Annotated in this window: 47 protein-coding genes and 1 tRNA gene; 32 read left to right on the top strand and 16 right to left on the bottom strand. The window is 65.3% G+C overall.

Annotated elements, in window-relative coordinates; genetic code table 11:
- Positions 1-220 precede the first annotated feature (220 nt).
- Positions 221-901, bottom strand: coding sequence for a hypothetical protein (locus B2V17_RS15030; RefSeq protein WP_292999062.1), 681 nt, complete (start codon positions 899-901; stop codon positions 221-223).
- A gap of 116 nt (positions 902-1017) precedes the next feature.
- The gene (locus B2V17_RS15025; RefSeq protein ID WP_292999061.1) at positions 1018-2670 is read right to left on the bottom strand and encodes a M28 family metallopeptidase; all 1653 of its coding nucleotides are present in this window, start codon (positions 2668-2670) and stop codon (positions 1018-1020) included.
- Between the two features lie 102 nt (positions 2671-2772).
- On the opposite strand from B2V17_RS15025, the gene yghU reads away from it, so the two are divergent.
- Positions 2773-3624 (top strand): glutathione-dependent disulfide-bond oxidoreductase, encoded by an 852-nt coding sequence (gene yghU / locus B2V17_RS15020; protein WP_292999060.1) that lies wholly within the window; start codon positions 2773-2775, stop codon positions 3622-3624.
- A gap of 50 nt (positions 3625-3674) precedes the next feature.
- Positions 3675-3749, top strand: a tRNA-Gln gene (locus B2V17_RS15015).
- 10 nt (positions 3750-3759) lie between these two features.
- Here B2V17_RS15015 and B2V17_RS15010 read toward each other — a convergent pair.
- Complete coding sequence (locus B2V17_RS15010; RefSeq protein WP_292999059.1) at positions 3760-5256, bottom strand: carotenoid oxygenase family protein; 1497 nt, start codon at positions 5254-5256, stop codon at positions 3760-3762.
- A 163-nt stretch (positions 5257-5419) separates the two neighbouring features.
- On the opposite strand from B2V17_RS15010, the gene B2V17_RS15005 reads away from it, so the two are divergent.
- The 4 genes from B2V17_RS15005 to B2V17_RS14990 are packed head-to-tail and all read left to right on the top strand — an operon-like array spanning position 5420 to position 7735.
- Complete coding sequence (locus tag B2V17_RS15005) at positions 5420-6394, top strand: quinone oxidoreductase family protein (protein ID WP_292999058.1); 975 nt, start codon at positions 5420-5422, stop codon at positions 6392-6394.
- A 27-nt stretch (positions 6395-6421) separates the two neighbouring features.
- Positions 6422-6646 carry a hypothetical protein gene (locus B2V17_RS15000; RefSeq protein WP_292999056.1) on the top strand — a complete coding sequence of 75 codons (225 nt, stop codon included), beginning with the start codon at positions 6422-6424 and terminating at the stop codon, positions 6644-6646.
- Complete coding sequence (locus B2V17_RS14995; protein ID WP_292999054.1) at positions 6643-6921, top strand: type II toxin-antitoxin system RelE/ParE family toxin; 279 nt, start codon at positions 6643-6645, stop codon at positions 6919-6921. The genes B2V17_RS15000 and B2V17_RS14995 overlap by 4 nt, the downstream gene beginning before the upstream one ends.
- A 4-nt stretch (positions 6922-6925) precedes the next feature.
- Entirely contained in the window at positions 6926-7735 is an 810-nt protein-coding gene (locus B2V17_RS14990) for an agmatinase family protein (RefSeq protein ID WP_292999052.1), read from the top strand.
- On the opposite strand, the gene B2V17_RS14985 is transcribed toward B2V17_RS14990, so the two are convergent.
- The 3 genes from B2V17_RS14985 to B2V17_RS14975 form a co-directional block, all read right to left on the bottom strand.
- A complete protein-coding gene (locus tag B2V17_RS14985) occupies positions 7732-8412 on the bottom strand; it encodes a spermidine synthase (RefSeq protein ID WP_292999050.1) in 681 nt (226 codons plus the stop codon). The two genes, B2V17_RS14990 and B2V17_RS14985, sit on opposite strands and share 4 nt — an antisense overlap.
- Positions 8409-9782 carry a class II 3-deoxy-7-phosphoheptulonate synthase gene (locus tag B2V17_RS14980; protein WP_292999048.1) on the bottom strand — a complete coding sequence of 458 codons (1374 nt, stop codon included), beginning with the start codon at positions 9780-9782 and terminating at the stop codon, positions 8409-8411. Before B2V17_RS14980 ends, B2V17_RS14985 begins: the two co-directional genes overlap by 4 nt.
- 124 nt (positions 9783-9906) lie before the next feature.
- Positions 9907-12903 carry a M16 family metallopeptidase gene (locus tag B2V17_RS14975; protein WP_292999046.1) on the bottom strand — a complete coding sequence of 999 codons (2997 nt, stop codon included), beginning with the start codon at positions 12901-12903 and terminating at the stop codon, positions 9907-9909.
- A gap of 123 nt (positions 12904-13026) precedes the next feature.
- Between B2V17_RS14975 and B2V17_RS14970 the strand changes: the two genes are divergently transcribed.
- The 16 genes from B2V17_RS14970 to B2V17_RS14895 all read left to right on the top strand — a co-directional run bounded on the left by B2V17_RS14970 (position 13027) and on the right by B2V17_RS14895 (position 25314).
- Entirely contained in the window at positions 13027-13602 is a 576-nt protein-coding gene (locus B2V17_RS14970; protein WP_292999044.1) for a NifU family protein, read from the top strand.
- A gap of 27 nt (positions 13603-13629) precedes the next feature.
- Complete coding sequence (locus tag B2V17_RS14965; RefSeq protein WP_292999042.1) at positions 13630-14223, top strand: malonic semialdehyde reductase; 594 nt, start codon at positions 13630-13632, stop codon at positions 14221-14223.
- Positions 14224-14288: 65 nt separating this feature from the next.
- Positions 14289-14906, top strand: coding sequence for a tRNA (adenosine(37)-N6)-threonylcarbamoyltransferase complex dimerization subunit type 1 TsaB (gene tsaB / locus B2V17_RS14960; protein WP_292999040.1), 618 nt, complete (start codon positions 14289-14291; stop codon positions 14904-14906).
- The gene (locus tag B2V17_RS14955) at positions 14903-15370 is read left to right on the top strand and encodes a GNAT family N-acetyltransferase (protein WP_292999038.1); all 468 of its coding nucleotides are present in this window, start codon (positions 14903-14905) and stop codon (positions 15368-15370) included. Before tsaB ends, B2V17_RS14955 begins: the two co-directional genes overlap by 4 nt.
- A gap of 172 nt (positions 15371-15542) precedes the next feature.
- Complete coding sequence (locus B2V17_RS14950; RefSeq protein WP_292999036.1) at positions 15543-15980, top strand: MucR family transcriptional regulator; 438 nt, start codon at positions 15543-15545, stop codon at positions 15978-15980.
- A 76-nt stretch (positions 15981-16056) separates the two neighbouring features.
- Positions 16057-16479 (top strand): Fur family transcriptional regulator, encoded by a 423-nt coding sequence (locus B2V17_RS14945; RefSeq protein ID WP_292999034.1) that lies wholly within the window; start codon positions 16057-16059, stop codon positions 16477-16479.
- A complete protein-coding gene (locus B2V17_RS14940) occupies positions 16479-17246 on the top strand; it encodes a lysophospholipid acyltransferase family protein (protein WP_292999032.1) in 768 nt (255 codons plus the stop codon). Before B2V17_RS14945 ends, B2V17_RS14940 begins: the two co-directional genes overlap by 1 nt.
- Positions 17243-18139 carry a lysophospholipid acyltransferase family protein gene (locus B2V17_RS14935; protein ID WP_292999030.1) on the top strand — a complete coding sequence of 299 codons (897 nt, stop codon included), beginning with the start codon at positions 17243-17245 and terminating at the stop codon, positions 18137-18139. The genes B2V17_RS14940 and B2V17_RS14935 overlap by 4 nt, the downstream gene beginning before the upstream one ends.
- A gap of 23 nt (positions 18140-18162) precedes the next feature.
- Positions 18163-19485, top strand: coding sequence for a tRNA (N6-isopentenyl adenosine(37)-C2)-methylthiotransferase MiaB (miaB, locus tag B2V17_RS14930; protein ID WP_292999028.1), 1323 nt, complete (start codon positions 18163-18165; stop codon positions 19483-19485).
- 100 nt (positions 19486-19585) lie between these two features.
- Positions 19586-20602, top strand: coding sequence for a PhoH family protein (locus B2V17_RS14925; protein WP_292999026.1), 1017 nt, complete (start codon positions 19586-19588; stop codon positions 20600-20602).
- The gene (locus tag B2V17_RS14920; RefSeq protein ID WP_292999024.1) at positions 20599-21111 is read left to right on the top strand and encodes a hypothetical protein; all 513 of its coding nucleotides are present in this window, start codon (positions 20599-20601) and stop codon (positions 21109-21111) included. Before B2V17_RS14925 ends, B2V17_RS14920 begins: the two co-directional genes overlap by 4 nt.
- A gap of 124 nt (positions 21112-21235) precedes the next feature.
- A complete protein-coding gene (ybeY, locus tag B2V17_RS14915; RefSeq protein ID WP_292999022.1) occupies positions 21236-21733 on the top strand; it encodes an rRNA maturation RNase YbeY in 498 nt (165 codons plus the stop codon).
- Positions 21734-21751: 18 nt separating this feature from the next.
- Positions 21752-22651 carry a hemolysin family protein gene (locus B2V17_RS14910; protein ID WP_292999020.1) on the top strand — a complete coding sequence of 300 codons (900 nt, stop codon included), beginning with the start codon at positions 21752-21754 and terminating at the stop codon, positions 22649-22651.
- Positions 22652-22655: 4 nt separating this feature from the next.
- Positions 22656-23540, top strand: coding sequence for a LysR substrate-binding domain-containing protein (locus tag B2V17_RS14905; RefSeq protein WP_292999018.1), 885 nt, complete (start codon positions 22656-22658; stop codon positions 23538-23540).
- A gap of 14 nt (positions 23541-23554) precedes the next feature.
- Positions 23555-24223, top strand: a complete 669-nt coding sequence (locus B2V17_RS14900; protein ID WP_292999016.1) for a peptidylprolyl isomerase — start codon at positions 23555-23557, stop codon at positions 24221-24223.
- 62 nt (positions 24224-24285) lie between these two features.
- Positions 24286-25314 carry an AIM24 family protein gene (locus B2V17_RS14895; protein WP_292999014.1) on the top strand — a complete coding sequence of 343 codons (1029 nt, stop codon included), beginning with the start codon at positions 24286-24288 and terminating at the stop codon, positions 25312-25314.
- A 275-nt stretch (positions 25315-25589) separates the two neighbouring features.
- Here the strand turns inward: B2V17_RS14895 and B2V17_RS14890 are convergent, their stop codons facing one another.
- Positions 25590-26039, bottom strand: a complete 450-nt coding sequence (locus B2V17_RS14890; RefSeq protein WP_292999012.1) for a peptidylprolyl isomerase — start codon at positions 26037-26039, stop codon at positions 25590-25592.
- Between the two features lie 108 nt (positions 26040-26147).
- Between B2V17_RS14890 and mgtE the strand changes: the two genes are divergently transcribed.
- Positions 26148-27575 (top strand): magnesium transporter, encoded by a 1428-nt coding sequence (mgtE, locus tag B2V17_RS14885; protein WP_292999010.1) that lies wholly within the window; start codon positions 26148-26150, stop codon positions 27573-27575.
- A 4-nt stretch (positions 27576-27579) separates the two neighbouring features.
- Entirely contained in the window at positions 27580-27993 is a 414-nt protein-coding gene (locus tag B2V17_RS14880) for a DUF1489 family protein (RefSeq protein WP_292999008.1), read from the top strand.
- A 3-nt stretch (positions 27994-27996) separates the two neighbouring features.
- On the opposite strand, the gene B2V17_RS14875 is transcribed toward B2V17_RS14880, so the two are convergent.
- Genes B2V17_RS14875 through B2V17_RS14860 form a run of 4 tightly spaced genes read right to left on the bottom strand, consistent with a single transcriptional unit; the run spans position 27997 to position 29910 of the window.
- The gene (locus B2V17_RS14875) at positions 27997-28641 is read right to left on the bottom strand and encodes a DUF1109 domain-containing protein (RefSeq protein WP_292999006.1); all 645 of its coding nucleotides are present in this window, start codon (positions 28639-28641) and stop codon (positions 27997-27999) included.
- A gap of 5 nt (positions 28642-28646) precedes the next feature.
- Positions 28647-29174 (bottom strand): sigma-70 family RNA polymerase sigma factor, encoded by a 528-nt coding sequence (locus tag B2V17_RS14870; protein ID WP_292999004.1) that lies wholly within the window; start codon positions 29172-29174, stop codon positions 28647-28649.
- Complete coding sequence (locus B2V17_RS14865; protein WP_324475981.1) at positions 29171-29635, bottom strand: DoxX family protein; 465 nt, start codon at positions 29633-29635, stop codon at positions 29171-29173. The genes B2V17_RS14870 and B2V17_RS14865 overlap by 4 nt, the downstream gene beginning before the upstream one ends.
- Positions 29632-29910: a DUF2282 domain-containing protein gene (locus B2V17_RS14860; protein WP_292999002.1), complete on the bottom strand. Its 279-nt coding sequence runs from the start codon at positions 29908-29910 to the stop codon at positions 29632-29634. Before B2V17_RS14860 ends, B2V17_RS14865 begins: the two co-directional genes overlap by 4 nt.
- A 186-nt stretch (positions 29911-30096) precedes the next feature.
- Here B2V17_RS14860 and B2V17_RS14855 point away from each other — a divergent pair, with 186 nt between their 5' ends.
- The 3 genes from B2V17_RS14855 (at position 30097) to B2V17_RS14845 (ending at position 32055) form a co-directional block, all read left to right on the top strand.
- Entirely contained in the window at positions 30097-30384 is a 288-nt protein-coding gene (locus B2V17_RS14855; protein WP_292999000.1) for a hypothetical protein, read from the top strand.
- Positions 30385-30454: 70 nt separating this feature from the next.
- Positions 30455-31285 (top strand): DUF692 domain-containing protein, encoded by an 831-nt coding sequence (locus B2V17_RS14850; RefSeq protein ID WP_414690822.1) that lies wholly within the window; start codon positions 30455-30457, stop codon positions 31283-31285.
- A complete protein-coding gene (locus tag B2V17_RS14845) occupies positions 31282-32055 on the top strand; it encodes a DNA-binding domain-containing protein (protein WP_292998996.1) in 774 nt (257 codons plus the stop codon). The genes B2V17_RS14850 and B2V17_RS14845 overlap by 4 nt, the downstream gene beginning before the upstream one ends.
- Here the strand turns inward: B2V17_RS14845 and B2V17_RS14840 are convergent.
- The 5 genes from B2V17_RS14840 to B2V17_RS14820 are packed head-to-tail and all read right to left on the bottom strand — an operon-like array spanning position 32009 to position 36774.
- Entirely contained in the window at positions 32009-32836 is an 828-nt protein-coding gene (locus B2V17_RS14840) for an SDR family NAD(P)-dependent oxidoreductase (protein WP_292998994.1), read from the bottom strand. The genes B2V17_RS14845 and B2V17_RS14840 overlap by 47 nt on opposite strands.
- Positions 32833-33522: a DsbA family oxidoreductase gene (locus B2V17_RS14835; protein ID WP_292998992.1), complete on the bottom strand. Its 690-nt coding sequence runs from the start codon at positions 33520-33522 to the stop codon at positions 32833-32835. Before B2V17_RS14835 ends, B2V17_RS14840 begins: the two co-directional genes overlap by 4 nt.
- The gene (gene nudC / locus B2V17_RS14830) at positions 33519-34400 is read right to left on the bottom strand and encodes an NAD(+) diphosphatase (RefSeq protein WP_292998990.1); all 882 of its coding nucleotides are present in this window, start codon (positions 34398-34400) and stop codon (positions 33519-33521) included. The genes B2V17_RS14835 and nudC overlap by 4 nt, the downstream gene beginning before the upstream one ends.
- The gene (locus tag B2V17_RS14825; RefSeq protein ID WP_292998988.1) at positions 34397-35731 is read right to left on the bottom strand and encodes a serine hydrolase domain-containing protein; all 1335 of its coding nucleotides are present in this window, start codon (positions 35729-35731) and stop codon (positions 34397-34399) included. The genes nudC and B2V17_RS14825 overlap by 4 nt, the downstream gene beginning before the upstream one ends.
- A 2-nt stretch (positions 35732-35733) precedes the next feature.
- Positions 35734-36774, bottom strand: a complete 1041-nt coding sequence (locus B2V17_RS14820; RefSeq protein ID WP_292998986.1) for an A/G-specific adenine glycosylase — start codon at positions 36772-36774, stop codon at positions 35734-35736.
- Positions 36775-36803: 29 nt separating this feature from the next.
- On the opposite strand from B2V17_RS14820, the gene B2V17_RS14815 reads away from it, so the two are divergent.
- The 5 genes from B2V17_RS14815 to B2V17_RS14795 form a co-directional block, all read left to right on the top strand.
- A complete protein-coding gene (locus tag B2V17_RS14815; protein ID WP_292998984.1) occupies positions 36804-37340 on the top strand; it encodes a DUF721 domain-containing protein in 537 nt (178 codons plus the stop codon).
- A 15-nt stretch (positions 37341-37355) separates the two neighbouring features.
- The gene (locus B2V17_RS14810; protein ID WP_292998982.1) at positions 37356-38024 is read left to right on the top strand and encodes a thioredoxin domain-containing protein; all 669 of its coding nucleotides are present in this window, start codon (positions 37356-37358) and stop codon (positions 38022-38024) included.
- Complete coding sequence (locus B2V17_RS14805; protein WP_292998980.1) at positions 38024-38734, top strand: DsbA family protein; 711 nt, start codon at positions 38024-38026, stop codon at positions 38732-38734. Before B2V17_RS14810 ends, B2V17_RS14805 begins: the two co-directional genes overlap by 1 nt.
- A 100-nt stretch (positions 38735-38834) precedes the next feature.
- On the top strand, positions 38835-39587 hold the full coding sequence (locus B2V17_RS14800) for a thioredoxin domain-containing protein (protein WP_292998978.1): 753 nt from the start codon (positions 38835-38837) through the stop codon (positions 39585-39587).
- A gap of 30 nt (positions 39588-39617) precedes the next feature.
- A partial coding sequence (locus B2V17_RS14795; protein WP_292998976.1) for a chromosome segregation SMC family protein occupies positions 39618-41916 on the top strand: 2299 nt, incomplete at its 3' end.

Raw genomic sequence — 41916 nt, 5'->3', positions numbered from 1 at the left:
CAATGAGTCCTGAGCCTAGATCTTACCCGTTTGGGATTGAACCAAAAAAGGCCCTTCCCCGAGGGGGAAGGGTTGGGATGGGGGGTCCACCCTGTCGAGGCGCTGAGCCCCCACCCCCAACCCCGCCCCGCCGGGGAGGGGAGATTCTCTCCCGATAGTTCAGACTTCAACGCCCCACGCTCCCCCGCACTGCCGCAATTTCCGCCGGTAATCACCAGGCTCAACAATCGTCCAGATCTTGAACCGTTTCCCCGCAATAGCGGCGAATATCTTCCTGAATCGGCTTCAATTCGCTGCAAATCCTGCCCATTTCATAATACCAGTCGGCGTTGTCCCGAACCATGTTGCACATTGGTCCCGGCCGGTCACAGGACTTGTACTTGCGCGGACCTTTTGCCTCCAGCCTGCCGGGCATGGATCTGAGCGTCGATCGATAACGCTCGCTTGCGCTCTCGCAGGCCGCTGCCTGATTTGAGCCGGTTGCCGCAGGGATCGGACGGCTGACAGGCGGCGATGCGTATTGAGGCCATAGGCTGTAACTTATCTCCGGTTCCGGAAGTTTCTGCACCCGGGCGCAATTCTTGAGTATGTAGAACACGGTGGCCGGTTCTATCCGCCCGTCATCGACTGCTTTGCGCAACGCCAGCGCAGCGCGAGCGATTTCCTTTTCCGCTGCCTCTTGTGACGAAAACTCTGAAAAGGCGTAGTAGCGAAACTGCATGGCTCTGTAATTCTGGTCATTCGGATTTCCGGCAACTGCGTAATAGATCGTCGCGCACATATGCGCATCGAACTGTTCGTCCCCGGCCTTCGCCTTCGTTGCGCTGACGGCCAATGTCAGCGTCGCCAGCAGTCCGATGACGAAAGTCATCAGTCCGACGATGCGCAGGTTTGAATTCATGTGCTTGCCCCCAAGTCCCATTCAGCCCCGCCCTAGCGAACTTGGGCACATCGGGATAGCATTGTCGCGGTGAAGCCGCACCGCCGCGCGGAGACACGCGGCAGCATGTCCCACGCCTAGCGCCCCACACTCCCCCGCGCCGCCGCAAACTCGCTGCCCGGCTTCCACACCGGCCAGCGGTTCGAATTGGCGAGGTCCCAGCCAAGCGCGCGGACCAGTTCGATGTCCAGCATCGCGCCGGCCATGTTCCAGCTAGCGTCCCAGGCATCGCAGGCCTGATGATAGCAGCGCCCGGTATAGTCATCGATCCAGGCCTGTCCGCCAGCGCGGCCGCCCTCGACCAGGTCCGATGCCCCGGCCAGGCTCATCATCAGCAACACCGGCACCCCGCGCTTGGCGAAGGGGAAATGGTCGGCGCGGTAGAACAGGCCGCGTTCGGGCAGGTTCTCGACCGTGACCGTGCGGCCCTGCTTGGCGGCAAAGGCGGCCAGTTCGTCTTCCATGGTCGACTGGCCCTTGCCGATCAGCACCACATCGCGCGCCGGGCCGGCGGTCTGCAACACGTCGATGGTCAGATTGGCGACGGTCTTGTCCATCGGATAGACCGGATCCTGGGCATAGGCCTCTGAGCCGAGCAGGCCGCGTTCCTCGGCGGTCCAGGCGGCGAAGACCATCGAGCGCTGCGGCGCGGGGCCGGCCTTGATGTCGCGCGCGATTTCGAGCAGCGCGGCCACGCCCAAGGCATCGTCGTTGGCCCCGGCGCGGTAGATCCGGCCCTGGGCGTCGGGCTTGCCCACGCCATAGGCATCCCAGTGCGCCCCGAACATCACCACTTCGTCGGGCCGTTGACTGCCCGGAATCCGGGCGATTACGTTGTGGCTGGTGATGACCTCGTGCTGGCTGGGAATTGCGGCGTTCAGCGTCAGGCCCTTGAGTTCAACCGGGCGGAACTTCGCGCTGCGTGCCGCCAGCCGCAGCTTGCCCAGGTTCTGTCCGGCCAGCGCAAACAGCCGGTCGCCCATTTCGTGGCTGAGCCAGCCCTGCAGCGCCAGGCTGGTCTGGCTGCCATCCTTGCGGACCAGCCCGTAATTCTCGCCGCCCGGGCTGACCACCACGTTCCAGCCATAGCCCACCCCGGCAGCATCATGGACGATCAGTGCGGCCACGGCCCCGCGCCGCGCCGCTTCCTCGAACTTGTAGGTCCAGCGGCCGTAATAGGTCATCGCCTTGCCGCCGAACTTGCCCGCCACCGCTTCCTTGGGTCCGGCTTCGAAATCGGGATCGTTGATCAGGAACACCGCGACCTTGCCCGCCAGGTCCACGCCCTTGAAATCGTCCCATCTGCGCTCGGCCGCATTGACCCCATAGCCGACGAAAACCAGCGGCGCGCCGGCCACTCTGGCGACATCGTCGCTGCGCAGGGTCGAGAGGTATACATCACTGCCCAGCGTCAGGGCCAACGGCCCCGTGGGTGTCGTGAGTTCCAGCTGCTGCGGCGTGCCCAGCCGGGTGTGGAGCAAGGGCACCGGTTGCACCCATTTGCCGTCCGGCCCGCCCGGCTCCAGCCCCAGCGCCTGGAAGCGGCCGATCAAGTAGGCCACGGTCCGCTCTTCCCCCAGCGTGCCGGGGGCGCGGCCCTGGAACCAGTCGTCGGTCATGGTCCGAACGGTCGCCACGACCCGTTCCGCGCTGAGCGGTTCGCGGGTGGCAGCGGGGCTGGCGAAGGACAGCGCGGCGAGCGCGGCGATGAACAGTTTGCGGATCGGCATGGCCCAACCCTAGCTTGCTCCGCGCCATCCGCAACTTCCTTGCAAAGCCGCCCCGCCTGCCTAAGTTGCCATCAGCAATGCAATAAGCCGCAGGAGAAGTCGATGTCCGATGCCGAATATGTCCCGCCCAAGGTCTGGACCTGGAACAAGGAGAACGGCGGCCAGTTCGCGGCGATCAACCGGCCGACTGCCGGCGCGCAGAGCGAGAAGGAGCTGCCGGTGGGCGAGCATCCGTTCCAGCTCTATTCGCTGGGCACGCCCAATGGGCAGAAGGTGACGATCCTGTTCGAAGAGCTGCTCGAAGCTGGCCATTCGGGCGCCGAATACGATGCCTGGCTGATCAACATCCGCGAAGGCGATCAGTTTGGATCAGGCTTTGTCGCGCTCAATCCCAATTCGAAGATCCCGGCCCTGCTCGATCGTTCCGGCCCGGAACCGATCCGGCTGTTCGAAAGCGGCGCGATGCTGCTGCACCTGGCCGAAAAGTTCGGCGCCTTCATTCCGACTGATGCCAAGGGCCGCGCCGAGTGCCTCAGCTGGCTGATGTGGCAGATGGGCAGCGCGCCGTTCATCGGCGGCGGGTTCGGACACTTCTATGCCTATGCGCCGATCAAGATCGAATATGCGATTGATCGCTATTCGATGGAGACCAAGCGCCTGTTCGATGTCGCCAACAACCGCCTGGGCGAAGCGCGGTTCCTGGCCGGCGATGACTACACCATCGCCGATATGGCGACCTATGCCTGGTTCGGGCTGCTCTATCGCGGCCTCGCCTACAACGACGCGGCAAACTTCCTCCAGCTTCACGAATACACAAATGTCGGCCGCTGGGTCGAAGACATCGGCGCGCGCCCGGCGGTCAAGCGCGGGCAGAAGGTCAACACCGTATCCGGCCTGCTCGAACGCCATTCGGCCGCCGATTTCGACAAGCTGGAGCAAGCAGCAGAGGGCTGAATATCCCCCTTCCCTTGGCGGCGCGGCCTGATTATAGGCCGCGCTCCTGCTGGGGCGTAGCCAAGCGGTAAGGCACCGGTTTTTGGTACCGGCATGCGAAGGTTCGAATCCTTCCGCCCCAGCCAGGATCTTCCCTTATCCGCCCAGCACCGGATTCGGGCCCATACCGATACCGTCGCCATTGGCCCAGACCGAGTGGGTACCCGAGCAGAACCGTTCGGGCAGCACGATCCGGCAGACCGGGCCCGCGCTGACGTTTTTGGCATCGATCAGCACACATTCGGACGTGTCGGTGTTGAGGTCGGCGATGAACGAGACGAGATAGCCGTCATCCTCGTCGGTGGCGCCGATCCGGGGGGCGAAAGGCGCTTCGCTGCCATAACGCCCCGGGCCAAAGCTCAGTTCTTCGCTGCTCCCTGTTTCCAGGTCGTGCTTCACCAGCGCGGTGAACAGGAACCAGTAGGGCTCGGGCACCGCCGAATAGGCATAGCGGTTCTTGCGTCCGGCATATTTCTGGTTGATCATCCCGAATTCCAGGATCCGGTCATCCAGCCGCTCCTCGCTGGTCTGGCCGGTCTTCAGATTGAAGCGCCAGCGGTGCAGCTTGGGCTTCATCAGGCCCTGGCTGAGGTAGGCCATCATCCGTTCCAGCCCCTCGGGCGCGTCGGGGTGCGACTTGGGCTGGGGTTCCTCCTGGAAATAGCCGTCGAGCACCACCTCGTCGCCTTCCTCCCAGGCATTGAGCCAGTGCAGCACATAGGTCGGCTCGGCCTCGAACCAGCGGATCTCCTCAGGCTGGCCCATCCGCGGGATCAGGCCGAAACGGGTCTTCTCGTCAGGATGGAACTGGACCACGTGGAGGTTACGCTCCAACAGCTCGGGCATCCAGTAAAGCGGCATGTCGTTGACGATCGCATAGTTGCGGGTGAAGGCCATGTCGTGCGGCAGGCGCGGCCCGGGCAGCGGGACCGGGATGTAGTGCTTGAGCCGGTTGTCCGCCCCGACCACGCCGTAATGCATGTAGGGCGCATGCTTCGAATAGTTGAAGAACAGCAGCTCGCCAGTCGCCTCATCGACCTTGGTGTGGGCCGAGATGCCATCGAGCGGAACCCAGCCTTCGGTCCCGAACTGTTCGAGCGTGAAAGGATCGAGCCGGTACCCCTCGCCGCACTGGTAGAACGAGGAGAGGATCTTGCCGGCGTGGACCACCACGTCGGTCGAGGACGAATCCTTGAGCCATTCCTGCGCGCCCCAGCCCGGCCGGGTCGATTTGTGCGGCGGCTCCATCAATCCCGCCCACAGCGCCTTGCCGGCTTCCTGCTCGGCCTGAAAGCCCTTGGTCCGCACAAACCGGCTGCGATAGCTGGCGCGCCCGCCCTTGAAGCTGATCGCGTGGATGAAGCCGTCACCGTCAAAGGGGTGATAGCGCCCGATCGGCTCATGCACGGGAACTTCGCCGGTGCGGACATAGACACCGTCGATATCGTCCGGGATCGTGCCGATCACCTCGGCATCGCCGTTGGCGAAAATCGCGTTCCATTCGTTGAAGGTCGGCCGCCAGGCACCTTGCATATAGGGATGGTCGGTCGACTTCAGGGTCGAGCGGACCGTTTCGACGAGCTGGGCAGTCATGGCGTTGCTCCTGAAAGGCAGAATCGCGGGCGATCTACCGCAGCATCGTATGCCTGGCTTGGCGGCCCGGCAACCACGACCGGACAGCAAATCCCCGCACTGCGGCAGATCGGCAATTGCTTGTCGGGCGGCGACCGCTAGGCTGGATGCAAAGGAGATTCCCATGCGCGCAACCCAGGCCTTCATCGAAGCGACCGGCGGCCCCGAAGTGATCCAGTGGCGCGAGGTCGATCTGCCCGCTCCCGGACCCGGAGAAGTGCTGATCCGGCATGAGGCGGTCGGACTGAATTATATCGACACCTACTTCCGCACCGGCCTCTATCCGGCGGCTATGCCAAGCGGCTTGGGCATGGAGGCCGCCGGAGTGGTCGAAGCGGTCGGCGAAGGGGTGCAGCACCTCAAGCCCGGCCAGCGGGCGGTGACCTTTGGCGCGATCGGGGCCTACGCAACCGCGCGAATCGCGCCGGCACTGCAGTACTTGCCCTTTCCGGACAGCGTCGACAGCCAGACCGCCGCCGCCGTGTTCCTGAAGGGCGCGACGGTAGAGGCGCTGGCCGAGCGCTGCGCTCCGCTTGCGGCGGGCGAATGGGCGCTGGTCCCGGCCGCGGCGGGCGGAGTCGGTCAGCTGCTCGTCCAATGGCTGAAAGCGCGCGGCGTGCGGGTGATCGGCACCGTTGGCAGCGAGGAAAAGATGGCCCTCGCCACGGCTGCCGGGGCCGAGACGGTGTTCCTTTCCAATGACCCCGAACTCACCGCCAAGGTTCGTGCGGCGACCGGCGGTAGCGGCGTGGCGGTCAGCTATGACGGGGTCGGCGCGGCGACCTGGGAGGCTTCGCTGGGGTCGGTCAGGCGGCGCGGCACGATCGTCAGCTTCGGCAATGCCAGCGGGCCGGTGACCGGCGTCAACCTGGGCGTACTCGCTGCGCATGGCTCGCTGTTTGTCACCCGCATGACCCTGTTCGACTATTACCGCGAACCCGTCGAGGCGATGGCCGGCGCAGCCAAGCTGTGGGATATGATCGTCAGCGGCAAACTGTCGGTCCAGATCGGCCAGACCTACCCTCTTACCGAAGCCGCCCAGGCGCACCGCGATCTTGAGGCGCGCAAGACCACCGGCTCGACCCTGCTTTTGCCGTGAAGACTGGACTATGGTAATTCGTCGGCCATGACGGTGCTCGATTCCTTCGTAGCCTTTGCCAAGGCCTTGCCGGCAGATCGGCTCCAATCAGTCGAAGATGCCTTGGGCTTGCTCATGCAAACCCATCTCGCTGGCCGGGATTTCAACGCGGGCGAACTGGCCGAACTTGATCGCCGACTGGCTGAACCGAAGGCGGAGTATGCCAACCCCGCAGACATTTCCGGGCTTTTCGGCAAACCGTTCCCTGGATGATCGCCCTCCGTTTTCGCAAGGAAGCTGAAGCCGATCTGCGCGATGTCGTTTCCTACTATCGGGACGTCGCGCCAGAAGTTCTGCCGCGCATTCTCGACGATATTCATCACGCGCTGCGACGCTTGCAGGATTATCCGCAGCTAGGAGCCGCTGTCGAGGGGCGCAGTTTCAGAAGGATCGTGACACTGCGATACCACTTCAAAATCGCTTATTTGATTGAGGAACCGTTTCTGACCGTACTTGGTATCTTTCGCTATCAGGACCGGGAGTCCTGAGCCGATGACGCTACCCGTCATCGACCTGATCGGCCTGCCGAGCGACGTGAACTCCTCGTTCGAGCGCGGCCCGGCGCTGGCCCCTGCGGCGATCCGCAAGGCGCTGTGGTCCGATCGCGGCAATCTGGCCTGCGAGGACGGGCAGGAGATCGGGATCGACTTTGCACTGCACGATCGCGGCGATTTGCCGCTGGCCGAAACCGCGGCGGACGATGCGGCGATCGCAGCCGCAGTCGAAGCCTCGATCCGCTCGGGCGCGACGCCGCTGCTGCTCGGCGGCGATCACGCGATGAGCCATCCGGCGGTGCGCGGGGTCCACGCGGTCCATGGCCCGCTCACCATCCTGCATTTCGACGCCCATCCCGATCTTTACGCCGATTTCGCAGGCAATCCGCGCAGTCACGCCTCGCCTTTTGCCCGGATCATGGAAGCTGGGCTGGCGCGGCGGCTGGTCCAGGTCGGGATCCGCACACTCAACCGCCATTGCCGCGAACAGGCCGAGCGCTTCGGCGTGGAGATCGTGCCGATGGCCGATTTCGCGCCCGGCAAGGTGCCGGTGCTCGAAGGTCCGCTGTATGTCAGCATCGACCTAGACGGAATCGACCCCGCCGAAGCCCCAGGCGTATCCCATCCCGAACCGGGCGGACTGACGGTTCGTGAAGTGCTGGCCATTCTGCGCCGCCAGACCGCGCCAGTCGTCGGCGCCGACATTGTCGAACTCAACCCCCGTTTCGACCAGAATGAACGGACAGCGATCCTCGCCGCCAAGCTGGTGCGCGAACTGTCGGCGCTGATCGTCCGCAACCGCGCCTAGGTGCGCGCGAACCAGATCACGTGGCGCGGGCCCTTGCCCTTGCCGCTCGCATCATAGCGCGCGCGGACTTCGACTTCCTCTACCGCGAAGCCGACATCCTGCATTCGCCGCGTGAACCGGGGATCGGGGAAAGCGGACCAAACTGCCAGTATCCCGCCCGGCACCAGCGCCTTGCGGGCGTTGTGGAGGCCGCTCTTGGAATAGAGCCGGTTGTTTTCGGCGCGAACCACGCCGTCCGGCCCATTGTCGACATCGAGCAGGATTGCGTCGAACGGATCGGGGGCCAGCAGCATGGCATCGCCGACATCGTCCATCCGCAAGGTCACCCGCGGATCGTCGAGACAGCCCGCCGCCACTTCAGCCATCGGCCCGCGCGCCCAGGCGATGATTTCGGGCATCAGCTCGGCAACCGTGCAACGCCCCTTCGGCCCGAGCTTTGCGAGCGCCGCGCGCAGGGTGAAGCCCATGCCGTATCCGCCGATCAGCAGGTTGGCATCGCTCTTTCCGCCCAGCCGCTCGAGCGTCATCGTCGCGAGCGCTTCTTCAGAGCCGCGCATCCGCGTGCTCATCAGTTCATTGTGGCCCATCACGATCATGAAATCGCGGCCGTGGGCAAACAGCTTGAGCTCCTCGCCGCCGGGGACCTGCGCAGTACCGAGCAGTTCGCGGGTGATCACGCCGCGCGCTGGGCCCGGTCGACGGCTTCCTGGTTGAGCATGTCGGCCAGCAGGAACGCCAGTTCGATCGACTGCGCGGCGTTGAGCCGCGGGTCGCAGTGGGTGTGATAGCGATCGGCCAGCGCCGCATCGCTGATCGCGATCGCCCCGCCGACGCACTCGGTCACGTCCTGGCCGGTCATCTCGATATGGATCCCGCCGGCATGAGTTCCTTCGGCGCGGTGGACCGCGAAGAAGCCGCGCACCTCGTTCAGGATCCGGTCGAACGGCCGGGTCTTGTAGCCGCTTTCGGCCTTGATCACGTTGCCGTGCATCGGATCGCATGACCAGACCACCGGGTGCCCTTCACGCTTGACCGCGCGGACCAGCGGCGCAAGCCCGACCTCGACCTTGTCATCGCCGAACCGGCTGATCAGGGTGATCCGTCCGGCTTCGCGGCCCGGGTTGAGCAGGTCGAGCTGGCGCAGCAGTTCGTCGGGTGCGAGGCTGGGCCCGCACTTGAAACCGATCGGATTGCCGACCCCGCGGAGGTATTCGACATGGGCCGAACCTTCGAACCGGGTCCGGTCGCCGATCCACAGCATGTGGGCGGAAGTATCGTACCACTGCCCGGTCAGCGAATCCTGACGGGTCATCGCCTGTTCGTAGGACAGGTGCAGCGCTTCGTGGCTGGTGTAAAAGGTCGTGCCTTGCATTTGCGGCACGGTCTGCGGATCGATCCCGCAGGCTTCCATGAAATCGAGCGCTTCTCCGATCCGGGCGGAGACTTCGGCAAAGCGCGCTGCCCACGGGCTGCGCCCCATGAAGTCGAGCGTCCACTGGTGGACCTGGCGCAGGTTGGCATAACCCCCGGTCGAGAACGCCCGCAGCAGGTTGAGCGTGGCGGCGCTTTGCGAATAGGCCTGCAGCAGCCGCTGCGGATCGGGGATGCGCGATTCCGGGGTGAACTCGATCCCGTTGATGTTGTCGCCGAGATAGCTCGGCAGCTCGACCCCGCCCTGCACCTCGACCGGCGAGGAGCGCGGCTTGGAAAACTGCCCGGCCATGCGGCCGACCTTCACCACCGGCTGCTTGCTGGCAAAGGTCAGCACCACCGCCATCTGCAACAGCACGCGGAAGGTATCGCGGATGTTGTTGGGGTGGAATTCGGCAAAGCTCTCGGCGCAATCGCCGCCCTGCAGCAGGAAGCCCTTGCCGGCCGCAACCTCGGCCAGGTCGGCCTTCAGAGCGCGCGCCTCGCCGGCAAAGACCAGCGGCGGAAAGCTGGTCAGCGTGCCCGTGACCTTGTCCAGCGCCGCGGCATCGGGATAGGCCGGCAGATGCCGTGCTTCCTTGGCCTTCCAGCTTTCGGGAGTCCAGTTACTCGCCACTTTGCTTGCTCCACTTGCTTGCCCGATCATCGGCAAAGCGCGGCCCATAGCCGCACCGCGCCGCAAATGCAAAACATGCAAACCCGATCAGGCTAATCGGGCAATAATGTTGCGCAAGTTCGCGTTAGCGTCCAGCAGCGGCCGGCGCGGAGATGCTTGCCGGCACCGGCATCTTTGCCAGGGTCTGCCCTTGCGGGATTACCGCAACCCGCCACGACTTGCCGGGTGCGAGGAACTTCTTCGCCAGGGCCTGCATCGCTTCGGGCGTCGTCTCGGTATAGTCACCGAGCAGTGACCGGACCGACCGATAACGCGCCGGATCGTTGGTTCCGCCTTCAATCAGATACATGAAGAAGGCGCTCGACGATGTGGCGCGAGTCAGCGCTTGCTTGAGCGGTTCTGTCACCCGACCAAGTTCCTCGGCGCTGACAGGCTTGGCGGCAAGATCGGCAGCGATCTCCTCGGCCGTGGTGAAGAACACCGGGACCGACTTGGGCTGAAGGTTTGCAATTGCGAAGACGTTACCGCCGCTGGTCAGCTCGGTTGGCCAGGAGTTGACCACCTGCGGCGAATAGGCCTCGCCCAGCTTTTCGCGCAGCTTGTCGAGCAGGCGGTTCTGGAACAGCTGGCTCAGGATCTCCAATTGGCGGCTCTCGCGGATCTGGGCGGTACCTCCACCGGTCGGCCAGCCGATGATCCCGGCGGCCTGATTGGCATCGCCGCGATGGTAAAGCAGCACCGGATCTGTCGACGGGCCAAGCGTCCGCGTATCGAGACCGGCGGTCCCGGCGGGCAGGTCGCCCCGCACCGGCAGGGCACCGAAGGTGCGGTTAAGCGCGGCGATCGCCTTGGTCTTGTCGAAATCGCCGAACAGCTGGACTTCGATCGGTCCCTGCTTCAGCAGCGGTTCCCACACCTTGCGGAAGCCCTCGACAGTGGTCGCGTCGATCTCGGCCGGGGTCGGGGTGCGGAATACGGGATCGCGGCCGCGCTCAAGGAACTTGAGATCGCGTTCGAGCACGCCTTGCGGGCTGGCGGCAAAGCTTTCGTAGTTGATCTTGGCGGCGGCCTGGGCGCGCAGCACCGGATTGCCGTCCCAGCGCGGATTGGCGAACTTAGAGGCGAACAGGTGCAACTGGTCTTCCAGGTCGGCGGCGCGGGTATCGGCCTTGAACACGAAGGTTGCATCGTCGATCTCGAAATCGAAGCCGATCTTCCGCCCGGTCGCGGCGCGGTCCATCGCCTCGCGGTCAAACGGACCGACCCCGGCATCGACCAGAGCCGTCTTGCCCAGCGTCGCATAGGGCGCATTGCCGGGGCTGAAGGCGCGCCATCCGGCACCGAAGCGAACTTTCAGCGTTACCCGCCCAGGCTCATCCTCGGTCGGCCAGAACTGCACCTTGACCCCGTTGGCATAGTCCAGCTGCTCAATGTCGAGCAGCCCGGTCGGTTTACGGTCGATCGGCTCGCTTGGCTTGCCGATCGCCGGCAGATCCGAATACTGGATGCTGGTTGCGGCAAGACGCGATCCGGCATTTCCGGCTACCGGTGCTGCAAGTGCCGCCCGCAGCGTTGCCGGAGTACTCTCTCCCGCCGCCGGGGTGACATAGACTGCGCGGGTCACGCTTCCACCAAAGATCGCCCGGGTCTTGGCCAGGACATTGGCCGGCGTGAACAGCGGCTTGGAACGGTTGAAAATGTCCTGCACCACCTCGGGCGAAGCGATCGTCTCGCGAATGTCGAGCGCGGAGACCATATCGTCAGCCAGCTTCCGGCCCGGCAGCAAGCGGCGCTGCTCGACACCGCTTTCAAAGGCTACGCTGAATTCCTTGACCTCGCGGTCGATCTCTTCCTGGGTTGGCGGCTTGGCCATGGCGTCGGCAATCACGCCGCGGGTATCGCGCAGTGCGGCCTTCCAGTCGGGCCCCAATGGGGTGATCGCAACAAAGGTGGTGTCGGCCGAACGCACGACCTTTTCCTTGTTGACCTGCGCCACCAGGAACGAGCCCCCGGCGCGGGCCTTGGCCTCAAGTCGGCGGTTGATAATTGCCTGGGCCAGCGATTCGACCATGATCCCCTGATTGTAGACCACCGTATCGCGCACCGGGCGCCACGGCCGCAGAATCGCATAGGTGATCGAGCGCGGCATCTCCGGCTCGACGATCACCCGCGTTTCCCCGATCGGGGCCAGTCCGGCCGCGCCCTTGGGCGGCAGCGGATCGCCGAACGGTGGCTCGGGGCTACGCGGGCCGACGCCTTGCCAATCGGCGAACCATTTCTTGATCGATGCTTCCATCGCCGCTGGCGAAATGTCGCCGACAACAATCACCACCGCGTTTTCCGGCCGGTACCAGCGCTGGTGAAAGGCCGTGACGCTGGCCGAGGTCGCCCCGGTCAGCGTCGATTCGGTCCCGATTACCGGGCGCACGGCCAGCTTTTGCCCGGCGAACAGCGTCTGCTGGGTCTGGTCGAACACCCGCGTCGCGGTGCCGCCGCGCTCGCGCATTTCAGCGAGCACAATCGGCACGTCGGTGCGCACGTTCTTTTCGTTCAATACCGGGGCGATCATCATGCCCGACAGCAGCTTCATCGATTCATCGACCGAAGCCTCGGTTGCATTGGGCAGATCAAGTTTGAAGGTGGTTGCGATCGGACTGGTCTCGGCATTGGTATCGCTACCGAAACTCGCGCCCATCTTCTGCCAGGTCGGGATCGCTTCGCCCTCACCCAGATACTTCGACTGGCGGAATACCATGTGTTCCAGCAAGTGCGAGAAGCCGCGCTCGCTGTCTTTCTCATACATCGAGCCGACATCCATCCGGATCCGGATCGATACCTGCCCCGGCGGCACCCCGTTTTTGCGCACGACATAGCGCACCCCGTTGGGCAGCTCGCCGAACTGCCATTCGGGGTCGATCGGGATGTCGCTGCAGCGATAGAGCCAGGGCGCCGAAGGATCGCACATGGGTGCGGGGGCAGCGGCGGCCCTGGCCGGAGCCTTGCGCGCCGCCACCGGCTTCTTGCCCTTGGCCGTCGCCGCCTCCAGCGCGGGGGTGACGGTCATCGCAAGGGCGGGAAGGACAAGGGCGAAAGCGCGCAGCGCGCGGAAGAGCTTGAGCATAGGGGGCGGACTATAGGCAGCGGTTTTGTGAAGGGCCAGTGAATAGCGAAGCTATGCCCTGCCCACCAAATCCTCTCAAGCAGCGCCCTTGCCGCACTCCTCTGCAATCCCTACATTCCCACCATGTTCATCGAAACCGAAACCACGCCCAATCCTGCCACGCTGAAGTTCCTGCCTGGGCAGGAGGTGATGTATGCCGGCACCCGCGATTTCCGGGACGAGGAGGATGCCAAGGCATCGCCCCTGGCCGAAGCGCTGTTCGATCTGGGTGACGTCACCGGGGTGCTGTTCGGGCGCGATTTCGTTGCCGTCACTGCCGGGCCGGGCACGGACTGGTCGGCCTTGAAGCCGCAGGTGGTGGCGATCCTGCTCGACCATTTCATCACCGAAAGCCCGCTGTTCCATGCCCCCAGCGCCGGGGGCATCGTGGTTCCGCCCGAGGCCGAGGATTTCGGCGACGATCCCGCCCAGGCCGACATTGTCGCGCAGATCAAGGAACTGATCGAGACGCGGGTCCGCCCCGCGGTCGCCAATGACGGCGGCGACATCGTTTACCGCGGCTTCCGTGATGGCGTCGTCTATCTGGCCATGCAGGGTGCCTGTTCGGGCTGCCCCAGCTCCACCGCCACGCTCAAGAACGGGATCGAAACGCTGCTCAAGCACTATGTTCCCGAAGTGAGCGAAGTGCGCGCCGCCTGATTTTTTACTTTAGTTTCGGAGATTCCCATGACCCAGCCGCTTGCTGACGCTGCGCTTGACCAATTGTTCCTCACGGCCCGCACCTACAACGGCTATCTCGACAAACCGGTCAGCACCGAGCAGCTGCACGCGATCTGGGATCTGACGAAGATGGGGCCGACTTCGGCCAACCAGCTTCCCGCCCGTCTGGTCTGGATCACCAGCGATGAAGCCAAGCAAAAGCTGGCCGCCTGCACCATGCCGGCCAACGGCGAAAAGATCCTGAAGGCTCCGGTCAGTGTGATCATTGCGATGGACCTCGAATTCCACGAGCAGCTGCCCTGGCTGTTCCCGCACACCGATGCCCGCGCCTGGTTTGTCGGCAACGACGAACTGCGCAAGAAAAGCGCCTTCCTCAACACCACGCTGCAGGGTGCCTATTTCATCATGGCCGCGCGCGCTCTGGGGCTCGACACCGGGCCGATGACCGGCTTTTCGAACGAGGCGGTCGACGCTGCATTCTTCGCCGACCAGCCCAACTACAAGTCGGTAATGCTCTCGACCCTGGGTTATGGCGATCCGGCCAGCATCTTCGAGCGCAGCCCGCGTCCCGATTTCGACACTTTCAATTCGATCCTTTAACGTACGGTCGGCCCATCCGGGCCTCCCTGTTGCATCGCGCGGCCTTGACGCGCTATCGCCGACCCATGACAACTCTGGTTATCGATAGCGCGACCGAAGCCTGCTCGGTCGCGCTGTTTGACGGCGACGTGCTGATCGCCGGGGACTGCCGCGTGCTCGGCAGGGGCCATGCCGAACACCTGATACCGATGATCGCCGCACTTCCGGGCAAAGGCCGCGCGGACCGGATTGCCGTGGCGCTGGGCCCGGGCAGTTTTACCGGGGTGCGGGTCGGCCTGGCCGCCGCGCGGGCCTTGGCCTTCGCCTGGGGAGCCGAGCTGGTCGGCTATCCCACACTTGCCTTGATCGCGGCGATGGCCGGCAAGGAACATGCGGGCGAAGCCGTTACCGTTTGCACCACCGGTGGACACGGAGAATGGTTCGTGCAGGATTTCGACGTGGACGGCTTGCCGCTTGCTCCGCTCGCTTCGCTCACCCCGGCCTTTGCGGTACGGCACGGGGGAGCCGAACGTGTTGCAGGCAGCCAGGCCGAAGCCTTGGTCGCGGCGCGCGGCAGCGGGGTTGCCCGGCCGCTTTGGCCTGATGCGCGCCACTTTGCCGCGCTTGACCCGAACATGCTTACTGCAGACACGGCGCCGCTCTATGGCCGCGCACCTGATGCCAGGTTACCTGGGGCGGCATGATCGCACCGCGCGACGATATCGACCGGATAATGGCAGTCATGCAGGCTGCATTTGCCCCCGAATTTGGCGAGGCCTGGAGCCGCCGACAGGTGGAAGACGCGCTGCTCGTCGGCAATTGCCATTATGGTCTTGTCGCCAGCCACGGCGATGAACCGCTGGCCGGGGAACCGGCAGCGGGTTTTTACCTGTCAAGAGCCGGATATGAAGAAGAAGAGTTGTTGCTATTGGCAGTTCTTCCAGAACAGCGCCGCAAAGGACTTGCCAATTATTTGCTAGACTCGCTCAAAAGCGAAGCATTGTTGCGCGGAGCAAAGCAACTGTTCTTGGAAATGCGGCGCGGCAATCCGGCCGAGTCGCTGTACCGTGCCTGCGGATTTACCCCGATCGGGGAGCGGATTAACTATTACCGCACACCAACCGGTGAGCGACTGGACGCAATAACCTTCTGTTGCAAAATACAATAAATCCGGCACTTGCGATGATTACTCCGGAATGGCCGCAAATTTACTGTAGGGAAAGCCTGTTGCCATCTTGTTTTGTTAACGCGACTCGCTTAGGCGAAGATCGTCTCGCTTCCAGGTGCAAGACAAGACGTAAGCAAAAACGGGTTCAAAACTACAAGGAAGGAAAAGGGCCATGGATGCAACCCATGCCGATACCAACGAAATGCTCATCACTTTGACGTCAGACATTGTCGCTGCCCATGTCAGCAACAACAATGTCGCCGTAGAAGACGTGGCTGGCCTGATCAGCAATGTCTTCGGCGCCCTTGCCGGACTCGGCCAGGCTGTCGTCGTGGAAGAGAAGATGCCAGAGCCGGCGGTTTCGATCCGCTCGTCTATCAAGCCGGACTTCATCGTCTGTCTTGAAGACGGCAAGAAGCTGAAGATGCTCAAGCGTCACCTGATGACTCACTACAACCTGACTCCGGATCAGTATCGCGCGCGCTGGAATCTGCCCGCCGACTATCCGATGGTCGCTCCCAGCTACGCCGAAAAGCGCCGCGATCTTGCCAAGAAGATTGGCCTTGGTCGTAAGCCCGGCCAAAAGCGGGGCCGCAAGAAGGCAGCCTGATCAGGCCGCTTTCGGTTGAAGATATCGCCCGCCGGTCTATGATCGGCGGGCGTTTCTTTTTCCGAACGGATATTTCGTGCACCAAGCCATCGATATCGAAGCCCTCTGCGCAGAACGGGGACTGCGGATCACCGAACAACGCCGGGTGATCGCCAAGGTCCTGTCCGAAGCAACCGACCACCCCGATGTCGAAGCCTTGCATGAGCGGGCCTCGGCAATTGACCCGAAGATCTCGATCGCCACGGTCTATCGCACCGTCCGCCTGTTCGAAGAGGCCGGAATTCTTGACCGCCACGATTTTGGCGACGGCCGCTCGCGCTATGAAGCCGCGCCCGAAGCCCACCACGATCACCTGATCGACGTCGAAACCGGCAAGGTGATCGAATTCGTCGACCCCGAACTCGAAGCCCTGCAGCGGCAGATCGCCGAGAAACTGGGTTACCGGCTGGTCGACCACCGGATGGAACTCTACGGCGTGCGGCTCGAACGCCAAGGCTGATGGCGCTCGCCCTCGCCCGCCCCCGGTCGATCTCGCTGCTCGGCTGGCTGCGGATCGCCGTGCGACTGCCGGCGATGCTGTTGCTGCTGCTGGCCTGCCTGCCGCTATATTATGTCCACCGGCTGCTGCGGCTGCATAACCCCTGGCCGCGGGTGTTCCTGGGCGGGGTCGCCTGGATTGCCGGTGTCCACGTCAGGCACAAGGGCGAGAAGGTTCATCGCGGTGCCTTTCTGCTGGCCAATCATGTCAGCTGGATCGACATTCCCGCGCTTGCCGGGGCAACCGGGACCGCGTTCGTCGGCCACGATGGACTCGCCTCGCTGCCGCTGCTGAAAACGCTGTGCGAAATGAACGACACGGTCTTCGTCGCGCGGCACGATCGCGCCTCGATTGCCCATCAGGTTGAGGCTGTCCGCAGCGCGCTCAGCGATACAGGTGCGCTGACGGTCTTTCCCGAGGGCACCACCAGCGACGGTACCGGCTTGCTGGTCTTCAAGAGCTCGCTGCTATCGGCGCTGGAACCGCTGCCGGCCGGGATCGCCGTCCAGCCGGTGCTGCTCGACTATGGCCCGGAAGCGGCACGGATCGCCTGGGTCGGCGAAGAGCACGGGCTCGACAATTTCCTGCGGATCCTGGCGCGTGGCCGCGCCGTGCGGCTGACCTTGTACTTCCTGCCGCCGCTGGCGGGGGCTGACCTCGAAAACCGCAAGACAATCGCCCAGGCTGCGCGCGATGCGCTGTCCCGCGAACTGGCCAGGACACAGTGACAAAGCCCGACCAGCTGCCCGCTTTCGATTCCAACAAAGCCATCCCCTATCACGCCGCAGGCATGCGCCTGCCCGTTGGCGTGATCGGTGAGCTGCGGATCTGGGGCAGATCGGCGCTGCTGGCGCTGGCCATGCTGGTGTTGGTGCCGCTGCACTACCTGTTCCGGCTGATTAAATACGGCTCACCCTTTCCGATGTACTTCCTGCGCTGGGCCACCTGGGTGATCGGAGCGCGGGTCAAGGTTCACGGGGTGCCGCTGAAGCGCGACGTGTTCTTCATGCCCAACCACGCTTCGTGGTTCGATATTCCGGTGCTGGGCGGGATCACCGGCTCGGCCTTCGTATCCCGCGCCGAAATCGCCGACATGTGGATGCTCGGCTGGATGGCGCGGCTCAACCGCACGATCTTCGTCAAGCGCGAGGCGCGGATGAACATCGCCGAGCAGATCAACGACCTGCGCGAGGCGGTGGCCGATACCTGGTCGGTGGTGATCTTCCCCGAAGGGACCGTCACCGACGGCCATTCGCTGCTGCCGTTCAAGACCTCGATGCTGCGCGTGCTGGAGCCTCCGCCGCCCGGCATGCTGGTCCAGCCGGTGGTGCTCGACTACGGGCCGATTGCCGAGTGGCAGGCCTGGCTCGACCGCGAAACCGGGATCGGCAACGCCCGGCGCCTGTTCGCCCGGCGCGGGACCTTTGCGGTCCATGTCCATTTCCTCGATCCGTTCGATCCGCACGATGTTGCCGGCCGCAAGGCGGTTGCCGCCGAGGCCCGCCGCCAGATCGAGGGCAAGCTGACCGAATGCCTCGGCAAGCCGCCGCGCCCGTTCCGTTATGACCTGCCGATGGTCGGCTATGTCGCGCCCCGGGACGAAGCGTTGGATTCCGCCTGAAGCGCCGCTATAGGCCCGTCACCATGCACCCCGCTCCACCCCCAAAGACCTACCGGGTCAAAAGCTTCGGCTGCCAGATGAACGTCTATGATGGCGAGCGGATGGCCGAGCTGCTGGCCGACCAGGGCATCGTTCCCGCGCCGGAGGGCGAGGAAGCCGATCTGGTGGTGCTCAACACCTGCCACATCCGCGAAAAGGCCGCCGAGAAAGTCTATTCCGACATTGGCCGGCTCCGCCGCGAGGATGGCACCGCGCCGCTGATCGCGGTGGCCGGCTGCGTCGCCCAGGCCGAGGGCGAGGAGATCATCAAGCGCGCGCCCAGCGTGTCGATGGTGGTGGGACCGCAGGCTTATCACAGACTTCCCGGCATGATCGCAGAAGCGGTTGAGGGGCGCCGCTCGGTCGATACCGACATGCCGGCCGAGACCAAGTTCGACGTGCTGCCGGCCCGCCGCAAGGTTGGCCCCAGCGCCTTCCTGACTGTGCAGGAAGGTTGCGACAAGTTCTGCACCTATTGCGTCGTGCCCTATACCCGCGGCGCGGAAATATCGCGGCCCTACAGCGATTTGGTGGCCGAAGCGCACAGGCTGGTCGAAGCCGGAGCGCGCGAAATCACCCTGCTCGGCCAGAACGTCAACGCCTGGCGTGATGACAACAATCGCGGGCTCGAAAAGCTGATCGAGGCGCTGGCCGCGATCCCCGAACTGGCCCGCATTCGCTATACCACCAGCCACCCCAACGACATGACCCCGGGGCTGATCGAGGCGCACCGCGATGTGCCCAAGCTGATGCCGTTCCTGCACTTGCCGGTCCAGGCCGGGAACGACCGGGTGCTCAAGGCGATGAACCGCAGCCACACCGCCGAAAGCTATCTGCGGGTGCTCGATCAGGTCCGTGCGATGCGGCCCGACATTGCCCTGTCGGGCGATTTCATTGTCGGCTTCCCCGCTGAGACCGAGGCCGAGTTCGCGGATACGCTGAAGCTGGTCGAACAGGTCGGCTATGCCCAGTGCTTCAGCTTCAAGTATTCGCCCCGCCCCGGCACCCCCGCAGCGACCATGGCGGATCAGATCGCCCCCGAAGTGATGGACGAGCGCCTCCAGCGCCTCCAGGCCGCGCTGAATGCCAGCCAGCTCGTCTTCAACCAGGCCTCGGTCGGCAAGCGCTGCCAGGTGCTGGTTGAGCGCAAGGGCAAGCTTAAAGGCCAATGGCTCGGCAAATCGCCCTGGCTGCAATCGGTCCATTTCTTCGGCGATGCGGCGATCGGCGATCTGGTCGAGGTCGAACTGGTCGCGGCCGGTGGAAACTCGCTCTCGGCCAAACTGTTGCAGCCAGTCCACGCCTGAGCTGTTTTCCACTGCCCGTCATCGTCCTGTCGCTTGCGCGCGGCACGCTTGCGCCTATCTTCCGACTCAGGGCCGCACCGGCCCGGCTTGAAAGGAGCAAATGGCCCGCAAACCTGCTCGCGCCTGGCACGAGGCGCCAACCCGTTCCGCCCCCGCACGCGCGCGGGCCGAAATCGAGTTTGAAGAAGCGACCATGCTGGGTGCGCTGTTCGGGCAGTTCGATGCCAACCTGGTGCTGATCGAGAACCGGCTGGGCGTGTTCATTTCCGCGCGCGGCAACCGCGTCCAGATCGAAGGGCCGGAAGACAGCGTCGCTCGCGCCCGCGACGTGCTCAAGACCATGCATCAGCGGCTGCTTCAGGGCCATGAACTGGATCCCGGCGCGGTCGAATCGATCATCGTGATGTCGGCCGAACCGACCCTGGAAGGGATCGTGGCGGGCGATGACGGCGCTCCGCCGATCATGATCCGCACCCGCAAGAAAACGATCGTCCCGCGCAGCGCGACCCAGATCGAATATATGAAGGCGCTGGCCAGCACCGACGTGATATTCGCGCTTGGCCCGGCGGGCACCGGCAAGACCTATGTCGCGGTGGCCCAAGCGGTCAGCCAGCTGATGACCGGTTCGGTCCAGCGCCTGATCCTCAGCCGCCCGGCGGTGGAAGCGGGCGAGCGGCTCGGCTTCCTGCCCGGCGACATGAAGGAAAAGGTCGATCCCTACCTGCGCCCGCTTTACGACGCGCTCTATGATTGCATGCCGCCCGAGCAGGTTGAGCGGCGGCTGGCCAATGGCGAGATCGAAATCGCCCCGATCGCCTTCATGCGCGGACGGACGCTGGCCGACAGCTTCATCATCCTCGACGAAGCGCAGAACACCACCCGCGAACAGATGAAGATGTTCCTGACCCGGTTCGGGATGAACAGCCGGATGGTGATCTGCGGAGATCCCAAGCAGGTCGACATTCCCGGCGGCCCGGCGATGAGCGGCCTGAACGACGCGGTCGCCCGATTGGATGGCGTCGAAGGCATTGCGGTGACGCGCTTCACCGTCGCCGATGTGGTCCGCCACCCGATCGTCGGGCGGATTGTCGAGGCTTATGAAGGTAACGAGGGTTGAGGCATTGGTTCGCATTGCCGCTGCTGGCGTTTGCGACGCCGGCTGCCGCCGATTGGCAGTATACCCGCTGGGGCATGCCGCTTGACGAGGTGATTGCTGCGTCATCGGGCAAGGCAACGCTTGTTCCGGAAGAAAAGGGCAAGCGGATCCGCAAGCTGCAGCGCCTGGCCATCGGTTCGGTGACCGAAGGCAAGGCGGAGTTCCAGGTCGAATTCTATTTCGACAAGAAGAAGCTGAAACTGATCCGTTATGTGCCGACCAGCAAGATCAGTTGCGGCGAAGAGGAGCAATTGCTGATCGAGCAGTTCGGGCCAGCCGAGCCGAGCACGATGCAGTTCCAGTTCACCACAATGAACAAGGCTGTTGGCAAGAGCCGGAAATTGAAATGGGCTTATCCGGTCGAAAATCAACTGACCTTCTCGACGCTTTGGTTCGAACGCGAGGACATGCCGGGGATCAAGACCGAACAGATCTGCACCGCAGTAATAGAGCCAAAGGAAGCCGCCTGATCTCGCCCGTTCATTGCGTCGCACCGGATTTGATCCGGGGCCCCGCTTTTCTTGGTTGCCGCTTGGCGCTTGCCCGCCCTAGGTAGCCGCACCCCGGGTCAAGCCCGGGGTGACGGAGTTAGATTTGGAACTCGAAATCGACATTGCCGCGTCCTGGCCTTCCCCGCCCGACTGGGAGGAGCTGACCGCGCTCGCTGCTGCCGCGCTGTCCCAAACCGTCCCCGAACTCGCCAATCCGCGCCTGTCGGTTTCGATCCTGTTCGCCGACGATGCCGAGGTTCACGCGCTCAATGCCGAATGGCGCGGCAAGGACAAGCCGACCAATGTGCTGTCCTTCCCGATGCTGGAGCGGGAGGAACTGCTGGCGCTCGGCCCGGACGGTCCGCCCGAACTGCTCGGCGATATCGCACTGGCACTCGAAACCTGCACGCGGGAGGCGGTGGACAAGGGGATCGGCCTCGAACACCATGCAACGCACCTGATCGTCCACGGCCTGCTCCATCTGGCCGGATACGATCACGAAACCTCGCCCGAAGATGCCCGGGCGATGGAGCGCCTTGAAATAAAGGCCCTTGCCCTTTTGGCCATTGCCGACCCATATGGCGACCACGACGAGCAATAGGGACTGCGACAAGGGGCAATGCCCGAAATATCTTCCGGAGACGCGGACAGTAGAAGCCTGCTGACCCGCCTGATGCGCCGCTTCCTGCACGGGGGCGACGCCGACCAATCGCTGCGCGCCCAGCTGGAAGAAGCCATCGACGAGCACGAGGAAGACGGCGAGGCCGATAGCGGCAACGGCGATCTCTCTCCGCTCGAGCGGCAGATGCTGCGCAACCTGCTGCACTTTTCCGAGCACGACGCCGATGACGTGGCGATCCCGCGCGGCGAAATCATTGCGATCCCGCGAAGCGCCACCTGGGACGAGGTGATCGCGGCCTTTGCCGAACACGGCCATTCGCGCCTGCCGGTCTATGCCGATACGCTGGACGAAGTGGTCGGCATGATGCTGATCAAGGACGTGTTCTCGTTCCTGGCTCAGGGCAAGGTGCCCAAGGACTGGACCCAGCTGATGCGCCAGCCGCTGTTCGTGCCGCAGGCGCGCAATGCGCTCGACGTGCTCAACGACATGCGCGCGAGCCGGGTCCACCTGGCCGTGGTGGTCGACGAATATTCCGGCACCGACGGGATAATCACGATCGAGGATCTGGTCGAGGAAATCATCGGCGAGATCGAGGACGAGCACGACGATGCGCCGACCGAACTGCTGATCCCGCTGGATGGCGGGCTGTGGGAAGCCGATGCCCGGGCCGAACTGGACGATGTCGGCGAGGCGATCGACGCGCGGCTGGGCGAGATCGACGAAGACGTCGACACCCTGGGCGGACTGGCCTTTGTCCTGGCCGGCCAGGTCCCCTCGGTCGGCGCGGTGCTGGCGCATGACAGCGGCTGGCATCTCGAAGTTATCGCCGGCGACGAAAAGCGCGTCACCCGGCTGCGGCTGCATCCCCCGGCCACGGCCGAAGCGGCGGAGGACTGAGCGCTTGGCGATCCGCCGCCTTCCCCCGCTGCGCGCGATCGAGGCCTTTGTGCGGATCGTCCGGCTCGGCTCGGCCCGCGCCGCGGCGGACGAGCTCGGCCTTTCGCCCAGCGCGCTGTCGCGACGGGTAGCGGCGCTGGAAGAGTTCATCGGCAAGCGGCTGTTCACCCGCCAGCACCAGTCGATGAAGCTGACCGACGATGGCCAGGCCTTCTACAACGCAGTCGGCCCGAAATTCGATGAGCTCGCCGCTGCGGTCGAAGGTCAGGTGGAAGACAGCAGGGTGCTGCGTCTGCACCTGGGCATGTTGCCGCTATTCGGCAGCCAGCGGCTGTTCCCGCGCCTGCCCGAGCTGCGCAAGCAGTTCCCCCGGCTGCACATCGATTTCGATACCAGCCCGCACCTCGAAACCCGAGTGGGTGATACGCTCGACGCCGCGATCGTGCTGTCCAAAAAGCCCGAGGCGATGTTCCACGCGGTCCAGCTCGACCAGAACCGGGTCTATGCGATAACCAGCAAGGCACTGGCCGAAGAAATCGGTCCCGCGCCCGACCGGGACACCCTGTCGCGCCAGACCTTCCTGATCCACACCGAACTGCCCGACAGCTTCAGCGCTTGGAAAGTGGCGATCGGCCTGCCCGATCTTGAGCCCGCCGCGATCGACCACTACGATTCGGGCCAGCTGATCCTCGAGGCCGCCGCCAACGGCCTCGGCATCGCGATCATGCACGATGATCACTTCATCCGCGCCCATGACAGCCGCCTCGCCCGGCTGTTCGATGTCGAGGTGGAGAGCCCCTATTCCTACTGGTTCATCTGCCGCCCCCACGCGCTGGACGTGCGCGCGGTGCGGATCTTCCACGACTGGTTGGTGAAGGCCGGGCTTTGAGTCAGAATGGGCGGATGAAACGCCGATTCGTCCTTGCCGCCCTGCCCGCCATGCTGCTTGCGCTGACCGGCGCGGCGAAGCCGAAGAAGGGAGCGGCCAAACCGGCACCCGCCCCTGCTCCGCCGCCCTTGAGCGATGTGGTGCGGATCGAGATCGTCACAGAACTCGGCACGATCACCGCCGACCTGTTCCACAAGCAGGCCCCGATCACGGTCAAGAACATCGTCCGCTATGTCGACAGCCGCCGCTATGACGGGGTGACCTTCTACCGCGCGATGAAGCTTGAATGGGGGACCCAGCCCAACGGCCTGATCCAGACCGGGATCCGCGATGCGACCAAGCTGTTCCCGCCGATCGCGCATGAGCCGACCAATGTTACCGGGATCAAGCACAAGACCGGCACGCTCTCGCTCGCGCGCAATGCCCCGGGCACGGCGCGGGCCGATTTCTCGATCCTGATGAGCGATCTGTCGGGCTATGACGCGGTGCCGGATTCGCCCGATCCCGAGGCGCGGGCCGGTTATTGCGCGTTCGGCCAGGTGGTCAGCGGAATGGATGTCGCCCGCAAGATCTTCGACGCGCCGCGCTCCGCCACGCTGGGTGAAGGGGTGATGAAAGGCCAGATGCTGAGCCCGCCGGTCAAGGTGCTGCGGGTGCGCCGGGTGCCGATCGGCCCGGCTTAGCAATACCTTAGCCATTTTGCCTTAGTCCGTCCGGCGATTGGAAACCGTCGGGGGGCGATGCAATGAACGATTACGTTGGCGTACCGCCGCAGCGGGGTGGTCTAGGTTTTGGCCGCCGGGGCATGGCCGAAACGCCAAGGCCCGCCGCCGATTCCTTCACGCTGAGTACCGCAGCGCAGGAATTCATCGCCCAGGACCGGATGCGCCGCCAGGCCGAGCTCGATGCCGCACAGGCACAGGCCCAGGCAGCCCCGCCGCCCGAGGCCATGGTCAACGACATCGATTTCGAAATCGGCGGAACCGATTCGCAATACCTGGTGGTCGAACTCGATCCCGGTGAAGCGGTAATCGCCAAGAACGGGGCGATGATCTGGAAGGACACCGCCGTCAGCTTCGACACCGTGATGGGTGACGGCGCCGAACAGGGCATACTCAAGAAGGTGATGTCGGCCGGAACCAACCTGCTGGGCGGCGAGAACCTGTTCCTAGCCCAATTTCGCCACATGGGTGCAGGCAAGGCGCGCGTCGCAGTTGGCGGACACAGCACCGGTCATATCCTGCCGGTCCGGCTCGAGGCGATGGGCGGGCGGCTGATCTGCCAGCGCGGCGCCTTTCTGGCCGCAGCCAAGGGCGTGGCGGTTACCGTGCGCTGGGCCGGCAGTTTCTGGACCGGGCTGGAAGGCGGCGAAGGCTTTATCCTGCAGGAGCTGGCCGGCACCGGCTGGGCCTTCATCCACGTTGGCGGGAGCCTGATCGAGCGCGAACTTGCCCCGGGCGAGCAGCTGCACATTGACGCCGGATGCATCGCGGCGTTCGAGCCCAGCGTCCACTTCGATACCGTCGATGTCGGCACCACCATGCTGAAGGATATCAAGAACACCCTGACCGGCGGCGAAGGCTGGTTGTTCGCGCGCCTGACCGGACCGGGCAAGGTCTGGATCCAGACGCTTCCGTTCAGCCGCCTGTCGCGCACGATCGTGGCCGAGGCCGACCTCACCCCCGAAGGCACAACCTTTGGCGGCGGCAAGGATGGGATATCCTATGGCGACGTGATCGACGGCATGAGCACCGCGATGAAACTGTTCCGCTAGCCAGCGGAATGACGGATGGCGGAGCTGTTGGGCGATGGCCCCAGCAAGTTCGATTGGGGCCTGGCCCCGCCACCCGTCGCACAAGTACCGACCCCGCCTGTCACGAGGGAATCCGGCCAGGCCGGCTGTGCTACCGGTCTGCTGCGGACGATCCACCGGATTTCTGGGGGAACGGTGGGCCGCCGAAGCGAACAGGGCCCAATAGGCAGGTTCGCTTCGGCTCTGCACCAACTAAATGAAAACTTGTAAGATTTTTCAGGACAATCAGCAGCTGCTTAGCTGACGGTGGCCTTCTCGATCACGCCCGGTTCGCGCGGCGGCTCACCCTTGGGCAGGGCATCGACGAATTCCATCCCTTCTTCGACCTGGCCCCAGACAGTGTACTGGCGATCAAGAAAGGTGGCATCGTCGAAGCAGATGAAGAACTGGCTGTTGGCCGAATGCGGCGCATTGGTCCGCGCCATCGAGCAGACCCCGCGCACGTGCGGTTCGTTGTTGAATTCGGCCTGAAGGTCGGGCTTGGACGAGCCGCCCATCCCGGTGCCGTTGGGGCAGCCGCCCTGGGCCATGAAGCCGGGGATCACACGGTGGAACTTCACGCCGTCGTAAAAGCCTTCGTTGGCCAGCTCTACAATCCGGGCAACGTGACCCGGAGCAAGGTCCGGACGCAGCTTGATCTTGACGTCGCCGCCGCTGGAAAGCGAGAGGGTAAGGTATTCGGCCATGGGTAGTCTCCTGCAATTTGCGGGCTGATATAGGGGGCCTGCGGACAAAGTCACGCCCCGAACATCTGGGCAGTTGCATTTGCCTAGCGTCCGCCTAGACCGGCGCCCATGACTGTCGAGGATCGCCCCGAAAACCTGCTTGAAGCCGCCGCCGCGGCCGATGAGGTGCAGGCGGTGGAAAGTCTCGACGAAGAAAACACCCTGACCCGCGATTTCGTCCGGCTGGTCCGCGATGCGCTGGAAGCCGGGGAGACCGACCGGGTCTACGATCTGGTCGAGCCGCTCCACCCGGCCGACATCGCCGATCTGTTCGAACTGGTCGAGGCGGACGAACGCCCGTTGCTGGCCAAGGCGATCAGCGACCTGATGGGCTCGGAAGTCTTTGCCGAGCTCAACGATCACGTCCGCGAACTGCTGGTCGAAGCACTGCCGGCCGGTGAAGTGGCCGACATCGCCGAACAGCTCGACACCGACGACGCGGTGGCGATGCTGGAGGACCTTGACGAGGACGACCAGCAGGCCGTGCTCGCCGAGATGGAGCCTGAAGACCGCGCGGTCATCGAAGCCGCGCTGTCCTATCCGGAAGAATCCGCCGGGCGCCTGATGAGCCGCGATTTCGTCGCGGTGCCCGAACACATGACCGTCGGCGATCTGATCGATTTCCTGCGCGAAGGGCGCGATCTCGCCAACGAGTTCTGGGAAATTTTCATCGTCGACGCGCGGTTCCATCCGGTTGGCACCTGCGCGCTCAGCTGGATCCTGCGCTGCCCACGCGCGATCGCGCTGAGCGACGTGATGAAACGCGACCAGAGCCTGATCCCGGTCGACATGGATCAGGAAGAAGTCGCGCTGCGGTTCCAGAAATATGCCCTGATCAGCGCGGCGGTGGTCGATCACGACGGGCGGCTGGTCGGCCAGATCACCGTCGACGATGTGGTCCACATCATCCAGGAAGAAGCCGGCGAAGACGTGCTGCTGCTCTCCGGTGCGGGCGATGGCGACATCAACGAGCCGATCCGCGAGAGCTATGTCAGCCGGGTCCGCTGGCTGATCGCCAACCTCGCAACCGCGCTGCTGGGCACCAGCATCATCGCCAGCTTTGGCGGCGCGATCGAAAAGCTGGTTGCGCTGGCCGCGCTTTCGCCGATGGTCGCCTCGATCGGCGGCAATGCCGGAACCCAGACCATGGCCGTCGCGGTCCGCGCGCTCGCCACCAACCAGCTGACCCGGGCCAACACCGGGCGGATCCTGTGGCGCGAAATGCGTGTCGCCATGCTCAACGGGGTGACCGTCGCGACGCTGATCGGCCTGGCCACCGCCTTCTTCTTTGCCAACCCGCTGCTCGGCCTGGTGATCGGCACGGCCGTGATACTCAACATCATTACCGCGGGCCTGGCCGGTGTGATGGTCCCGGTGCTGTTCGACCGCTTTGGCCAGGACCCGGCGGTGGCGAGTTCGGTGTTCGTGACGATGATCACCGATTCGATGGGCTTCTTCGCATTCCTGGGGCTGGCGGTGGCCAGCGGGCTGGTCTGATCCGATGCCGCTGCATCTGACCAAGGTCGCCTATGGCGCCACCTCGCTGGAGGACATGCGCGCTTGGTTTTCCCAGCGCGGCGATGTTGCCCGGCTGACCACCCGCTACCTGCCGAAGCGCCATGCGGAGATCGTCCCTGCCGATGGTTCCGGGGGCGGCTCGCTGTTCTGGATCTACAAGCACCAGCTGGTGATGCGCAGCCCGATCCTGGGCTTCGAAGAGGCCGAGGGCGGCAAGACCCACATCGTCATTTCGACCGAACTGATCCCGGTCCACCCCCGCCCCAAGCGCGCGCATCAGGGCTGGCGCTATCTCGACCAGGCGGACGCTCCGATTGATCTGAACGCAGGCGAGGAAGCGGGCGAGATGCTGCCTGGCGAACTGGCCAGCGAACTGGCCCGACTGGGTCTCGTCTAACGCCTACCAGCGCAGCAGGCGCGGCAAGGCGATCCGCCCGGCGATCCCGGCGAGCACTACCGTCATACCATGCCAAACGCCGATGTGGGCCAGCGCGTTGACCGGGCACTGCAGCGCAACCGCAAATATTCCGGCCGATCCCGCCGCAACCCCGGCGAGCAGCCCCGCGCGCGCTGGATTGGATGGTGCTCCGCGCCGCAGCCACACCACCAATGTTGCGGCGGTGAGCAGGCTCCAGCCGAGGCCATAGAGCATGCATTCAAGCCCGCCCCAATGCACGCCGCTGTCTTCGCCTTGGCTTAGATTGCCGCTGATCACCACGATCGCAGACACCGGCAGAACTGCAGCCATCAGCGCGGTCCAGACCCAGCCTTCGCGGCGCGAGCCGACTGCCGGCCGGGCCATGTCGACCGCCGCCCAGGATGAGGCCAGGGTCAGGACCAGGAACAGCCCGGCCGAGATCAGGAACATCGCATCGGGATGCCCGCCTGCCAGATCAGGCCGGGGACCGCGCAGCCAGAGCATGGTCAGCGCGCCGGCCAACAAGGCCGCCACGGCCCAGCCCATGCCGCGCCGTTGCTGCAGCGGTCGGGCCGGCTTCAGATCATCAACCAGCCCGGCGATGAAGTCGTCATTGGGGTGCGGCATCGGGTTCAAGCCTTCTCTATCAATGCGGTGAGGCGCTTGAGGCCTCGATGAATGTTGACCTTGATCAGGCTTTCGCTCTGTCCGGTCGATTGGGATGCTTCGGCAATCGACAGCCCTTCGATCTTGACCAGCTCAATTGCCCGTTGCTGGGCATCGGGCAAGGCCTCGAACAGCCGCTCCAGGCTGATCCGGGCGGTGATTTCGGGCTCGTCGGAATGGGCCGCAAGGTCGTGGTCTTCCAGATCGTCCTCGGCCCGGCGATAGGCTTGGCGCAGGTGATCGACAAAACGATAGCGGGCGATTGCCGCCAGCCAGGGAATGAAGGGCCGGTCGGGTTGATAGCTGGCCAGCTTGCGGTGAACCGAGAGCAGGGTCTCCTGCACCAGATCGTCAAGCTGCCAGGGCATCACCCGGCGGCGGAAATAGCGATTGAGCCAGCCCCGCGACGCTTGCAGCAGCGCAGTATAGGCCTGCCGGTCGCCGCGCTGCGAAAGCGCGGCGAGCCGGGCCAGACTGGCTTCATCGGCAATCATCCGCGCTTGCCCGCCAACAGGGCGTCAAGGCTGAACAACCCGCCGCCCCGAGCGATCAGCACCAGTGCCAGCGCGGCCCACAGCGAATGCTCCGGCCACCAGGCATCGGGATAGACGAAGAACTGGATCACCAGGGTCATGCCGAGCAGCGCCAGGGCCGAAAACCGCGTGAACAAGCCGGCCAGCAGCAGCGCGGGCAGCACATGCTCGGCGGCATTGGCCATCACCGCCGCGAACTGGGGCGGCAACGGAACGCCGGCATATTCGGTGCGGAACAGTTCATAGGTTGTCTCGGTCAGCTTGAACCAGGTGCCTTCTTCTACCTTGGTCTGGCCGGAACGCCAGAACACCCCGCCAAGGACCACCCGGACGAAGGCCAATACCAGGCTTTCGGGCACGCGGCCCGAAAGCTTGGCGGTGATCGCGTCGTAATGTCCGGTCAGGCTGGACACCAGGCTCACGCTTGGGGTTCCAGCGAGCCGTGACCCTTGGGGGTCTTGATCGTCAGGCAGGTGCCCTTGGGTACCAGCTTCCAGGCGTTGCCCTGGTAATCGCGGGTCGACGATCCGGCGCAGCTGGTGCCGGGGCCGGCCTTGCAATCGTTCTTGCCTGCCTTGGAGATGCCATAGCACTTTTCGGTCGGCTTGGCACTGGCCTGCTGGGCCTGGGCCGTGCTGGCCAGCGCAGCGATGGCGATTGCAGCGATCAGCGGCACGGCGGTCTTGGTCGGGTTCATCGGGTCTCTCCTTCAACAAGCGAGCACCGCCAGACGGGCGCTCTGCCGGTCAATTCGCAGGTGGGACGCACCCGGTTACAAAGTGACGCGGAAAAAACTTTTTGAGCGGCGCTGTAACCGCGCGCGCCGTGCTGGCGAACCAGCCGATGCCATCCTGGCAGAACCGAACCTCAGGAGAGTCCCCCCATGCTTACCTTCAAGACCAGCGCCGCGATTGCCTCGGCCGCCTTTGCCGTCGCCCTGTCCGCCGCCGCCCAGGCCGCCCCCGCCCCCGCAGGCAGCAGCGGCGCCGCGCTTGCCGGCACCGACACCGTCCATTGCTACGGCGTCAACAGCTGCAAGGGCACCGCCGATTGCAAGACCACCGAGCACGACTGCAAGGGCATGAACGCCTGCAAGGGTCACGGTTTCAAGGCGATGGCCGCGGGCCAGTGCCTGAAGCGTGGCGGCACGATCGGCGACATCGGCCAGTAAGCCCCCCGGCCCGGCGGGTCCCAGCCCCCCACCCCGCCCGCCGGGCCACCCCTTCTGGATGCTCCCAACCATGAACCAGACCATCGACCCGTTCACCGGCTTCGGCCTGGGCCTGCGCAAGGAACATCACGCCGATTTCCTGGCGGAGCAGCAACCGGTCGATTTCGTCGAGATCATCTCGGAGAATTTCATGGCCTGCGGCGGCCGACCGCTCGCCACCCTGCGCGCGGTGCGTGAGCGCTATCCGGTGATCATGCACGGCGTCTCGATGTCGCTGGGTTCGGCCCGCGGGCCCGATCGCGCCTATCTGGCCGAGCTCAAGGCGCTGGCCCGCCAGATCGATCCGCTGTGGCTGTCGGACCATCTCTGCTGGACCGGGATCGATGCGCACAATTCGCACGATCTGCTGCCGCTGCCCTATACCGAGGAAGCGCTCGACCGCTTCTGCGCCAACCTGACTTTCGCGCAGGACGTGCTGGAACGACCGCTGCTGATCGAGAACCCTTCAAGCTATGTCAGCTTTGCCGAAAGCACGATGACCGAATGGGAATTCCTCGCCGCCATGGCTGAGCGGACCGGCTGTTATCTGCTGCTCGATGTCAACAACGTCTATGTCACAAGCGTCAATCACCGCTTCGATCCCGCTGCTTTCCTGCAAGCGATCCCGCCGGACCGGGTCCGCCAGATCCACCTCGCCGGGCATAGTGCCGGACCCGAAAGCATGCTGATCGACACCCACGATGCTGCTGTGCGCGCCGAAGTCTGGGAGCTTTATGCTCAGGCCGTGCGGCTGTTCGGCCCTTGCGCGACCATGATCGAACGCGATGACGCGATCCCGCCACTGGCAGAGCTGCTGGCCGAACTCGATCAGGCGCGCAGCGCCGCCAGGCTGCCGGCATGAGCCTGATCGACACCCAGCGCAGCTTCCTGGCCGAGATCGCGGCGGATGACGATGCGCCGCCGTCTTCGCTGGGCATGGCGATCTACCGCAACGCCTATCGCGCCCGGCTGAGCGATGCACTGGCGATCAGCTTTGAACGCACTCGCCGCTGGGTTGGCGAGGACCTGTTCGACACGGCCGCCGCGCATTACATCCTCGCCCACCCGCCCTCGAATTGGACACTCGACGCTTTTGGAGACCGCTTTTCCGAAGCGCTCGAAACGCTGTTTGCCGAAGACCCCGAAGTGGCCGAGCTGGCCTGGCTGGAATGGCACATGCAGCAGGCCTTCGCGGCGCCGGACCGATCCGAGCTCACCGCCGCCCAGCTCGGCGCAGCGGGACTTGCCGACCCGGACTGGGCCGAGATCCGCTTCACGATGGCCGCCGGCTTCGCCGCACGGCCGACTCGCCACGATCTTGCCCGATTATGGCATTCGTTGAGCGACGTTGGGACCCCCGTGGAAGGGGTGGACACCACCGAACCGCAAGTCCTGATTGTCTGGCGCCAGCAATTTCGGCCGCGTTTCCGCTTGATCGATCAGGAGGAAGCCGCGGTGCTCGACAATCTCTCGAACGGATTGCCGTTCGGTCAGGCCGCGTCCGAATGCGATCCAGACCAGCTTGGCCGGTGGCTGGCAGCCTGGCTGACGGACGGCCTTTTCTCAGCCTTCTCGGTTGACGCGGCTACTGACCTTGCCGTTCCTGACGCAGCTTCGCGATCACTGACCTGACGTCGTATTCGTCGTCCCCGTCATAGCGCGGGGCGTGTTCCGCAAAGGCCGCATAGAGCGCGTCGATCCGTTCGTGGATCCGGACGACATTGTAGGCGTGGGCAACAACGAACCGTTCGCAGGCCAGTATCTGCGGCACGATGATTTCCGCGAACCGGCTTGCCGCCATGCCGTTGCGCATCACTGCATCGGGGCCGATTGCAGTATGGACCCAACCGGGGATTACCAGGCCGGCATGGACGTGGCCGGGCAGATCCTCGCGCAGGCTTTCGGTCAGGCCGAGCACCGCATGCTTGGCGGCGATGTATGCGGCGGTGTGCGGAACCGCGCAGAACAGCGAATTTTCCGAGCCGGTGTTGTAGATCGCGCTTGGCGACTGCTGCGCGGCGAGCCGCGGGGCGAAGGCGCGGCAGCCATGCCAGACGCCCCAGAAATTGATGTCGAAATGCGCACGCGCGACCTCCGGATCGACTTCCCACAGCTTGCCGCGCGGGCCGCCGACACCGGCATTGTTGAACACCAGATCAACCTGCCCGAACGCAGCGAAGGCAGCTTCGGCCAGGGCTTCGACCGAGGCCAGATCGGCGACGTCACAAACCTGCCCGAGCGCCTTGATCCCCGCATCGTTCAACCGGGCGCCCGCCTCAGCCAGAGCATCCCCGTCGCGGTCCGCCAGCATTACTGCCGCACCGCGCCGCCCCAGTTCTTCCGATACGGCCAGCCCGATCCCGCTCGCCCCGCCGGTGATAACTGCGGCGGAAACGGTCAGGGCCTCGGTCATGCCGCCAGACCCTCCTTCATCGCCACCCGCTTCAGCGCATTGGCGTAAACCTCAGGCTCCTGCGCGCCAGGGATCAGGTACTTGCCCTGGACCAGCATCGCGGGGACGCCGCTGATGTTCATGTCCCAGGCCTGGGCCTCCTCGCGGCGGACCAGCTGGCCCAGCACTTCATCGTCGATCGCCGCGCGGGCCTTGGTCCGGTCCAGCCCGACCGAGGCAGCTACATCGGCGAGGACTTCGGGATCGCCCAGCTTTCGCCGCTGCTGGAAATGGGCATCGAACAGCGCGCGCTTCAGTGCGGTCTGCCGCTCGGCCCCGGCTTCGATCAGCGCCCACTTCAGCAGCTTGTGTGCATCGAAGGTGTTCCACATCATCGCGGGCGGGGCTTCGCCCTCGCCGCTCCAGGCAAAGGAGTAACCGGCCCGCTCACCGATCTCGAGCAGGCGGGCGCGGTTGCTCTCGGCTTCCTGCACCGTCCGGCCATATTTGCGGGCGATGTGCTCGCTCTGCCCTTCTCCTTCGGGCGGCATATCCGGGTTGAGTTCGAACGGCAGCCAGCGGACCTCGGCCTCGATCTCACCCTCCAGCAGAGCAAGGCCCTTCTGCAGCTGGGCATAGCCGATGATGCACCATGGGCACATCACGTCCGAATAGATGTCGATCGTCAGTTTTGCTGGGCTGGTCATTGGGCAAGCCACCATTTCAGGAGGTGATGGGCGATCGCCTGCGGCGGCGGGGCGATGAAGCGGCCGTCCTCGTCCCCGCGCATCGCCGCTTCGACTTCGGCGCGAGTAAACCAGTCGGCCTCTTCCAGCTCGGTCCGGTCGATCGTCAGCACATCGTCCAGCGCCTGGGCATAACAGCCGATCATCAGGCTGGAGGGGAATGGCCAGGGCTGGCTGCCGACATAGGACACGGCTCCGACCGCCACCCCTGCCTCTTCCAGCACTTCGCGCGCGACGGCTTCCTCGATGCTTTCACCGGGTTCGACAAAGCCCGCCAGCGCCGAGAAACGCCGCGGCGGAAAGCGCGGCTGGCGGCCGAGCAGCAGGCGGCCGTCATGTTCGACCAGCATGATCGTGACCGGATCGACCCGGGGATAATGCTCGCCCTTGCAGACATCGTTGGTGCAGTTGCGCTGCCAGCCGCCCTTGGCCAGTACCGTGGGATTGCCGCAGCGGGCGCAATAGCGGTGGCGGGCATGCCAATCGACCAGGCTGCGCGCGGTGCCGTAAGTCGCCAGTTCCTCATGGCTGAGGCTGCCCATCGCCGCCCACAACCGCGGATTGGCCGGCGCCACGCTGCCCAGCAGCCTGGGTGCGACCTCCGCAAAGCAGCCCTTGCCCGCGACCAGGCCGAGGAAGACCAGTTCGCTTTCGGGATCGGCATCGGCCAAGGTGCCCCATTCCAGCCCGCCTTCGGGCGAGAACACCGGATCGAGACCGTCAAGCTTGAGCAGCCGGGCCCGCCAGTCCATCAGCGCGGCCAGCCTATCCGCATCGGCGCGGATATGATCGGCCCGGTCGAGCCCCGATCCGGCAAAGGCGATCGCGCCAATGGTCACGCCGGCTTGCCCTTTCCGGCTTGCAAATCGGACCCGACCGCCTTGGGGAATTCAGCCAGGATCGGCAGCCGGTCCTGCGGCATATATTGGACATAAAGCCCGGTCCGCAGTTTCAGCTTGGTGTTGCACATCCCGACCGTGCCAGCCGCGCCCGACCAGCCGTAGAGCCCCTCGTTGGCCCCGGTGCCAACGATCCCTCCGGCGCCAAAATGGCTGCCAGCGACCCAGGTGCCAGACAGGTCCGCGCCTTCGGGGAGCAGGTTGGAAGTGCCCTGCCGAACCGTCGCCTCCTTCATGATCCGCTTGCCGCCATGCAGCCCGCCATTGACGATCATCGCCAGGAACTTGTCGAAGTCGGCCGGACTGGTGACCAGACCGGAGCCGCCATAGGCAAAGGGCGTGGGCTTCAGGTAGATCGAGTTTCTTGGCTTGTCGATCGGCAACGGAGTGGAGCCCAGCAAGCCATAATTGGTGGTCAGCCGCGCCGTTGCGGAACCCGGTACGTGAAAATAGGTGCTGGCCATGCCGAGCGGATCGAACAAGCGTTCCTGCAGGAACGCGGCAAAGCTCTTGGCCCCGGCGGCCCGCTGAATGATGATCCCCAGCACGTCGAGCGCCATCGAATAGCGCCAGACCTTGCCCGGCTCCGCGACCAGCGGCACACTGGCGGTACGGCGCAGAAACTCGTCGGGCTCGGGGACCGGCACACTGGTACCGATTCCCGGGATCGGCATGGTGGTGACGATTGCCGGGACCAGCCCGAGCCGCTCGAGCTCGCGGGTGATCGGCTTATTCTTGCCAACCCCGGCATAGCCAAGGCCAGCAGTGTGGGTCAGCAGGTGGCGGACGGTGATCAGCTGATCGGTCGGCTTGGCGTCCAATCCCTTGTCCGGATCAATTGCCACCTTCATTTTCGCAAATTCGGGCGCGAAATCGGCGATCGGCTGGTCGAGCCGCAGCTTGCCTTCCTCGATTAGCAGCATCGCCGCCATGCCGGTCACCGGCTTGGTCTGCGAATAGGCCCGGAACAGGCTCTGCTCGGCCGCCGCATCGGGATCGTCGAAGCCTTCTTTGCCGCGGCGGATATAGCCGGGAGCGGCGGTGCCCCAACCGAGCGCCGCAACCATGCCGGCGACCTTGCGTTGGCTAACGTACTTGTCGAGCATCGCCGTCACCGCCGGCCAATCGGCATCGATCGCGCGCGGGGCGGCTTTGGCCTTGGCCAGCGCCTCGGCCAGTGGCAGCGCCGACAGCGCCGCACCGGCTCCCAGCCAGGCGCTGCCGCGAAGAAGGTTGCGGCGCGAAAGCGCCAGGTCTTCGATCTGGTACACGTTCAATTCTCCCGGTCTTGGGCCAGCGCGAGCCGCGCCGCCTTGGCAAACAGTGTGGGCAGCCCCGCCTGGTCAAGCTCTGCCACCGGCCACCATTCGCCCTGTTGTGCCGCCAGCCTAGCCCAATCGCATCCCGAATAAAGCATCAATTGCAAATCGAGATCGAAGTGGGTGAATGAATGGCGGACGTTGCCGTGCGGCTCCCACGCGTCCGGCAGCGGCGGATCGGCTGCTCCATCGCCGCGCGCCGACCAGCTATCGTCAGGCAGTGCCCGCATCCCGCCGAGCATGCCCTTGTCGGCGCGTTTGACCAGCCAGACCTTGCCGTCCTGCTCGATCCAGAAGGCCCGTCCCCGGCGCTGCGGCTTGGCGGTCTTGGCCGGCTTGACCGGAAAGCGCTCCGCCCCTTCGCGGCGCCCCGTGCACAGCTCGCTCAGCGGGCAGAGCAGGCAGCGTGGCCCTCGGACCGTACATATGCCCGAACCGAGGTCCATCATCGCCTGGGCAAAATCGCCCGGCCGCTCATCGGGGGTTAGCTGCTCGGCCCGCTGACGGATCGCCGCCTTCGCCGCCGGCAGCGGCTCGTCGATCGCGAACAGCCGCGCCACCACTCGCTCAACATTGGCGTCGACGACTATGGCGCGGCGGTCAAAGGCAATCGCAGCGACAGCGGCGGCGGTATAGGCCCCCAGCCCCGGCAGTTCGCGCAAGGCGGCTTCGCTATCGGGAAAAGTCCCGCCCCGCGCCGCCACGGCCCGCGCGCAGGCCAGCAGGTTGCGGGCGCGGGCGTAATAGCCCAGCCCGGCCCAGGCCGCCATCACATCGGCATCCTCGGCTGCGGCGAGGTCTTTCACGGTCGGCCAGCGCGCCAGGAACTTCGCGAAGTAGGGTCCGACTGCCGCTACAGTGGTCTGCTGCAGCATCACTTCGGAAAGCCAGACCCGGTAGGGATCGGGCGGCGGTGCGCCCGGCGGGGCGCGCCACGGCAGGACGCGGGCGTTGGCGTCGTACCAGTCCAGCAGGCGTTTGGCGGTGGCTTCCATGTGCCGCCTATGGCATTGGCAAAGGCGCAATGGAACGGGACGCAGACAAGAAGGGCAAGAAGCCCACGGCCGGCGCTCGCCGCTATGAACGCCCGCGGGGGAGCGCGACCCGCCCGATCGGTGAGCTGATGCCCGAAATCGGCCGCACCGCCTTTCGCAAGTTCGGCTTCATCCAGTCCAGCGTGGTGACTCGCTGGGGCGAAATCGTCGGCGAACGCCACGCCCGGGTCTGCATGCCCGAGGCGATCCGCTTTCCTCCCGGCGAGAAGAGCGACGGGATCCTCGAACTGGTCGTGGTTCCGGCCCACGCGCCGTTTATCTCCCACGTTACGCCCGAGATCATCGAGCGGGTGAACCGCTTCTTCGGCTACAAGGCGGTGGCGCGGATCAAGCTTCGGCAAGGCGCGGTTAATCCACCGCCTGCTCAAAGACCCGCCGTGGCTCCGCCCTCGCTGCGGCCGATTCCGGTCGAACTGGGCGACAGCCTGCGCGACATCGGCGATGCCGAGCTGCGGACGGTGCTGGAATCGCTGGCCCGCAACCTGGGCGATGAAGACGGGGACTAGGGATTGAAGCCGGGTTTGAAAGCCGCACTGCTGGCCGTGGGAGCCGGACTGGCGCTTGCCGCGGCCCCGCCCGGCGGCTGGACCCGGACGATCGCCTTCACCGCCGATGCCGGGCATCTGGTCGGAAATCCCGAGGCGCCGGTGCGGCTGACCGAATATGTCCGTTACACCTGCCGCGAATGCGCGGCGTACAACCTGCAATCCGAAGGGGTGCTCGGCCTCGCCTACCTGCCCTCGGGCCGGATCGCGATCGAGGTCCGGCTGCTGACCGACAGCCCGGTCGACCTGACCACGGCGATGCTCGCCAGCTGCGGCGATCCGCGCAATTTCTTCATGAACCACAACGCCTTGTTGCGCGGCCAGAGCAAATGGATGGCACCGCTTGCCTATGCCACGGGAACGCAGAAGCAGCGCTGGAAGCATCCCGATCTCGGCACCCGCAACCGCGCAATTGCCGCCGACCTCAAGCTCTATGACATAATGACAGCGCGCGGATACGATCGCCAGCAGGTGGAACGCTGTCTCAATGACAAGGCACTGGCCGCCCGGCTGTCCGCCGCATCGCAGCTGGCCCTTTCCGCCGGCATTGCCAAAACTCCCGGTTTTTCAATCAACGGCAAACTGCTAGAGAACACCCATGACTGGGCCGCGCTGCGCCCGCAACTGGACGAAAGCCTGAGATAATGACCAAACTTCTTGCCGCCGCCATCGCCGGAACCCTTGCCGCCACCGCGCTCGTTGTTGCCGCGCCGGGGATTGCCGCGCCCGCCGCCAAGGCCAAGCCCGCCAAGGGAGCCTGGGACGCCAAGCTGACCCGCACTCCGGCCGGAAACCACCTGTTCGGCAATCCCGCCGCCAAGGTCCGGCTGGTCGAATTCATCAGCTATACCTGCCCGCACTGCGCGCATTACGCCCATGACAGCCAGGGCCCGCTGTTCACCGGTCCGGTCCGCCAGGGCAAGGTCGCGGTGGAAGTGCGGCCGTTCTTCCGCAATGTCGTCGACGTTCCGGCCACGCTGCTGGCCCAGTGCGGCCCCGATGCGAAGTTTTCTGGCAATCACCACGCGATCCTCGCTGCGCAGTCCAGCTGGCTCAAGAATCCGCCGGAAGAAGCCCAGAAGCGCTGGGCCACGCTGGAATTCGCGCCCCGGATGAAGGCCGTGGCTCAGGACATGGGCCTTTACCAGCTGATGCTCGGCCGCGGCTATACCCCGGCCCAGCTCGACCAGTGCCTCTCCAACCGGGCCCTCGCCCAGAAGCTGGCCGATCAGACCCAGGAAGCCAGCACCAAGATCGGCGTCCAGGGTACCCCCAGCTTCCTGATCAACGGCAAGCTGCAAGAGGTTTACGACTGGCAGAGCCTGCAGCCCCTGCTGGCCGCCGCCGCGCGCTGATTCACCTGTGGAGAAGCGCGGGGGGCCGAACCTGCCCGCTTCTTCGTCTGCCCGTTCCGGGCTAGCTTTCCCGACTCGAACACCAAGGAAACGACCCGCCATGCTTCCCACGCGCACCCGCCTGTTCCTGACCCTTGCCCTTGCCCCGCTGGCGCTCGCCGCCTGCAAGAGCGAACCTGCATCGCCCGCCGGGGACGCCCCAAAGGGTGAACCGGTCGCGGCGGTCGCTCCGCCGGCCGGCAAGGCCTGGACCGACGTGGTAGCGGTGACCGCCGATGGCGGCTACAAGATGGGCAACCCCAACGCGCCGATCAAACTGATGGAATATGGCGCGCTCAGCTGTTCGCACTGTGCCGAATTCTCTGAAACCGGTTCGAAGGAGCTGCTCGCCGATTTCGTCGCCAGCGGCAAAGTCAGCTATGAACTGCGCTTCTTCATGCTCAACGCGCTCGATGTCCCGGCAACGCTGCTCGCCACCTGCGGCGCACCCGAAGCGGTGATCCCGCTGGCCGATCAGTTCTGGGCCTTCCAGCCCACCATGTTCGACAATCTCAAGGCCAACCAGGCGCAGTTCCAGGCCGCTGGCGAACTGCCTCCGCAGCAGCGTTTTGGGGCAATTGCAAAGGCCGGCGGGATGGACCAGTTCTTCGCCAGCCGCGGCATCGCGCAGGCCCAGGGTGCGGCTTGTACCGCCGATATTACCAAGGCCACCGCGCTGGCCAATGCCACCAACAAGGCAACCAGCGAAATGGGCGTGACCGGCACGCCGACCTTCTTCCTCAACGGCGCGAAGATCGAAGGCAACACCTGGCCGGTGGTCAAGCTGGCGCTGCAGAACGCCGGGGCCCGCTAAGCCGGGCCACGGGGGGAACGGACCGGCACGATGCGGATCAAGCGGCTCAAGCTCTCTGGATTCAAGAGCTTTGTCGAGCCGGCTGAATTGCGCATCGAACCCGGGCTGACCGGGGTCGTCGGCCCCAACGGCTGTGGCAAGTCCAACCTGCTCGAGGCGATCCGCTGGGTGATGGGCGAAAGCTCGCCCAAATCGATGCGCGGCGGCGGGATGGAAGACGTGATCTTCGCCGGCACCGCCACCCGCCCGCCGCGCGATTTCGCCGAAGTGGTCCTGCATTGCGACACCGGGGACAACGACAGCGAACTCGAAGTCGTCCGCCGGATCGAGCGCGGGGCGGGCAGCGCCTACCGCGTCAATGGCCGCGATGTCCGGGCCAAGGACGTCAGTCTGGTCTTCGCCGACGCCGCCACCGGCGCGCACTCCCCCGCACTGGTCAGCCAGGGCAAGATCGCTGCGGTGATCGCGGCCAAGCCGGCCGAGCGCCGGATGATGCTGGAAGAAGCGGCCGGGATTGCCGGGCTGCACGTCCGCCGCAAGGATGCCGAGCAGAAGCTGCGCGCGACAGAGGCCAATCTCGCCCGGCTTGAAGACCTGATGGGCCAGCTCGACGCGCAGATCGGCTCGCTGCGCCGCCAGGCCCGCGCGGCGGAACGCTACAAAGCGCTGTCCGACAAGATCAAGGTGGCCGAGGCCCGGCTGATCTTCGCCCGCTGGCGCGATGCCGCCGCCGCGGCCGAAGCGGCCCGCGCCGAAGCGCAGGGGGCCGAAGCCCGCGTCGCCGAAGCGCAAGCGGCGATGAAGGCGGCACAGGACGCGCAGCACGCCGCCGCCAATGCCCTGGCCGAAGCGCGCGACGAACTTGCTGATCGGCGCGACGACGCCGGCGCGCACGGCCACCGGATGGCCCAGCTGACCAGTCAGCTCGAAGCCGCCGAGGAAAAGCTCAAGGATCTCGACCGTCAGCACCAACGGCTGGAGGAAGACCGCGGTGATGCCGACCGGCTGACCCGCGATGCCGCCGAAGCGCTGGCTCGTCTCGAGCGTGAACTGGCCGATGGCGAAGAAGCGCTGGTCGCTGATGAAAAGCGCCGCCCGGTCATCGCCGCCGCGCTCGACGATGCCGATCGCAACCTGCGCGCAGCCGAAATCGCCCTCGCCAATGCCACCGCCGCCCAGGCCGGGGTCGAAGCCGAATGGCGCGTCGCCGATGCCGAGCTTTCGCAGGCCCAGCAGCGCCTCTCGCGGCTGGAAGCCGAAGCCCGCCGCCAGGCCGAGCTGGCCGATAGCCTGACCCGCGAAGGCGATCCGCTCGAGGCGCTGGCAAGAGCCGAGCAGGCGCGCGATGCCGCAGTGACTGCGCTGGCCGCGGCGCGCACCGCGCTGGAAGGGCAGCAAGCCCGCAAGTCCGAGCTGCAGGCGGCGCGTGATGAAGCGTCTTCCGCGCTCGCCTCGGCCAGGGCCGAACTGGCGGGGGTGGAACGCGAACATGGCGCGCTGGTCCGCGACCGCGATGCCCGGGCGAAGCAGGCCGCCGGAAAGCATGGCAGGGTCGCGCTTGACGCGGTCCGCGCCGCGCCGGGCTATGAACGCGCGCTCGCGGCGGTGCTGGGGCGCGATGCCAAGGCACCGCTCGGCCCGGCGCAGCAGGGCGACGGGCGGTTCTGGACCGGCGCTGAGGCACCTACCGCCGTGGCCGGCAGCCTCGCCGCGCATGTCAGCCAGTGCCCGGACGAGCTCAAGGCCCGGCTGGCCCTGGTCCACGTGGCCGACGCCGACGATGGCCGCGCGCTGGGCCCCGGCGAATGGCTGGTCACCAAAGGCGGCCGGATCCGCCGCTGGGACGGATTCGTGAGCCAGGGCGAAGGCGCCGCCGAAGCCGCCCGGCTTGAGGCCGAGAACCGGCTGACCGCGCTTGAGGCCGAATTGCCGGCGCTGCGCAGCACGGCCGAGGCTGCCGAAGCGAGGGCTCAGGCTGTCACCGCCGAGCTGAGCGAGCTGCAACTGGGCGTGATTGCTTCCGAACGCGGACTGGCCGCTGCCGCCGATGCCGAACGCGCCGCATTGCGCGCGCTCGACCAGGCTGAGGCGGCCAAGGCCCGGATCGAAGCGCGGCGGGCCGAACTGGCTGCCAGCGCCAGCGATCTGGCCGAACAGCGCGGACAGGCCGAGGCTGAGCGCAAGGCCGCCGAGGCTCGCCGCGCCGAACTGCCCGATCCCGCAACCGGCCGCGCCCAGCTTGCCGCCGCGCAGGCCCGCCACGATGCCGCGCGCCAGGGCCTGCAAAGCGCCACCGCCGGGCTGGCCGCGCACGATCAGGCCCTCGCCG

It is taken from the genome of Novosphingobium sp. UBA6272 (assembly GCF_002440635.1).
GTDB lineage: Bacteria > Pseudomonadota > Alphaproteobacteria > Sphingomonadales > Sphingomonadaceae > Novosphingobium.
This window is presented reverse-complemented; position numbering and strand designations above follow the sequence as displayed.

What these genes read in the sequence shown, in the direction of transcription:
- tsaB (WP_292999040.1), top strand. Translation starts at nt 14,289, where the DNA reads ATGACAACTCTGGTTATCGATAGCGCGACCGAAGCCTGCTCGGTCGCG.
- B2V17_RS14860 (WP_292999002.1), bottom strand. Translation starts at nt 29,910, where the DNA reads ATGAACCCGACCAAGACCGCCGTGCCGCTGATCGCTGCAATCGCCATC.
- mgtE (WP_292999010.1), top strand. Translation starts at nt 26,148, where the DNA reads ATGACTGTCGAGGATCGCCCCGAAAACCTGCTTGAAGCCGCCGCCGCG.
- B2V17_RS14950 (WP_292999036.1), top strand. Translation starts at nt 15,543, where the DNA reads ATGGATGCAACCCATGCCGATACCAACGAAATGCTCATCACTTTGACG.
- B2V17_RS14855 (WP_292999000.1), top strand. Translation starts at nt 30,097, where the DNA reads ATGCTTACCTTCAAGACCAGCGCCGCGATTGCCTCGGCCGCCTTTGCC.
- B2V17_RS14895 (WP_292999014.1), top strand. Translation starts at nt 24,286, where the DNA reads ATGAACGATTACGTTGGCGTACCGCCGCAGCGGGGTGGTCTAGGTTTT.
- B2V17_RS14835 (WP_292998992.1), bottom strand. Translation starts at nt 33,522, where the DNA reads ATGACCAGCCCAGCAAAACTGACGATCGACATCTATTCGGACGTGATG.
- yghU (WP_292999060.1), top strand. Translation starts at nt 2,773, where the DNA reads ATGTCCGATGCCGAATATGTCCCGCCCAAGGTCTGGACCTGGAACAAG.
- B2V17_RS14940 (WP_292999032.1), top strand. Translation starts at nt 16,479, where the DNA reads ATGGCGCTCGCCCTCGCCCGCCCCCGGTCGATCTCGCTGCTCGGCTGG.
- B2V17_RS14845 (WP_292998996.1), top strand. Translation starts at nt 31,282, where the DNA reads ATGAGCCTGATCGACACCCAGCGCAGCTTCCTGGCCGAGATCGCGGCG.
- B2V17_RS14965 (WP_292999042.1), top strand. Translation starts at nt 13,630, where the DNA reads ATGACCCAGCCGCTTGCTGACGCTGCGCTTGACCAATTGTTCCTCACG.
- B2V17_RS14805 (WP_292998980.1), top strand. Translation starts at nt 38,024, where the DNA reads ATGACCAAACTTCTTGCCGCCGCCATCGCCGGAACCCTTGCCGCCACC.
- B2V17_RS14890 (WP_292999012.1), bottom strand. Translation starts at nt 26,039, where the DNA reads ATGGCCGAATACCTTACCCTCTCGCTTTCCAGCGGCGGCGACGTCAAG.
- B2V17_RS14900 (WP_292999016.1), top strand. Translation starts at nt 23,555, where the DNA reads ATGAAACGCCGATTCGTCCTTGCCGCCCTGCCCGCCATGCTGCTTGCG.
- B2V17_RS14970 (WP_292999044.1), top strand. Translation starts at nt 13,027, where the DNA reads ATGTTCATCGAAACCGAAACCACGCCCAATCCTGCCACGCTGAAGTTC.
- B2V17_RS14995 (WP_292999054.1), top strand. Translation starts at nt 6,643, where the DNA reads ATGATCGCCCTCCGTTTTCGCAAGGAAGCTGAAGCCGATCTGCGCGAT.
- B2V17_RS14880 (WP_292999008.1), top strand. Translation starts at nt 27,580, where the DNA reads ATGCCGCTGCATCTGACCAAGGTCGCCTATGGCGCCACCTCGCTGGAG.
- miaB (WP_292999028.1), top strand. Translation starts at nt 18,163, where the DNA reads ATGCACCCCGCTCCACCCCCAAAGACCTACCGGGTCAAAAGCTTCGGC.
- B2V17_RS14925 (WP_292999026.1), top strand. Translation starts at nt 19,586, where the DNA reads ATGGCCCGCAAACCTGCTCGCGCCTGGCACGAGGCGCCAACCCGTTCC.
- B2V17_RS14850 (WP_414690822.1), top strand. Translation starts at nt 30,455, where the DNA reads ATGAACCAGACCATCGACCCGTTCACCGGCTTCGGCCTGGGCCTGCGC.
- B2V17_RS14975 (WP_292999046.1), bottom strand. Translation starts at nt 12,903, where the DNA reads ATGCTCAAGCTCTTCCGCGCGCTGCGCGCTTTCGCCCTTGTCCTTCCC.
- B2V17_RS14840 (WP_292998994.1), bottom strand. Translation starts at nt 32,836, where the DNA reads ATGACCGAGGCCCTGACCGTTTCCGCCGCAGTTATCACCGGCGGGGCG.
- B2V17_RS14820 (WP_292998986.1), bottom strand. Translation starts at nt 36,774, where the DNA reads ATGGAAGCCACCGCCAAACGCCTGCTGGACTGGTACGACGCCAACGCC.
- B2V17_RS14815 (WP_292998984.1), top strand. Translation starts at nt 36,804, where the DNA reads ATGGAACGGGACGCAGACAAGAAGGGCAAGAAGCCCACGGCCGGCGCT.
- B2V17_RS15025 (WP_292999061.1), bottom strand. Translation starts at nt 2,670, where the DNA reads ATGCCGATCCGCAAACTGTTCATCGCCGCGCTCGCCGCGCTGTCCTTC.
- B2V17_RS15000 (WP_292999056.1), top strand. Translation starts at nt 6,422, where the DNA reads ATGACGGTGCTCGATTCCTTCGTAGCCTTTGCCAAGGCCTTGCCGGCA.
- B2V17_RS14875 (WP_292999006.1), bottom strand. Translation starts at nt 28,641, where the DNA reads ATGCCGCACCCCAATGACGACTTCATCGCCGGGCTGGTTGATGATCTG.
- B2V17_RS15010 (WP_292999059.1), bottom strand. Translation starts at nt 5,256, where the DNA reads ATGACTGCCCAGCTCGTCGAAACGGTCCGCTCGACCCTGAAGTCGACC.
- B2V17_RS15005 (WP_292999058.1), top strand. Translation starts at nt 5,420, where the DNA reads ATGCGCGCAACCCAGGCCTTCATCGAAGCGACCGGCGGCCCCGAAGTG.
- B2V17_RS14955 (WP_292999038.1), top strand. Translation starts at nt 14,903, where the DNA reads ATGATCGCACCGCGCGACGATATCGACCGGATAATGGCAGTCATGCAG.
- B2V17_RS14910 (WP_292999020.1), top strand. Translation starts at nt 21,752, where the DNA reads ATGCCCGAAATATCTTCCGGAGACGCGGACAGTAGAAGCCTGCTGACC.
- B2V17_RS14800 (WP_292998978.1), top strand. Translation starts at nt 38,835, where the DNA reads ATGCTTCCCACGCGCACCCGCCTGTTCCTGACCCTTGCCCTTGCCCCG.
- B2V17_RS14990 (WP_292999052.1), top strand. Translation starts at nt 6,926, where the DNA reads ATGACGCTACCCGTCATCGACCTGATCGGCCTGCCGAGCGACGTGAAC.
- B2V17_RS14870 (WP_292999004.1), bottom strand. Translation starts at nt 29,174, where the DNA reads ATGATTGCCGATGAAGCCAGTCTGGCCCGGCTCGCCGCGCTTTCGCAG.
- B2V17_RS15030 (WP_292999062.1), bottom strand. Translation starts at nt 901, where the DNA reads ATGAATTCAAACCTGCGCATCGTCGGACTGATGACTTTCGTCATCGGA.